We start from the raw sequence: 57,519 nt of genomic DNA, 5'->3' as shown, positions 1-57,519 counted from the left end.
GCGACGGCAGCCCGGTGCTGCTGGACTTCGGTTCTGCCCGCGAGGCACTGAACCAGTCGGCGCTGAGCAAGTTCACTCCCATGTACACCCCAGGATTTGCCTCGCCCGAGCAATATGCCGATCGCGAGAAGCTGGGGCCCTGGAGTGACATCTATAGCGTGGGGGCCAGCATATTTGCCTGCATGAGCGGACTGGCGCCGCAGGCGGCCGACCAGCGGGCCAAGGAAGACAAATACCAGTCGGTCAAGAAAATGTGGGCTGGCCGTTATTCGGCCAGCTTGTTGGAACTGGTTGACTGGTGCCTGGAACTGGACCCGTTGGCCCGTCCGCAAAGCGTACGCGACGTACAAAAAGCCTTGGTTGAAACGGCCAGTGAGCCGCAACCAAAACCAGGCAAGGGCCTGCTGGCCGGCCTGAAAGGCAACCTGGCGCGGTTGACCCGCCTAGGCAGCAGCAAAGGAGAACAAAAATGAAATTCACGATATTCCAGGAAACCCGCCGGGGGGCGCGCCAGTACAACCAGGACCGCATGTGCTATTCCTACAGCCGCGATTCGCTGCTGATGGTGGTAGCCGACGGCATGGGCGGTCATTTGCATGGCGAAGTGGCAGCGCAGATCACGGTCGAACTGATGGCCGAGCTGTTCCAGAAGAAAGCCAAGCCCACCATCCAGAACCCACACCAGTTCATTGCAGATGGCTGCATGAAGTGCCATGACGCCATCTTCAACTATGCTGCCAACCACAGCCTGCTGGAGACGCCCCGCACCACCGTGGTGGCCGCCATCATCCAGGATGGCATGCTGTACTGGGCCCATGTGGGTGACTCCCGCCTATACCTGATACGCAACAGCCAGGTCGCCGCCCGCACGCGCGATCACTCCAAGGTACAGCAGATGGTGGACATGGGCCGTATCACGGCCGAGGAAGCCGAACGCCACCCGGAGAAGAACAAGATCTACAACTGCCTGGGCTCGATGTTCCCGCCCGAGGTGGAGATCGGAGGCAAGGTGCCACTGGTCGACGGCGACACCGTGCTGCTTTGCACCGACGGCCTGTGGGGCTGCGTCACCCAGGGCGAGCTGGAGCAGATGATGACCGGCTACCCGGTGCTCTACGCCCTGCCCCAGTTGCTGGACCGGGCCGAGGCCCGTGGCGGCATACATGGAGACAACCTGACCGGTGTTGCCATCAACTGGCACGAAGAGGATGACCACGCCACGGCCGACAGCCTGTCGACCAAGAAGCTGTCCGATGGCGAAGTGACCACACGGCTCAATACCCTGGCATCCGACAAGGCCTTGAAGGAAAACAAGGAAGTCACCGAGGCCGACATCGAAGCCGCCATCAACGAAATACAGGCCGCCATCAACAAGTACTCCCGCTAGGGCAGAGCGAGACACCCGCGCGGCGATGCCAACCGGGCAGACGGCTAGCGCCAGGGAAACCCCTGGTGCTAGTCCGTCCCTCCATCACCGAAGCAAGAGCCTGCTTAAGGTCTTTGCGCTTCACGCCGGCGCCACCACCAGCCCATGCCCAGCCCCAGCGCCGCCAGCAGCAATGCCGCCGTATTGCCCCACAGCAGGTAAGGCGTGTTGCCCTGCATGCCCTGCACCATGGCGTAGAGCGTACCCTCGATCCGCTCGGGCAACCGAGCTTGGTAGTGGCCATCTGGCGTAATGGCCGCCGTGGTGCCGCTATTGGTGGCCCGCAACATCGGCCGCCCTGTCTCCAGCGCCCGCGCCTGCGATATCTGCCCATGCTGGGCCAGCGCCACCGAGCCATCGAACCAGGCCAGATTGGAGAGATTCAGCAGGATGGTGGCCTGGCGAGCATTGGGCAGCAATTCCTCGCCAAATACGTCTTCGTAGCAGATATGCGCGGCTATCCGCTGGTCGCGCACCTTAAGCGGTGCCTGCTGCGGGCCGCCCGAACTGAAATCGGCCAGTGGCATGTTCAACAGATTGTCGTAGACCCAGGCCAGCAGCGGCCGCATGGGTACATATTCGCCAAACGGTACCAGATGGGCCTTGTAGTTGGCAGGCCGCTCCGGGTCGCTCAGCAACACGGCGCCGTTGTAGTAGCGCTGGCTGCGCACATCCAGCCGCGGTACGCCGCCTATCAAGGCCGCCTGCTGGGACGCCACATGGGCCAACATGCCATCCAGCACCTCCGGGAAATAGCCGTCCATATCGTGCAGAAAGATAGGAAAGGCGGTTTCCGGCATCACGATCAGATCGGCCTTGGCCTTGCCGACAAGCTGGTAATAGGTGTCGAGGTTGTAGGCCAGATCCTCGGCGCCCCATTTGCGGTTCTGCGGAATAGCACCTTGCAGCAGCGCCACCTTGAGCGGCTTGCCACTAGGCTCGGTCCAGGCTACCTGCTTGAGGCCATAGCCCAGGCCGCCCAGCAACAGCACCCCGGCCAGCGCCAGACCATCGACTCGATCAAAGCGCCTACCCATCAACCAGGCGGCAATGCCGCCCACCAGGGCAATCAGGCCGCTGACGCCATAGATACCAATCAAGGGGGCGTAGCCTGCCAGCGGGCCATCGGGTATCTGGCTGTAACCAACGGCCGCCCAGGGAAAGCCGGTGAACACCCAGCCGCGCAGCCATTCGGCCAGCAGCCACAGGGCCGGCAGCAGGCACAACAGCAGGGCGGCGCGGGATTGCCCGGCCAGACGCTTGCCAGCCCAGGCCGTCAGGGCGGGATACAAGGCCAGGAAGGCTGCCAACAGCAAGACCGCCAGTGCCGCCAGCGGAGCGGGCATGCCGCCATAGGTATGCAGGCTGATGAAGATCCAATGTATGGTGCCGGTAAAATACCCCAGACCCCAGGCCCAGCCTATATAGGCCGCTCGCCTGGGCGTGGGCGCAACGTCGATCAGGCCAAACAGCAGGGCCAGCGACAAAGGCAGCAAGGGCCAGAACGAGAAAGGCGCAAAGCCGAACACAGCAATGCCACCTATCAGGGCAGGCGGCAGCGCCCGGCCAAGCAGCCGGGCGGCGGTAGTGAGGCGGCTCACGTCTCGTCCGAGGCGGCTTCGCGCTCGACCAGCAAGGAATAAACGCGGCGGCTGTCGGCACGTATCACACGGAAGTGATAGCCCTCGATACTGATGGCGTCGCCCCGCTTGGGCACCCGGCCAAACTCGGTCACCACCAGGCCACCGACGGTGTCGATGCCATCGGGCTGGTAAGCACTGCCCAAGGCGATATTGAGGTCACCCACCAGGGTAGTCGCCTTGACCCGCCAGCGCCCCTGTTTGTCCGGGCGGATATTGTCCTCGGTCTCATCGAAATCGTACTCGTCTTCGATATCGCCAACGATCTGCTCGACCACGTCCTCTATGGTCACCAGGCCCGCCACGCCACCATACTCGTCCACCACAATGGCCATGTGGTTACGATTGGCGCGGAACTCCTTGAGCAGCACATTGAGACGCTTGGATTCGGGTATGAACACGGCCGGCCGCAGCATGGGCCGCAAGGCAAACTGCTGGCTCACGTAGTAGCGCAGCAGATCCTTGGCCAGCAGTATGCCGACGATATTGTCCTTGCTGCCCTCGTACACCGGGAACCGCGAGTGGGCCGTATCGATGACGTAGGGTATGAAATCCTCGGGCGGGGTGGCGATATCGATCGCATCCATCTGCGAGCGGGGCACCATCACATCGCGCACCTGCAGGTCACCTACCTGCAGCACGCCCTCTATCATCTCGAGTGCGTCGGCATCGAGCAGATGGCGTTCGAACGCCGAATGCAGCAGCTCCACCAGTTCCTGCCGGTCTTCCGGCTCACGCAGGAGGAAGGCGGTCAGGCGCTCCAGCCAGTTGGGTTTATGGTCGTTATTCGGCTTGGGCGATCGACTAGAGGGTAAGTCCATGAGGCAATAGGAAAAATGACAATGGGGGGATTATAGCCGGCTCTGCCGGCTGCGTTCTTACATTACGGCTTCGTAGAATTCGATAGGCAAGCCGTCGGGATCGCGGCAAAAGGTGTAGCGGGCACCCGTGTATTCATCCACCCGCAGCGGTTCGCAGGGTATTCCGTACTGTGCCAGCCGTTGCAGCAGGGGCGCCATTGCCGTCACCCGCAATGCCAGGTGGCGCAAGCCTTGCGCCTCCGGCTGGCTGGCGCGGGGCGGGGCTGCCGGAAAAGTGAATAACTCCAGCTGAGCGCCATCGGGCAACTGCACATCCACCTTCCAGGATTCACGCGCTGCACGGTAATGCGCCGCCATCTCCCGGCCACCCAGCACCTCGCAATAGAAACGCCGCGCCGCTGCCAGATCGGTCACGATAATGGCAACGTGGTGCAGGCCGACTATCATATCGCCACGCTCTCAGGCAGTGTCATGCATAGCAACTCGGTCGTGCCATGCGTACTGCAGGCACGTGCAAAGTCCAACACCTCGTTTTCGTCCTCACCCGGGTGGCTGGAGGTGAGTGCGAACAATTCGACATCACGGCCTGTCTCTATCATCACCCAGTCCAGTGCTTCTTCCCAGGCGGAACAATCAACGCCATGGAAGCAGCACAAGACAGGGAGCCGATCCGCCAGCAAACGTAAGGCCGGCTCGTACACCACCGTATACGGGCAAAGCGTGCGGATCACGACGGCAAGCGAGGCCACCTCAGCCTCGCCCTCACGCCTCGTCCGGCGCACCCTTCTCGCTCAGATAGGGATCGGGATAGCCCAGGCTTTGCAGGATGGCGGTTTCCAGGGCCTCCATGGCCTCGGCCTCCACCTCGTCCATATGGTCGTAGCCCTGCAGATGCAGCACGCCATGCACCACCAGGTGGGCCCAGTGCGCCTCCAGGGTCTTGCCCTGCTCCAGCGCCTCGCGTTCTACCACCGGTGCGCACAGCACCAGGTCGCCCATCATGATGTCATCCATGCCCGGCATGGCTTCGCCTTCATTGAAGGCAAAGCTCAGCACATTGGTCGCATAGTCCTTGCTGCGATAGTCGCGGTTCAGCGCACGGCCTTCGGCTTCGTCCACCACCCGCAGGGTCAGCGAGGCATCGAGGCCCGCCTCCAGCGCGGCGGCAGCCCAGAGGCGCAGCAGCTTCTTGCCGGGCGTGCCCTTGGGGCGCACACCATACTGCACTGCCAGGTCCAGCGAGCCCTCGCGGTCCGCACCCAGCACCGACAGGTCAACCGGGTCGCGCTCAACTTCGATACGCACGGCATTGGCCGCCCCCGGACGCAGCACCAGCCGCGCCGGCGCATGATCCTCGGCCGGCGTGCCGATCAGCAGTCCGTCCTGCTCATCGAGCAGCACCTGCAGCTCGCTGCCGTCGGCCAGCACTATGCGCAACGCCTCGGCCTTGACCCGCTTTTGCTTGCCATCGGCATCGACAGCATAGACTTCTGGCTTACTCATCGTTCTTTTCCTTGGCGCGATCGCGCTTTTCATAGGCATCGACTATCTTTTGCACCAATGGGTGCCGCACCACATCGTCGCTCTTGAAATAATGCAGGGCAATGCCGCGCACATTCTGCAGCACGTGCTGGGCGTCGATCAGGCCGGACTTCTGGTGGCGCTGCAAATCGATCTGCGTTACGTCGCCGGTGACCACGGCCTTGGAACCAAAGCCGATACGAGTCAAAAACATCTTCATCTGCTCGGGCGTGGTGTTTTGCGCCTCGTCCAGGATGATGAAGGCGTGATTGAGTGTACGGCCACGCATAAAGGCCAGCGGCGCTACCTCGATGATGCCGCGCTCGAACAGCTTGGTGACCTTGTCAAACCCCATCAGGTCGTAGAGCGCGTCGTAAAGCGGGCGCAGATAGGGATCGACCTTCTGCACCAGGTCGCCCGGCAGGAACCCCAGCCGCTCACCGGCTTCCACCGCCGGCCGTACCAGTACCAGCCGCTTGACCAGGTCACGCTCCAGCGCATCGACTGCACTGGCAACGGCCAGATAGGTCTTGCCGGTACCGGCAGGGCCGATACCGAAAGTAATATCGTGTTCCTGTATGGCCTTGAGGTAGTGATTCTGCCTGGGCGTACGGCCACGTAGATCGGCGCGCTTGGTCAGCAGCACCGGCATGCCATCTTCACCAGCCACCAGGGCGTCTGTCGGATGCGCCACCTCGATCAAGCCCAGCTGTATCTCTTCGACATCGATGGGCCGGCGCGATATGGCATAGAAGCGCTCCAGCAACTCGGTTGCCAGCTTGGTCTGCGCCACCCGGCCGGAGATACTGAAATGCTCGCCACGGCGGGCGATATCGACTTCCAGGCCGTTTTCTATCTGGCGCAAGTTTTCATCGAGGGCACCACACAGATTGGCCAGTCGGCCGTTGTCTACAGGTTCAAAACTGATTTCACGGGTAGCGTGACGGGTGCTCATGGCGTGAGGCGTTTCTCATGGCTGCGTTGCGGATGGCCAATGATACGGCGATAACCCATGCTTTCGTAGAAATGCATGGCCGGCTCGGCATTGGTATACAGCACCAGGCGCTTGAAATGCTGGCGGGCGTGCTGTTCGATGGCGCCGATCAGGGCATGGCCCACGCCGTGGCTACGGGCCTCGGGATGCACATACACCCGCCGCACCCGCCCGAGCGTATCGTCATCGCAGTCGCGGTTGATCCCCGCCACCCCCACCAGCCGGTCCGCCATCCAGACAGCCAGAAAGGCCTCGCCCTCCTGGTCGAAACGGTTATCGCCACAGCGCCAGTCATCGATCAGGCGGCGCAGAAAGCGGAAGCCCTCGGCCTCGCCCAACACGCAGAGTGCCTCTACGCCCTCGGGTAGATCGGCCACCGGCACAATCTGCACCGGCGCCTCGTTGCAGATCTCTGCGGTAGGCATCATGCGCTGACGGTCTCGCGCGTTACGATCTCGCCACGCAGGCTGTGCGGCATGGCCTCGGTGATCAGCACCTCGGTGAACTGATTGATCAGGCGGGAATGGCCGGCGAAGTTGACGATGCGGTTATTGTCGGTGCGGCCCGCCAGCTCACTGGCATCCTTGCGGGCGTGGCCCTCTACCAGCACGCGCTGCACCGTGCCCACCATGCGGCGGTTCTCTTCCTGGGCGAACGCCTCGATACGGGCCTGCAGCCGCATCAGGCGCTTGACCTTGTCCTCATGGCTCACGTCATCTGGCAGATCGGCAGCCGGCGTACCAGGGCGGCGGCTGTAGATAAAGCTGAAGCTGGCGTCAAAACGGACATCCTCAATCAGCTTCATGGTGCGCTCGAAGTCCTCATCCGTCTCGCCGGGGAAGCCGACGATAAAGTCGGACGACAGGCAGATATCGGGACGTGCCTCGCGCAACTTGCGCACGATGGCCTTGAATTCCAGGGTGGTGTAGCCGCGCTTCATGTTCACCAGTACCCGATCAGACCCAGCCTGCACCGGCAGGTGCAGATGCGATACCAGCTTGGGCAGGTTGCGGTAGCAATCGATCAGCCGCTGGGTCATTTCCTTGGGGTGGCTGGTGGTATAGCGAATGCGCTCGATACCGGGTATCTCGTGCACATATTCCAGCAGCAACGCAAAGTCGGCGATCTCGCCGTCTTCCATCTTGCCCAGGTAGGCATTGACGTTCTGCCCCAGCAGGGTGACTTCCTTGACGCCTTGCTGCGCCAGACCCGCCACCTCGACCAGCACATCCTCGAACGGCCGGCTGACTTCCTGGCCACGGGTGTATGGCACCACGCAGAAGGAACAGAACTTGGAACAGCCTTCCATGATGGAGACAAAGGCGGTACCGCCCTCAACCCGCGCCGGCGGTAAATGGTCGAACTTCTCGATCTCGGGGAATGAGATATCCACCTGGGAAGTACCACTGGCGCGCCGCTGGGCAATCAGCTCGGGCAAGCGGTGCAGGGTTTGGGGGCCGAATACCAGATCCACGAAGGGCGCCCGCTTGACGATGGCCTCACCCTCCTGCGAGGCAACACAACCGCCCACGCCTATCAGCAGATTGGGATTCTGCAGCTTGAGTTCGCGCACCCTGCCCAGGTCGGAAAACACCTTTTCCTGTGCCTTTTCGCGCACCGAGCAGGTGTTGAACAGGATGACATCGGCCTCCTCGGGATTATCGGTCTTGGTCAGACCCTCCGACGCATTGAGCACATCCACCATCTTGTCCGAGTCGTACTCGTTCATCTGGCAGCCGAAGGTTTTGATGAAGACTTTCTTGCTCACGATAATCCGCCTTGAAATCAAGCCCTTAGTTTACGCCAATCACCACGGCGCGCGCATAAGGCAAAAGCCCGCTGCCTTACGGCAACGGGCTTTAAAAACCTGGTGGCTATGACTGGACTTGAACCAGTGACCCCAGCATTATGAGTGCTGTGCTCTAACCAGCTGAGCTACATAGCCAACGAAGAGGGCGTGATTATCCGCAGCGCCCTGCTATTCGTCAAGCGCCACGCGCAAATCTTTTCAGACGGCTATAAGCCGCCCGAACGATCATCCCTACCAAAGCCTGCCAGCAAGCCCGGCAGCGCCAAGTTGCGCGAGAAGGCGATGACCTTGAACAGCTCGCCCATTTCGGCCGGCCCCACCAACTTCTGCGCCGCTGCCGCCGCCCTGAAGTAGTCCTGGCTCTGACTGTCCATCCCGGCCATGCATTCCAGCAGGCCGGCATCCAACAGGAAGGAACCCTGGGCCGTATAGCCCTCCAGCTGCCAGCCCGCCGCATCGCCAGCGCGCCAGATGGCCGAGAAATCCACATGCGTGGTGATGTCTTCCAGGCCCGGCAGATGGAACGGGTCGTCGTGGCTATGGTGACGGTAGTGACACATCAGAGTGCCCTTGTGCCGTTGCGGGTGGTAGTATTCGCTGGCCACAAAGCCATAGTCCGGCAAGATCAAGACACCCTGCCTTGTCGCCTCTGCCAGACTGGCCACAAAGCCACAGGCCTCAGGCTGTATCTCGGTCAGATAGCCGTCCGGCAGATCAGCGGTCGCGATATGCGCCACCACGGTGGCATCGGCCAGCGGCCTATCCTCCCAGGCCAATCCTTCGCGCCAGCACACACCGCGCTCCCACCACGCACCACCCTGCCAGCAGACCAGCCGGCATGGCATGGCATCGAGCACCTCGTTGCCGACGATGGCGCCGACAAACGCCTGCGGCAGCGCAGTCAGCCAGCTCACCCGCGCGAGCAAGGCGGGCTCGGCGGCCAGCGTCTCGCGCTGGCGTTGCGCCAGTTCGGCCGATAATTCCAGTATCAGATAGCGCGCCGGCAACTGCCCCAGCGCAGCCAGCGCCCGCAGCATATCCAGCGCCAGCCTGCCCGAGCCCGCCCCCACCTCCAGCACATCGCCGCCGCACTGCTGCAGCGCCTGGGCCACGGGCCGGGCCAGGCACTGGGCAAATAGCGGCGACAACTCCGGGGCCGTGATGAAGTCCCCGGCTGCGCCGAACTTGCGGCTACCGCCGCTGTAGTAACCCAGGCCAGGGGCGTACAGGGCCAGCCGCATATAGTCGGCAAAAGGCAGCCAGCCGCCAGCCTGGGTCAGTTCATGCTGTATCAGCTGCAGCAGGGCCTGGCTGGCGGCCTGTTGCGCAGCGCTGGGCGCGGGAAGGGAGGTCATGTGCTAGATTCGATGCCATCAGAGAACACGCAGTTTAACGAGGGTGCATCATGCAGGGCAAAGTGGCATTGGTAACCGGTGGCGCCAAGCGGGTAGGCGCCAGCATCGTACGGCGGCTGCATGGCGCCGGCTGGAACATCATGCTGCATTACCGCAGCTCCAGCACTGAGGCGCGCGCACTGGCCGCCGCACTCAACCTGCAGCGCAGCGGCAGCGTCGCGCTGGCCCAGGCCGATCTGCTCAATATCGCCGGCCTGCCCACCCTGGTACAGCAGACCCTGCAGCAATTCGGCAGGCTGGATGCCCTGGTCAACAATGCCTCCAGCTTCTTCCCCACCCGCGTGGGCGACATCAACGAAGACAACTGGGCCGACCTGATAGGCAGCAACGTCAAAGCCCCCTTGTTCCTGGCGCAGGCCGCCGCGCCCGAGCTGAAGAAAACCCATGGCTGCATCGTCAGCATCGCCGACATCCATATCGAGCGGCCCATGCGAGACCATGTGGTCTACACCATAGGCAAGGCCGGCCTTGCCGCCATGACACGGGCGCTGGCGCGCGATCTGGCGCCCGAAGTCAGGGTCAATGCAGTGGCACCTGGCGCCAATGTCTGGCCCGACGCGGACTCTGTGTTTGATGAGCTGCATCGGCAGCGCATCGTCGGCAGCATACCGCTCAAGCGCGTGGGAGAACCGGACGATCTGGCCCGCACCATCCAGTTCCTGATCGAGGATGCCCCCTATATCACCGGCCAGATCATCAACGTTGACGGCGGCCGCAGCGTATACCTCTGATTTGCCAGGGTGGGCGGCCATGCTGATTTTCGTGCAAGCAGACGACGCCAAGGCAAAAAACCCTGTAAAATCACGCCCTTTCGCATTTCAGGGTGGCCAATATGGACGCCGTAGTACAGAAGCCGGCACTGACCGACGCCGAGCAAAAAGCCAAATACAACTTCGACAAGCTGGCCAAGCGCCTGCGCCATGCCGTGGGTGACGCCATCGACGACTTCGGCATGATAGAAGCCGGCGACCGCATCATGGTCTGCCTGTCTGGCGGCAAGGACAGCTACACCATGCTGGATATCCTGCTGAGCCTGCAAAAGAGCGCTCCCATTGATTTCGAGCTGATTGCCGTCAATCTGGATCAAAAACAGCCCGGTTTTCCCGAGCACGTGTTGCCCGCCTATCTGGACAAGCTGGGCGTGCCTTACAAGATCGTCGAGGAAGATACCTACTCCATCGTCAAGCGCGTGGTGCCCGAGGGCAAGACCACCTGCGGCCTGTGCTCGCGCCTACGGCGCGGCATCCTGTACCGGGTTGCAGACGAACTGGGCTGCACCAAGATCGCGCTGGGGCATCATCGCGACGACATACTGGAAACCCTGTTCCTCAATATGTTCCACGGCGGCCGCCTGAAGGCCATGCCGCCCAAGCTGGTGAGCGACGACGGCCGCCATATGGTGATACGCCCGCTGGCCTACTGCCGCGAGAAGGACATCGAACGCTACGCCGAGCTGCGCGCTTTCCCCATCATTCCCTGCAATCTGTGCGGCTCGCAGACCAATCTGCAGCGCGTGGTAGTGGGCGATATGCTGCGCGACTGGGACAAGCGCTTCCCCGGCAGGCTGGAGAGCATGTTCCGCTCCCTGCAGCATGTCGTGCCTTCGCACTTGGCCGACCCCAAGCGCTTCGACTTCAAGGGACTCAAGACGCAGGACACCCCTTTCGAAGATGGCGATACCGCCTTCGATGCACTGGAACTACCACCGCAGCCGCCCGAGGGCAGTTTTCGCGGCATCAGCATCATGGATAGCCGCGACAAGCTGGAAGGGTGTCATTGATGCGGCGCTTCGGTAAGCGTGTGCACAAGTCACCGCACGAGGAGGTCGTGGTCGACGTCAGCGAGAAGGACGGCATACGCTCGCTGCACCTGGGCTCGGAGGCCATCCAGAGTTCCATGCGGGTGCGCGACCCCTATGAGCTGGTGCTGGGCTACAGCCGCTGCATGTTCTCCTTCCTGCTGTTCCGCGAGCCACCGCGCAACATGCTGATGGTGGGCCTGGGCGGGGGCTCCATCGCCAAGTTCGCCTACAAGCACCTGCCCGAGACCCGCATCGTCGTAGTCGAGCTATTGCCCCAGATCGTCAGCGTCGCCCGCTCCATGTTCTTCCTGCCGCCGGACGATGAACGGCTGCAGGTCATCGTCGGCGACGGTGCAGACCATATCGAAAACATGGTCAATCCGGTGGATGTGATCATGCTGGACGCCTACGGCGCCACCGGCATCGCCGAACCGCTGTCCACCGAGGATTTTTTTGGTCGTTGCCGCGATCACTTGACGCCCGAGGGCGTGCTGATGGTCAATCTGTGGGGTTCAGACTCACGCTTCAATGCTTATGTGGACAGGCTCAGCCGCGCCTTTGATGGCCTGGTGCTGTGCCTGCCCGCCCGCCAGCGCGGCAATGTCACTGCGCTGTGCTTCAAGCGGGGCTGCAATAGCCCAACCTGGTCGGCGCTGACCGAGAAAGCGCTGGAACTGGAGCAACGCTACCCGCTGGAGTTCGCCGAGTTCGCCAGCGACCTGAGTCGCATGAATGTGCACAACGACCGTCGGCTATTGATATAGCAGGAGTTTTTTCAGCCAGGAGCAAGCCCCCGCCAACTTGCTGCAAAGCAGCATCAGCCTTTGCTTTCCATCACCGTGCCGATGTGAAAAAATCAAGACAACTTAACGATTTCCTACGGTGATATCCATGCTCGATCGAGACGGTTATCGCCCCAACGTTGGCATCATTATCTGCAACGACAAAAACCAGGTTTTTTGGGGCAAACGTGTTCGCGAACATTCCTGGCAGTTCCCGCAGGGCGGCATCAAATCGGGCGAAACGCCCGAACAGGCCATGTTTCGTGAGCTGATGGAAGAAACTGGGCTCAAGCCCGAACATGTCCGCATCCTGGGGCGCACCCGGGACTGGCTGCGCTATGACGTGCCCACCCATTGGGTGCGGCGGGAGTGGCGCGGCACCTATCGCGGCCAGAAACAGATCTGGTTTCTGCTGCGACTGGTCGGCCGTGAGTGCGATGTCTGCCTGCGGGCTTCGCACCATCCGGAGTTTGATGCCTGGCGCTGGAATGAATACTGGGCGCCGCTGGAGGCCGTTATCGAGTTCAAGCGCGGCGTCTACGAGCAGGCACTGTCTGAACTGGCACGCTTCCTGACACCCAATCCCCGCCAAAAGACACTTCCACGACAACAAGAAGCACCACGCTGACTATACTCCTCGCTGAAACGCCTAACGGCAGCTAGTATTCAGCTGCCGTTAGGCTTACACGGATTATATTGGCCCTTTGAATGCAATCGTGGTCTTGGTTGCGCCGCACAATAACGGTAGCATTGGCAGATGCGACAACAAATACTCGTTACCGGGGGAGCCGGCTACATAGGCAGTCATACCTGTGTGGAGCTGCTAGCCGCAGGCTACGACCTCGTCGTCGTCGATAATTTCTCCAACAGCAAACCGGCTGTGCTGGATCGCGTTGCCGCCATTGCCGGCCGCGCCATGGTCTGGCACGAGGGCGATCTACGCGATCGGGGCTTGCTCCAGCGCCTTTTCGACAAACACCCGTTCGCGGGTGTGTTGCATTGCGCCGGCGTCAAATCCATCTCCGAAGCCCAGCAGTTCCCTCTCAAGTACTACCAGCACAATCTTGAAGCCAGCCTGACCCTGCTCGACGTCATGGCGCGGCACAATGTACGCCGGCTGGTATTCAGCTCCTCAGCGACGGTCTACGGCGAGGCCGCCCGCGTGCCTTACCGCGAGGAAGCCCCGGTGGCACCCAACACCGTCTACGGCCGCAGCAAGGCCATGGTGGAGGGTATATTGCACGACTTGGTGCAGGCCGACCCCAGCTGGCGCATCGCCATACTGCGCTATTTCAATCCGGTGGGCGCCCACCCATCCGGCCTGATAGGCGAGGACCCGAGCGGCGCCGTCAACAACCTGATGCCCCACCTGTGCCAGGTTGCTGTTGGCCGTCAGGACGAGCTGTCCATCTTCGGTCATGACTACCCCACGCCCGACGGCACCGGCGTACGCGACTACCTGCATGTGTGTGATATGGCCGAGGGCCACGTCAAGGCACTGCAGCACACCGCCGGCGAAAGCGGCCTGCTGACACTGAACCTGGGCATGGGCCGCGGCCACAGCGTGCTGGAAGTCATACGTGCTTTCGAACAGGCCTGCGGCCAACGCATACCTTCGCGCTTCGTGGCACGCCGCCAAGGCGACCTGGCCAGCTACTATGCCGACCCCAGCAGGGCGGCCGATATACTGGGTTGGCGCGCCAAGCGCGACCTACTGGAAATGTGTGCCGACGCCTGGCGTTGGCAATCGCAAAACCCGAACGGCTACTGAGCCGCCCTGCTCTACACCCGCCGGCCCATTCGTTGCTCCCGTACAACAGGCCGCCGGGGTAGGCGGGCCCGCCCAGCACTGCCGCCTTATCTATTCGGAGTGCATCTTGATTCTTGTTACCGGCGGCGCGGGTTTTATCGGCGCCAACTTTGTTCTGGAGTGGCTCAAGCAGTGCGACGAGCCTGTCATCAACCTCGACAAGCTGACTTACGCCGGCAACCGCGACAATTTGCAAGCCCTGGCCAACGATGGTCGCCACCGCTTGGTGCAGGGTGACATTGGTGACAGCGCCCTGCTGGCGCAGCTGCTGAGCCAGCATCAGCCGCGCGCCATCATCAATTTTGCGGCGGAATCCCATGTAGATCGCTCCATACACGGTCCGGCCGATTTCATCGAGACCAATGTACTGGGTACATTCCGCCTGCTGGAGGCAACGCGCGCCTACTGGCAAGGCCTGGCGACGGAGGCACAGGCTGAATTCCGCTTTCTGCATGTCTCCACTGACGAAGTCTACGGCTCGCTGGAGCGGCAAGACCCTGCTTTCGCCGAAACACACCAGTACCAGCCCAACAGCCCCTACTCTGCCTCCAAGGCGGCATCCGATCACCTAGTACGGGCCTGGCACCATACCTATGGCCTGCCGGTGCTAACCACCAACTGCTCCAACAACTACGGCCCCTATCAGTTTCCAGAGAAGCTGATACCGTTGATGATCACTCACGCGCTGGCCGGCAAGGCCCTACCCATCTATGGCGACGGCCAGAATGTGCGTGACTGGCTCTATGTGGGTGACCACTGCGCCGCCATACGTCAGGTACTGGGCCACGGCCGCCTGGGCGAGACCTACAATATCGGCGGCTGGAACGAGAAACCCAACATCGAGATCGTCCACCTGATCTGCGACCTGCTGGACCAGGCCCGACCGCGCGAGGATGGCCGCTCCTACCGAGAGCAGATCAGCTATGTGACCGACCGCCCCGGCCATGATCGCCGCTATGCCATTGATGCCCGCAAGGTGGAACGCGAGTTGGGCTGGCGCCCTAGCGAGACCTTCGAGACCGGCATACGCAAGACCATAGACTGGTACCTGGCCCATCCTGACTGGCTGGCCCGCATTGCCAATGGCAGCTATCGTGCCGCGACCACAGAAAGCGTACCCGCATGAAGGGCATCATCCTGGCCGGTGGCTCCGGCACCCGCCTCTACCCCGCCACGCTGGCCGTCAGCAAGCAACTGCTGCCGGTGTACGACAAGCCCATGGTCTATTACCCCCTGACCACCCTGATGCTGGCGGGGATACGTGACATACTGCTGATCTCCACCCCGCAGGATACGCCGCGCTTCCAGCAGTTACTGGGCGATGGCTCGCAGTGGGGCATACGGCTGCAGTACAAGGTGCAGCCCAGCCCTGATGGGCTGGCGCAGGCCTTTATCCTGGGCGAGGAGTTCATCGCCGGCGACAGCGTTGCCCTGGTGCTCGGCGACAACATCTTCTACGGCCATGATTTCCAGTCCCTGCTGACCAATGCCGCCCAGCGCGGCGAGGGCGCCACGGTATTTGCCTATGCGGTGACCGACCCGGAGCGTTATGGCGTTGTGGAGTTCAATGCACAGGGCCAGGCCGTCAGCCTGGAGGAAAAGCCCAAACAGCCCAAATCGCGCTATGCGGTGACCGGCCTGTATTTCTATGACCATCGCGTGGTGGAAGTTGCCAAATCCATCCAGCCCTCGGCACGGGGCGAGCTGGAGATTACCGACGTCAACGCCCGCTACCTGGAATGGAATGCGCTGAACGTGGAGATCATGGGCCGGGGCTATGCCTGGCTGGATACCGGCACCCATGAATCCATGCTGGAGGCCTCGCTGTTCATCCAGACCCTGGAAAAGCGCCAAGGCCAGAAGATCGCCAGTCCGGAGGAGGTCGCCTTCCGCCAGGGCTATATCGACGCTGCGGCCCTGCAACGGCTGGCCCAGCCCATGGCCAAAAATGCTTACGGCCAGTACCTGTTAAGCCTGCTGGCGGATGACAGGCCGTTCCGCTGATGGCAGCACCATGCGGCTAGGCCTGCTGGTTCCCACGCTGGATGCAGGCCCCCGCTGGGTCGATTGGCTGGCCGCCCTGGCCAGCCAGACCCGACAACCAGACCGCACCCTGGTCATCGACTCCAGCTCCAGCGACCAGACCGCCGAGCTTGCCCGCGATGCCGGGCTGGAGGTGTGCAGCATCGCCCGCGCGGACTTCGATCATGGTGGCACCCGGTTGTGGGGCCTGCAACAGCTGCACGACTGCGAGGTGGTGGTCTGCATGACCCAGGATGCCCTGCTGTCCTCGCCCGACGCCCTGGCCAGGCTGCTGGCGGCATTCGAGCAGACCGATGTGGCCGCTGCCTATGGCCGGCAACTGCCTCACCATGACGCCACCCCGCTGGCGACACATGCCCGCCAGTTCAATTATCCGGCCCGCTCCCACGTGGTGAGCTACGCTGATCGGCAACAACTGGGCATCAAGACCGCTTTTTGTTCCAACTCCTTCTCAGCCTGGCGCCGCCGCGACCTGATGGCACTGGGCGGCTTCCCACAGCGCACCCTCCTGGCAGAGGACATGCTGGCCTGCGCCAGGCTGCTGCAAGCAGGATTCCGCGTCGCCTACGTGGCCGACGCCTGTGTGGCCCACTCGCACAACTACCCAGCCACAGCCGAGTTCCGCCGCTACTTTGATACCGGCGCCCTGCACGCGGGCGAACCCTGGCTGCTGCACAGCTTTGGCCAGGTATCGGGGGAGGGTTTGCGCTATGTCAGGTCGGAATGGCGCAGCATGCGCATGCACGGCCGGATATGGCAGTGGCGCAGCCTGAAGGCCAGCGGCATGAAGTGGCTGGGCTACCAACTGGGCAAGCGCTCCCGCCAGCTACCCCGTTGGCTATGCCAGCGCCTCAGCATGCACCCACGCTGGTGGCAGGCACCCGGCCGGCCGTAGATCGGGCCATGAACTTGCGTCGTGGCCAAGAGCCGCTAATAGAACCCTTCTGGCGTTGTTGCGCGAGCTTGCCGTACCCACGTACTGTCTGCGGCGCGCGCCTGCGCTCGCACGCCTAGCCAGAACCGCTACGCTGGGTTTTGGTAACCGCTCTAAGCGAAAGCGCAATCAAATTGCTGACGCGCCGCAGCAAGCCCCCCTCCCCGCAGCGTAGACCGCCGTCGCGGCAGCGAGGGTAAGGGTGAATATGCGGATGCGATCTGGGGACAGCCTACGGTATCAGGCAGCGCTGGCGTTTGGCGTCAGGGTGACTTTAGGCCTGTCCCCTCCAAGGCCCATCCAGAACCTTCGTCCCTATCCGGCTTTCAATATGCACCGCGCCGATTCAGCACCACCAGGCAGGTACGCAGCAGGATGGAGATATCCAACCACAAGCTCCAGTTACGTACATAGTGGGCATCCAGCGCCACGCGCTGGGCATAGCTGGTGTCATTGCGGCCGCTTACCTGCCACAGCCCGGTAATGCCAGGCCGGACGGCCAGGTAGCTGGCCAGGGCCTCACCATAGCGCGGCAACTCCTCGCTGACGACCGGCCGAGGCCCCACCAGGCTCATCTGCCCTCGCAACACATTCCATAGCTGTGGCAGCTCATCCAGGCTGGACTTGCGCAGGAAGGCGCCCAAGGGTGTCACACGGGGATCCTGTTTCAGCTTGAAATCCTGCTGCCATTGCCGTCGCGCCTCCGGATCGCGGGCCAGCAGCTCCGCCAATCGCTGTTCAGCATCCACATACATGGTGCGGAACTTGTAGCAATGGAAAGTCCGGCCATGGCGACCCACCCGGACATGACCAAACAGCGGCCGCCCACCTTGAAGGCACAGCAGGCCATACAGCAGCAGCAGCACCGGGGCACACAGCAGCAACGCCAGCAGGCCTAGCAGTATGTCCAGCAGGCGCTTGGTACCGCTGTTGAAGCGGCTTAACAAGGGCGACATCAGCTCAGCAACTGGCGCAGTTGCGCCGTATCGAGATGTGTCACATAGGCCTGGCTCATGGCGCGCAACAGCACGAAACGTATACGGCCGGCCTCCACCTTCTTGTCCTGCGCCATCAAGTCCAGCCAGCGCTCAAAGCCCAGCGTGGGCGCCTCCACAGGCAAGCCGGCTGCCTGTAGCAGACGGGAGATGCGCGCCACATCCGCCTCGCTCAATTGCCCCAGCAGGTGCGATGCCCTGGCGGCCAGCAACATACCCACTGCCACCGCCTCACCATGCAGCCAGGTGCCATAGCCTAGGCCCGCCTCGATGGCATGGCCAAAGGTATGACCCAGGTTCAGCAGGGCACGTTGGCCCTCTTCCCGCTCATCCGCTATCACGATGCGGGCCTTGTTACGGCAGGAGCGCTCGACGGCATAGGCCAGCGCCGTAGTATCACGGGCCATCAAGCGACCCATGTTCTGTTCCAGCCAGACAAAGAACTCAGGGTCATCAATCAAGCCGTACTTGATCACCTCTGCCAAACCTGCGGCGTATTCCCTGGTGGGCAAACTATGCAAAGTAGCCAGGTCTGCCAGCACCAATCTGGGTTGGTAGAACGCGCCTATCATGTTCTTGCCCAGCGGATGGTTGATGGCAGTCTTGCCGCCCACCGATGAATCCACTTGGGCCAACAAGGTGGTCGGCACCTGGATGAAAGGTACGCCGCGCTGGTAGATGGCGGCTGCAAAACCGGTCATGTCGCCGATCACGCCACCGCCCAGTGCAATCAAGGTGGTCTTCCGTTCACAACGGCTGGCCAGTAACTGGTCCATGATCTGGTTCAAAGTCTCCCAGGTCTTGTAGGCTTCACCGTCGGGCAGACAGATAGGCAGGACGCTCACCCCCTGTGCCTCCAGGGCGGCCTGCAAGGGTGCCAGGTAAAGCTTGGCCACGGTAACGTTGGTCACCACTGCCACCTTGGGCAAGGGCAGCAGCCGTACTATGGGGCTTACGTCTGCCAGCAGATTGCTGCCGATCAGGATGTCATAGCTGGCGTGGCCCAGATCAAGATGAACGGATGTCATGGCGTTGGGACAATTCGGTAAGTATGGACTGAGCCAGTTGCTGCACGCCCTGCCGGCCGGTATCGACAACCAGGTCGGCCAGTTCGCGGTAGATAGGATCGCGTTCGGTATACAGCTGTTCCAGCTTGGCCCGTGGATTGGCGGTCTGCAGCAGCGGACGGTTCTTGTCCTGGCGGGTGCGCTGGTAGAGCTCCTCTACCGAGGCCCTTAGGTAGATCACAAAGCCATGCTTGCGCAGGCATTCGCGATTGGCCGGATTCAGCACCGCGCCGCCACCGGTCGCCAGCACGATATCGTTGAGCGCCGTGAGAGCACGTATGGTTTCCACCTCCCGCGCACGAAAGCCCGCCTCGCCTTCGATTTCAAAGATGATGGGCACCCGCACACCAGTGCGCGCCTCTATCTCATGATCGGCGTCATAGAAGGTTTTATTGGACAGGCGCGCAAGGCTGCGACCTATGGTCGTCTTGCCTGCACCCATCAACCCTACAAGAAAAAAATTGCCCGGCAAATTCATGCCGGGCATTGTAGCGTATCGAGCTGAGATCAGCGCAGTGTCAAGGAGTCATCCAGGATGCGCGGGGTCACAAAGATCAGGAGTTCCTTCTTGCTGGTGCTCTTGAGCTTAGACTTGAACAGGTTGCCCAGGTAAGGAATATCACCCAGCAGCGGCACCTTGCTCTCGCCGTCGTTTTCCTGCATTTCGTACACACCACCCAGTACGGCTGTGTCACCACTGCCGACCAGCACATTGGTCTGCACCACCTTGGTTTCCACGACAGGGAACTGGCCACCTTGGGTCAGCACATCATTACTCACCCTCAGTTCCATGAACACGCGACGGTCCGGGGTAATCCGTGGGGTCACTTCCAGCTTCAGGGCCGCTTCCTTCTCCTGCGGCGCAGCGCTATCACCCGAGCCACCCGGTACGATGATGTAGTACTTGCGGCCTTGCGAGATCGTAGCCTTCTGCTGATCGGCAGTAATCACGCGGGGACTGGACACTGTGCGACCCTTGCCCTCTGCTTCCAGCGCCTGCAGCTCCAGGCTGACCAGCATGCCGGCAGCGGCATTTAGCAAGGTCACGCCCAGCGCGCCACCGGTCGTGGCGGACGATGGCAGGTTCACCACAGAACCCTGGCTACCTTCCGTACCCATTGTTTTCCCGTTGTTGAGGATATCAATGGCGGCATTGGAGGTATTGCTGACACCGATGCGGGTATCACTATCCAGCGTACGGTTTGCACGCAGCCCCAGGCGTACACCAAGCTCACGGCTGAAGGTGTCATCCGCCACCACGATACGTGCCTCAATCATCACCTGGCGTGAAGCGGTGTCCGTCTTCAGCAACAGGGCGCGAACATCGTCCAGCTTGGCAGGGATGTCGTTCACGATCAGGGTGTTGGTACGCGGTTCGACGATGGCCGTACCTTGCTTGCTCAGGAAGGGCTGCTTCTCGTTCATCAGCATATCCCGCACGTCTTCGGCCTTCTGGTAATTCAACTGGAAGGATTCGGTACGGGTGGGCTCAACCTCGGCCAGCTTCTTCTTGCTTTCGGCAATCTGAGTTTCGCGCAAGGCTATTTCGTCGCGTGGGGCCACCCACAGCACATTGCCATTCTCACGCTTGTCCAGGCCCTTGCTCTGCAGTATCAGTTCCAGTGCCTGATCCCAAGGCACGTCCTTCAGACGCAGGGTCAGGTTGCCGTTGACGGTATCGCTGGTAATGATGTTCTTACCGGTAAATTCGGCAATCACCTGCAGTACGGTACGCACTTCCACGTTTTGGAAATTCAGCGACAGTTTGTCGCCCTTAAATACCGGCTTATCCAGCTCTGCCAGTTTCTTGGCACGCTCGTCTATGCTCTTCACTTCAACGGTAAAGCGATTCTCGGTCTGGTAGGCCGAATACTCCCAGACACCACGCGGCTCGATCACCATCTTGACCGTATCGCCCTGGCTATAGGTATCGATGGTCTGCACAGCAGTGCCAAAGTCGATCACATCCATGCGACGCTCAAACTGGCGAGGCAGTTGGGTCTTGGCAAACTCCAGCACCAGCGACTTGCCCTGCTGCTTGATATCAATACCAATGGAAGGGCTGGACAGATCAATCAGGATACGACCATCGCCATTGGTGCCGCGACGAAAGTCGACACTGCGTATCGCCTCCTTGCTGGCGTTTTGGGCAGTGGAGAACTGAGCCGTGGTATTGGTGACCGCCATCGCAGCCGCCGTTGACTTGACCTTGATCTTCAGCTTGTTGCCGTCCACCTGTGTCTCATAGGTCGCACCGCGTAGCAGGCTCAACACCAGCCGGGTACGGCTGCCCGATTCGGCGATGCTGATGGACTTGAGGTTGCCACTTGACACTGGCACGGACGACTTGCCCGAATCGTTGACGGTGTTATTGAAGTCAAACGCGATACGAGGCGGCGTATTCACAGCAAAACTCGCCGGTACTTGCGGCGCTTTCTGCATAACGACCGTGATTTCCTGGTGATCGGCAGACTCGGCCTGCACTTCGATAGACTTGATCGCATTGGGCTCGTTAGCATGGGCAACACCCATCAACAAGACCAGCGCAATACAACCCAGCCATCCCTGCATCCGCTTCCTAATCATTTGTTTTGCTCCGTATCATCCAACGCCAGTACGCTTGTTCTCTCAACCCAGTCACCGCCACTGTCTTCCACAATCTCTTTCAGTGTCAGGTCTGTCTCGGTAATGGTAGTCACCATGCCAAAGTTCTGGCCGATATAACTACCCAGCTTCACCCGATACAGATTGCCATCCGGCGTGCGGATCAAGGCATTCAGCTCCTTGCCGCGCTGCAACGTACCCACCATCCGTAACTTCTCGAGATCGTAGGCTTCCAAGGTTTCCTTGGGTCGATTCAAATTGGGTGCCAGACCACCACCACCACCCTTTTTCGCTACTTCCATCTTGTTGCGGCTGAACGGCTCAACAATATCGAATGCAGCATAAATAAAGGGCTGATAAGGCTTTACCTCAGGCAGCGGTTCAATCCGCCCCCGTAAGTTGGCACTTTCTGCATCCATCCACACCTGCAAATCCTCAAAGCGGCTGTCCGAACACGCTGTCAATAGCAAGGGCAGGAGCAGCAGGGTTGATGACTTCTTCATCGCGATCATCCTTTAATCCCTAATCACTGCTTTTTCTTCTTGGCCTCGGCCTCGGCCTTGCGCATTGCAACAGCCTCCTCCGCATCAAGGGCTCGATAAGTCTTGGCTACGGCCTGCATGGACAGTACCCCCCCCATTGCAGCACCGGTCTTGGCATCCACGCTGGTGGTAGGCACAGTGATCTGGACGTCCCCCAAGGTCACGATGCGCGACAACTGGGCGATATCACTTGCAAACGCTGCAAGGTCGTGATAGTTGCCATTGATCTTCAGGCTAACCGGCCGCTCAGCAAACTCCGTGGTTTTCACCTCAGCCGTGGTGGGCTTGAACAGCTCAAACTGCAAGCCGCGCCCCACCCCTGACTGGTTGATCTCAGTAATCAGGGTTTCCATCTCGGCCTTGCTGGGCAATTGCTTGAGCAAGGCACCGAAAGACTCCTGGATATCTGCCAGCTGGAGGCGATAGGCTTCCAGATTGACCGCCTTGGCCTTCTTATCCAGGAACGCCGTCTTGAGCTCAGCTTCTTTGGCCCTACCTTGATCCAGGATTTCCAGTTCGCCAGCCAGCAGCAGGAAGTAACCCAGCACGATCACCACTACAGAAAACAGGGCGAGCGTGACCAGCTGCACGGCAGCTGGCCAATTCGCGATATCCTTGGGGTCTAGCCGCCGTAATTCATCTAGATTCATGGCTTTGGCGCCTCTTTCTTGTTGGCCTTGCCCTTCTCATCGGCCTCGTCCTTCTCTCGCGTCACCTTGACGTTCAGACTGAACTCATTGACGCGCTGTCCACCTACGGTATTCGCCTTGATTTCGATCAGATTGGGTTGCTCGAAGATGAAAGAGTCTTCCAAGCTGCGCATCAAAGTGGATACCCGCGCACTCGACTGGGCATAACCGACCAGCAAGAGCTGGTCATTGGTCTGCTTGATCTCCTTGAGGAAGATTCCCTCGGGCACCTGGCGCGCCAGCTGATCCAGCATCTGTACAGCTTCGCCGCGATTGGATTGAAGGCGTTCCACCACCTTCTTCCTATCCAGCAACTGCTGGCGCTCTTTCTTAAGCGTTTCGATCTCGGCAATCTGCTTGTCCAACTCCGCATTCTTGTCAGTCAGGAAAGTATTTCTCTCCTCCTGATTGGATATCTGAGCGCCGATAAACAGATAGGCAAACACCACGACGGCCCCGCCAGCCAGCACCGACATCGCGGACAACGCAGTAAAGCGCCGCACCCGAGCCTTACGCTTCTGCTCCCGGTGCGGTAAGAGGTTGATACGTATCATTGGTCAAACCTCCTGAGTGCCAAGCCACACGCAATGAGCAAGGAAGGAGCATCCAGGAGCAGCTGACGGGTCTTGATTCGGCTGGACTGCGTCATATTCAAGAAAGGGTTGGCGATCATGGTACTGACCTGGGTTCGACTGGCCACAACCTCATCCAGCCCGGCAATCACACTGCACCCACCCGCCAGCAGGATATGATCCACGCTGTTGTACTGGGTGGAAGTGAAGAAGAACTGCAGGGCGCGGGAGATTTCCATGGCCAACGAATCCATGAAAGGCTGCAACACTTCGGGTTCGTAGTTATCCGGCAGGCCGCCATTACGCTTGGCAGCTTCCGCTTCTTCAGCAGACAGACTGAACTTCCGCTGTATGTCCTGGGTCAACTGGTTACCGCCAAATGCCTGCTCACGGGCATAAACCTGCACACCATCGCGAACAATATTGATATGCATCATGGCAGCGCCAATATCAACAATGGCGATGGTTTGGTCCTTGCCGGACTGCGGTAGCTGATGCTCGATCAACTCATAGGCGGCTTGTGTGGCAAACGACTCCACATCCACCACCAGGGCTTTCAAGCCGGCGGCTTCGACCACGGCAACCCGGTCTTCGACCTTTTCCTTGCGGGAGGCGGCAATCAGGACTTCCACTTCATCCGGCGTGGCAGGCGAAGGGCCCAGCACCTGGAAGTCGAGGTTGACCTCATCCAACGCAAAGGGGATGTATTGGTTGGCCTCTGTCTCGACCTGCATCTCCAGTTCAGCCTCGGTTTGCCCGGCTGGAACGGTGATTTTCTTGGTGATGACAGCGGCCGTCGGCAACGCCAGCGCAACATTACGGACGCGGCTACCCAGCATGCGCCAGGCTCGCTTGACGGCCTCACCCACCACCTCTAGATTCGCGATATTGCCATCGGCAATCGCGTCCTTCGGCAGTGGTTCAATGACATAACGTTCAACGGCAAGGTGCTTGCCCGTCTCCGACAACTCCACCATCTTCACCGCCGATGTGCTGATATCAACACCGATCAGTGGAGGGGCTTTGGGCTTTAGGAAATCGAGGTTCAACTTAAATTCCCTTTATGAATTAGCACTTTGGCAGCACTTTTAAATATAGTAGTCACTTTAAATCGTAGCAGCCCACCATCAGGGTGTAAAGGCAATTTATGCATTTATCTTAAACTGTGCCCTAACTGACGTATCCTACTTATCCCGCACCCCAAAAAATCGTACTTGGCAATGAAAAAACGCTGGCTGCTACTCACCGTCGCTCTATTGAGCCTCATTCTCATCACCATGATAGGCGTTCTGGCGATCGCCATCGCCGTCACATACCCCAAGCTGCCCTCGCTGGCAGTGCTTACGGACTACCAACCCAAGATTCCCCTGCGCGTGTACACCCAGGATGGTGTACAGATAGGCGAGTTCGGGGAGGAGCGCCGCGCATTCGTGGCCATAGGCAAGGTGCCTGTGTTGATGAAGCAGGCCATACTGGCCGCCGAGGATGAGCGCTTTTATCAGCATGGCGGTGTTGATTACATCGGCGTAGGGCGTGCCGTACTCTCCAATCTGGTCAGCGGGCACGCGCAGTCGGGCGCGAGTACCATAACCATGCAGGTGGCGCGCAATTTCTTTCTGTCCAGCGAAAAGACATTTACCCGCAAATTCAATGAGGCGCTGCTCTCATTCAAGATTGAGCATAGCCTGAGCAAAGACCAGATACTGGAGCTGTATTTCAACCAGATATACCTGGGCCAGCGCGCCTACGGTTTTGCCTCGGCTGCTAATATTTACTATGGTAAGACACTGGAGCAATTAAGCATCGCCGAGATGGCCATGCTGGCCGGCCTGCCCAAGGCCCCCTCCAGCTACAACCCGGTGGTGAACCCACCGCGCGCCCAGCAACGCCAGCGCTATGTGCTGCGCAGAATGCGCGAACTGAATTTTATCAATCAGGTGCAATACGAAGCGGCCGTGAAAGAGCCCTTATCGGTCCGCCGCATCAGCGAATCATTCCCGGTACAGGCCGGTTATGTTGCCGAGATGGTTCGGCAAGCGATGCACGACAAATATAAGGATGCGATTTATACCAAGGGCTATCGCGTCTATACCACCCTGTCTGCCGCACACCAGACGGCAGCCCACGAAGCCGCCAAGCGCGGCCTGTTGGATTATGACCGTCGGCACGGCTACCGCGGCCCCGAAGGTTTTATCGAGCTGCCCGCTGGCGTGATCACCCCCACCGAGCAGCTGGAGGATTTCCTCTCCACCCAGAAGCAGCTGGGTGACCTGTCACCCGGCATCGTGCTCGCGGCCGAGCGCAATCTGGTCAAGGTGTATCTGCGCGGTGGCAAGATCGCCGATGTCAGCGGCAAGGGCCTGCAATTTGCTGCCCGTGCGCTCAATACCAAGTTGCAGCCAGCCCAGCAGTTGCGTCGTGGCTCGGTGGTGCGCATGCAGCTCAAGGGCAATGACTGGCAGATCGTCCAGTTGCCCGAGGCCGAAGTCGCCATGATCTCGCTGGATCCAAAGGATGGTGCCATCCGCGCCCTGGTCGGCGGGTTCGATTTTGACAAGAACCACTTCAACCACGTCACCCAGGCCTGGCGCCAGCCCGGCTCCAGCTTCAAGCCGTTCATTTATTCAGCCGGCATAGAGCGCGGCTTCACACCCGCCAGCATCATTAATGACAGCCCCCTGGAAATAGACCCATCATCCATCGGCGGCCAACGCTGGGAGCCCAAGAACTTTGACGGCAAGTACAGTGGCCCGATGAGCATGCGCGATGCCCTGACCAAGTCCAAGAACCTGGTTTCCATCCGTATCCTGCAGGCCATTTCACCCGAGTATGCCCAGAGCTATATCAGCAAGTTCGGCTTCGAGGGCCGTAACCACCCGCCCTACCTGACCATGGCCTTGGGCGCCGGCAGCGTCACCGCGCTGCAGATGGCCGAGGGCTATGCCGTGTTCGCCAACAGCGGCTACCGGGTGCGGTCCTACTTTATCGACCGTATTGAAAACAGCCAGGGACAGGTCATCGCCCGCACTGCCCCAGAAGTCGCTGGTATCAATGCCCCCCGCACGCTGGATGCCCGTAACGCCTTTATCATGACTAGCATGATGAAGGACGTGACCCGCTTCGGTACCGCAGCCAAGGCCAATGTCTTGAACCGTACCGACCTTGCCGGCAAGACCGGCACCACCAACGACACCTTCGATGCCTGGTTTGCCGGCTACCAGCAAAAACTGGTGTCGGTGGTGTGGATAGGCTTTGACCAGCCCAAATCACTGGGCGGCGCTGAAACAGGTGGCCACGCCGCACTGCCGATCTGGATCGACTATATGGGCAAGGCACTGAAGGGCGTACCCAACTACCAGTATCCGATACCCGAGGGTGTGGTGACCCAGACGATAGAGACCGGCCGCGGACCACGCGAGGAATATTTCTACGCCGAGTTCCTGGAAACCAATAGCGAGCTGGGGCTGGGCGGCAGCAACGCCCCCGCCAGCCAGACCATCAATGACGAGGTGAAAGACCTACTGTTCTGACCCTTGCCGCTTGCAACAAGCAAAGGGGTGTGCCCAGGCACACCCCTTTATTCATTCAACCCACCGTCGGCCAACCATCGGCCCGACGTCCGCCGATTCCAGCAGCGATTCCAGCAGCGATTACAGCAGCGATTACAGCAGCGATTACAGCAGCGGGTAATCGAACCGGCGCAATAGCTCGGCCGTCTCACATAGCGGCAAACCCACCACACCGCTGAAGCTGCCCTGCAAATCGGCAATCAAGATGGCGCCCAGGCCCTGGGCACCATAGCTGCCAGCCTTGTCCATGGGTTCACCGCTGGCAACATAGGCCCGTATCTCCGCCTCAGCCAGATCGCGAAAGCGCACCTGGCTGGTGGAAACCGCGGTCTCCGTCCGCTCGCCATCCGTCAACGCCACACCAGTCAGCACCTGATGGCAGCTGCCGGACAAGCGCATCAACATGGCCACGGCGTCTTCCGGGCTTTCCGGCTTGCCCAATATCAGGCCATCCAGTGCCACCGTAGTATCCGCAGCCAACAGCAGCCGTGGCTCACGCCCCTCGCGGCGATAGGTCGCCACACCTGCTTGGGCCTTGGCCCTGGCCAGACGGCTGACATAAGGCAGTGCCTGCTCGCCCGGCAGCGGCGACTCGTCTATCTCGCAGCGCACCAGCTCAATAGGCACACCTATCTGGCCCAGCAGTTCACGCCGGCGCGGGCTGGCCGAGGCCAGGTATATCGTGGGTTTGGTCATGGTCAAGACTCAGACTGCGGCCACCCGGCAGCGACTAAACGCAGCGCGGCTACTCGCGGTGGTAAGGGTGGCCCTGGTTAATCGCCACGGCGCGGTACAACTGCTCGGCCAGCAGCACCCGCACCATGCCATGCGGCATGGTCAGGGCGGAGAGCTGGAGCAGATCGTCGGCCTGTCGCTTGACATCGGCATGCAGGCCATCAGCCCCGCCTATGACAAACGCCACATCGCCGCCCTCACGCTGCCAGCCCTTGAGCTTCTCGGCCAGCTTCATCGACGTCCAGGCCGCACCACGCTCGTCCAGAATCACCTTGCGGCAACCAGGTGGCAAGGCCGCCAGTATGCGTTCACGCTCGGTATCCATCGCCCGCTCCACGCTGGAGCCGGCCCGCTGGCCCGGCTTGAGCTCGATCAGCTCGATACTGGCCTCGCGCGGCATGCGCTTGGTGTATTCCTTGAAAGCCGTTTCCACCCAATCGGGCATCTTGTGGCCAACGGCGATAATGAAAAGCTTCATGCGGCGTACTCGACAGCCACGGCACACACCGTGGCCGGCGCCTTATCAGACCTGAGGATCGTCGTGTGCCTGAATGGCTGCTTCCCAAGGCCGCGTGGGGTTGAAGGTCGGCTTCTGGCCGCCCCACAGCTGTTCGATATTGTAGTAGTCACGCACGGCCGGCAGCATCACGTGCACGATCAGCGGACCGACATCGACCAGCACCCACTCGCCGCTCACGTCGCCTTCCATGCCGAGTATCTCGGCACCGGCTTCCTTGAGCTTCTCGCGGGCGCTGTTGGCCAGCGCCTTGACCTGGCGGTTGGAGCTGCCCGACGCCACGATCATGCATTCGAACATGGCGGTCAGCTTGGTGGTGTCGAGCACCAGAATGTCTTCGCCCTTGATGTCTTCCAGGGCGGCTACGGCGATGTCACGCATCTGCTCGATAGTCAGGTGTTGAGTCATGGAGTCAGTGTCTTCCCAATAATGTCTTGCAGCACAGCAGCCGCGGGACGTTCCGCATTCATAGCTGCTAAGCCATAGAAAGCAAATGCCGCTCGGCGCAATCTGGCACGGCGTCCGGGCTCACTCGGCAATAAAAACTGCCAGTAGCGCAACGAAGGCGGTGCCCGACCAGGCGAGCGGCGGCATAGGCAAGCGCGGGATTGTACCCGCATATCTCGAACAGGTCACGCTAAGTGTTTGAATTCTCGGCAGGACTTGTTTCGGCACGCCGCAATCGATGCCGGCGCGCCATCGATTCACATGGATTTCTCGAACTTCGCCACGATGGCCTTGAGCGACTTGGCCGTCGCCGCCAGTTGCTCAGCCGACCTGGCCACGTCCTGCGCCTCGCGGTTATTGGCATCAATGGTACCGGCCATACGCTCGATGGTACGGGCCACTTCCTCCGCCGCCGACGACTGCTGCCGCAGGGTATTGGCAATCCGCCCGGTCATCTCCACCGTATGCTCGGATGCCGCCGCCACCGCCGCCAGATTCTGGCTGCTGGCCTCGATCGACGCCGTCCCGTTGGCTACTTCGGCCACCGCATCGTCCATGGTCATCAGGGTCGCCTGGGTCACCATCTGGATATTGGTCACATTGTTGCTGATGTCCTGTGTGGACTGCGAAGTCCGCTCGGCCAGCTTGCGCACCTCGTCCGCCACCACCGCAAAGCCACGGCCCGATTCACCGGCACGGGCTGCTTCAATCGCCGCATTCAAGGCCAGCAGATTGGTCTGATCAGCAATCTCCTTGATGGTGCCTGTCATGCTGCCGATGCGGGAAACCGCCTGGTTCAGGTCGTCCAGGGTAGAACGGGCCTCGCCCACCACCTCTACGATACGGCTGGTTGATGCCAGGCTGGCCTGCATATTGGCCTCGCCCTCGCGCACCACTGTCTTGGCCTTCATGGCGCTCTCGGCCGTCTCATGGGTGGCCCGGCTGATCTCGGTCACCGACACGCTCATCTGCTCGGTGGCGGCGCTCACCTGCATGGCTTGATCGCTTTGCTGCCCGGTCTGGGTCGCCAGCAATTCCGCCGCGCCATCAAGGTGGTGCGATTGCTCCGAAATCTTGTGGGACGACGCCAGCACATCGGCAATCAGGCTGCGCAGCTGGTTGGACAGGGTCTGCACATACTGGATCGTATCGGCAAACTCGTCGGTAGACTCCACGTGTACCTGGTAGCGGAAATTGCCATCCTCGATATGCTTGAGCTGCGTGCGTATCTTCTCTATGCCATGACTGGCCCGGCTGGCCCACCAGCCACCGCCGACAACGGCGACTATGGCGCCCAATACCGCAACACCCCAGACCGCACCGCTGCCCCAACCCATACTCGCCACCAAGGCGGTGGCCAGGTTCAGCACGGCAAGGCCCATGAATGCCAGCAAGGCACGTTGGGTGAACGAGAATATCTGCATGGCGGCTCCGGTACCGATAACAGGGCACGTACCCTGAATTGAAATAGCGCTACGCTAACGATAGTGCGCCACAGGCCACTGCGGCAACATGACTCGCAAAGATATAATCTTTGCGCAACAGCACAAGCTAGACCAGAAACGGCCAAAACCGGCCCAGGGGCGATACTGCGCCCCTCACACGGCGCGCCTTGCAATACCCCTGGCACCTGCGCCATCCAGCGTGCCCAATCAGGCTAGCACAAGCACCGGCAACGCTACCTTGAGCCCCATCAAAGTCCGCTACCAGCGGGATTGGTGATCCTCCGCCACCCCCAACAACCCCGCCACCTGGAAGGGCTCGGCCTGAGCCGATGCCTTCACCCAACCATGGTAAGTACCCACCGGCTGCACATAGCGGCTGGCCGCCACAATCAGATCCCTGTCCTCGCGCCGCTCTCCCTCGGGGTGGAAATGCAGGTCAAGCAGGCCATCGTCGGTGCGCACATGCCAGGGCGCCAGGGTATTGGCCTGGTCGTAGCTGAATTCGGCCGCACCCAGCGCAATCAACTGCCCGTGCAGCCACAACACATTCTCGTGGTTGCCAAAATAACCGGCCTGCAGGTTGAACCCCACCTCGGCGCCATGCGCCGACGCCCACAGCCAGCTGGTATTGCGCGGCAACAGCCCGTTGGAATGATCCAGGCTGGCGTGCCCACCATCCAGGCGATACACCCGCCCGCCCACGCGCGCATCGCCCTGCACCTGCAAGGCGGGCGACTTATGGGTGGCATGCCACACCCCGCCATCCACCGGCCCGGTGGCAAACAGCCAGGGGGCCGCCGCCCGGCCATCCAGGCCGGCCCGCACGCTGAAGCCATCCGGCCCATCCACCTCCAGCACAAACTGGCCCGCCGTCGGTTCCAGCATCTGCACACGGGTTCCCCGCCAGGCAAACCGGCTCTCTGCCCCGGCAGCCGGCACATCGGCCACACGGGCCGTCAGCCCAGGCAAGCCATCGCGTGATGTTGCCGCCAGCACCTTGCCACTGGCCCGGTCAAACAGGTAGGCAAACGCCGCATTGGTCCAGCCCACATGCACCACCGCCGCCCCGATAAAACAATCGCCGCAGGCAATGCCCATATACTGCCAGCGCTTGTGGTGGAACAGGCGCCACCATGCTGGCCGCTGCAGGCCTGCCGGCAGCGCACGCCAGTCTATCTCGCCACAGCGGCCAGCAAACTGGCCCGCCAGGGGCGCCACGGCATGGGGCACGGCAGCAGGAGCCGCCAGCAAATCACGCACGAATCTGGCCGTCACCCAGCACCACCCACTTCTGACTGGTCAAGCCATCCAGCCCCACCGGGCCACGGGCATGTATCTTGTCGGTCGAGATACCAATCTCGGCCCCCAAGCCATATTCAAAGCCATCGGCAAAGCGGGTCGAGGCATTCACCATCACACTGGCCGAATCCACCTCGCGCAAAAAGCGCCTGGCCTTGCTGTAATTCTCGGTGACGATGGCATCGGTATGGTGGCTGCCATAGTCATTGATATGGGCAATCGCCGCATCCAGGTCTTCCACCACCTTGATCGCAAGTATCGGCGCCAGGTATTCGGCAGACCAATCGGCCTCGGTCGCCGCCAGCACATCCGGCAGCACATTACGGGTGCGCGGACAGCCCCGCAGCTCCACCCCCTTGGCACGGTAGATCTCAGCCAGCGGCGGCAGCACCAGCTCAGCCACATTGTCGTTCACCAGCAAGGTCTCCATGGTGTTGCAGGTGCCGTAGCGATGGGTCTTGGCATTGTCGGCAATCCGTAGCGCCTTGTCCGGGTCCGCCTCGTCGTCGATATACACATGGCAGACACCGTCCAGATGCTTGATCACCGGCACTCGCGCCTCACGGCTCACCCGCTCGATCAAACCCTTGCCACCACGCGGCACGATCACGTCCACATACTCGCTCATGGTAATCAGCGCGCCCACGGCCGCACGGTCGGTGGTCTCCACCACCTGCACCGCCGCCTCCGGCAGGCCCGCGCTGCGCAAACCCTCGCGCACCAGCGCCGCCAGCGCCTGGTTGCAACGGGCCGCCTCCGAGCCACCGCGCAGAATCGCCGCATTGCCCGATTTCAGGCACAGTCCCGCCGCATCCGCCGTCACATTCGGCCGCGCCTCGTAGATGATGCCTATCACCCCCAGGGGCACCCGCATCTTGCCCACCTGTATGCCGCTGGGGCGGTAAGCAAAGTCACTCATCTCCCCCACCGGGTCTGGCAGGGTGGCGATCTGCCGCAAGCCCTCGGCCATGCTGGCCACGCCCTTGGGCGTCAGCGCCAGCCTGTCCAGCAAGGCCGGCTCCAGCCCCGCCGCCTGCGCCGCCGCCATATCGGCCGCATTGGCCGCCAGCAGTATCGCCGCATCGCGCTCTATGCCCGCCGCAATGGCCAGCAAGGCCGCGTTCTTGGCATTGGTATCCGCCCGCGCCAGCAAACGCGAAGCCGCCCGCGCCGCCCGCCCCAACTCATTCATGTACGACTGCACGTCCATTGCTGATTGCTCCGTCAGATCTTGGCTCCAGTCGATTCTGCCAGAATCCGCGCCACCTTGTCGGCGCCACGCACGCCACGCTATATTTACCCCACATGGGCCGATAGCTCAGCTGGGAGAGCGCCGCGTTCGCAATGCGGAGGTCGGGAGTTCGATCCTCCTTCGGTCCACGTCGAACGCTCCAATTAAGTATAAGGTGTGACGGGAACTAAAGAATGGCCGCAGCGGCCACGCTCTGCTTCCCCTTTTTGGGAAAGCCTCTCTGATCCATTGACACCATTGATGAAAACGCAAAAAGCCTAGGCCCTGCCTAGGCTTCTTTGCTTTCAACTCCAGTATTCATGCTGCCTTCGCTCTAACCCTCCGCTCAGCCAGGAGCAGATCAAGAACGTCGAACATACGTACATCCCAATTGGTGAAAGATGTGCTTCGTTACGAGTTTGGTGGCGACTAACCGCAGATAAGCGAGACAATAAGTCGATCTCAAACCTTACGACCAAGCGCATGAACTGGGAAATAATCAAAGGGCTCTTCGGACTAGCCTCCATCAAAGCTGTCGCGCCCGGCGCTCCGGCTCCGGCTCCGGCTCCGGCAAGTCAATCATCTCAGCAAACTGGCCCGGAAATTCCGTTTATCCCCGACAGCAAATCCCCGTGGGCTGTTGCTATGTTCGACGTGCGTCCTTTCACACTGACCATAATCTCGACCAGCCAGGACCCACAGTGTGCGGCCAATGCTGTTTCCTTCGGTCAGGACGACGGTACCAGCTTCATCGGCCAACCCACCATGGTCCAGAGAACCGTACCCATCAGCCTGCATTTCCGTATCGACAGGCCTTTGCACGAAGGCGTCTTGTTCGTACCTCAGACGATGGAAGAAAAGTGGGCCATCTTCTACCGCCAGCAGAAGATCATCTGTGTCCGCAGCTGGACGCGCAAAGTCGCCATCGTCGCGCATGTACGCACGCACAAGGACACTCTGGAAATCCACCAGGTCGATGGCAGCTTCAGCGATGAATACGAAACTCCGGCGTTCACCGCTCGCATGCTGGACTTCCTGCTGCGAAGTCATGTCCAAGAGGCGCCCTTCCCCACGCCCTTGCCGGATTTTCTGGCCGACGAGCCGGCACGAGCCGCCGCGTGGTGTTTCTCGAGCTTCGGCAACCGCGCATTCTGTGCCACCGCAGGTCTACCGGCACCATCGATGGCGATCAAATCGCTGAGCAGCTATTCGCTGCTTCACATCGCGGCCGCCAGAATCGACCTTGACGGCATGCGCCTCGCCTTGGAAACAATCCATGTCGATGCACCCGACAAGGATGGCCGCACGGCCCTTCACTGGGCCTTGGCTTCAAACCAAGTGTCGTCAGCACCGCTGCTGCTAGATAACCGCGCGACGATCGATGCACAATCCAACGAGGGCGCAACGCCACTCATGGAGGCAGTCCAGCGCAAGTCGCAGGAGCAGGTGGATTTCCTGCTTAGCCGCGGTGCCAAGGCCAACGCTGGGGATTTCCGGGGCTTCACCGCATTGCACCGCGCCGCAGAAATGGGTCTCATCGATATCGTGCACTCGCTGCTGAAGCATGGTGCCGATCCTCATGCGGAAGCACTTGGGCACACGCCGGTTTCGCTGGCACAGGCGCGAGAGCAGGTCGATATCGTTGCGCTGCTTGAGCTACCCAGGTTCGAGCATGTCACTAAGGAATTCCTGCACGTCGATGAGTACCTTCGCCACCAACTCGATCAATACGGAAGCGCTCCGCTTCATCAAGATAAGCTGGCCAGCGTTACCTCTGCCACGATCAAGGAGTTCATCCTGCAAGAGATGACGGCCACCGAAGATTGGGATACCGAATCATTCATGCTCTGCATAGCCTGTGCGATACGCGACCCGGCCATCAGAGCCGATACACTGAACCGTCTCCTCGTCTTGCCGAGCCATAAGCAACACCAGGCGGTTACGCGCGAAATCCAGAAGCTGAGAAGCCCGACCAGCGTGCCCTACATTCAACAAATACTGGAAAATGGGTTCGGCTTTCTTGGCTACACCAGCTCGGAAGACGGTGTGATCGCGAAGTGGTTCAGCCATGCGTTAGCGGATATTGGAACACCCGAGGCCATCGACCTGATCAGGCAGCATGCCCAATCCAGCAACGAGGAAGTTGCTGAGGAGATGGCGTACCGGTTGGAGAAAATCGGGCGCTGAATGCTTAGAGCCTGTTCAAAGTCTTTAGAACAGTAAAGCCAGGAACGTCAAATGGATGACTGTGCTCCTAGCCGACCTGATCACGCGCACTACACGCCAGTTTTTGGCGCTCGAAGCAAGTTTGATCAAACAAAGCTGTACATCAGGAGCATGCAGTGATCGTCGAACGTATCTTCATCAGCCCGGAGCGCGGCGTCGCGCAAGAGGAGTGCGAACACATCACGCTCCATAGCGGCATGGGCATTCTAGGCGACCGCTATTTCGGCAAGCATACTTACCCAGGCCAAAACCTGACCTTGGTCGAGGCCGAGGTGATAGAGCAGTTCTGCGCGGCGCAATTGCGCACGCCCGACCTGTCGATAACGCGCCGTAATCTGGTCACCCGGGGCCTGCGCTTGAACGATCTGGTGAATGTGGAGTTCACCATCGGCCCGGTAAGGCTGCGCGGTGTCGAGTTGTGCGAGCCTTGCATCCTGGTGGGCAACAACCTCAGCAGTGCATCCCTGACGCCAGCCGAGGTCATCAAGTACTGGGTACACCGTGGTGGGCTGCGTGCCGATGTGATCAGTGGCGGCGAGATTGCCCGTGGCGCGCGTATTGAGACGGCGACATAGAATGCACGCCGATTGCCGCCAGGAGAAAAGCCCCCGCTAATAGCAGGGGCTCCTCCTACCGGCCTATCCACCAGGGCCTCTCCCCTACGCAAGCCTGCCTGCTTGCCGACGCCGGCTATCGCTACCGCATCGGCATACGCAAATACTGGTTGTCACCGGTAAACCGTTTCAGCGGCTTCGGGTCTTCTGCCCGGCAGCCTGCGCATATCAGTTCGATATTGCCGCCATTAGTGACCCGGAACGAATCCAGGTTCCAGTTATCGCCGCCTATGCCGCCACCGAATGTCGTGGTCAGCACAAAGCTGGTGATATCGGCCTTGCGGACGGGCCGGTTCAGTACCAGGGGCACCGTCTCCTCATAGTTGTCTATCCACCTTGCCTGCCGGTTGACGTCGAGGAAGGTCTGCGAGCTGCCGTCGGTGTAGCTGACAATCACATTCACATTGTCATTACCGCCGCGCAGATCGTCTCCGCCGGTACGGAAGCTGGCATAGATGTGCCGTATGCTGCCATCTGGTTCGTTGGCGGCCAGTGCATCCAGCCTGGGCGGGGTCACGGCGGCGTATTTGCGGTCGACAAAGTAGGTGCGGCGTACGGCAGGGTCTTCGACATAGAAGAAGGCCTTGCGTGTCACATCGGGCACCATGGTCATGGTCTGGCCTGGGTAGTTGGGGTCGTAGACAAAGATTTTCAGATCCTGCTTGTGGCTGCCCAGATCGCCCCGGTAGCGGCCCAGCGCATAGCCTACGGCCAGCACCTGGTGATCGCCGGCCTTCCATCCCTCGAAATTGGTCGTGCCCCCCTCATACAGGCCCAGCGGCGCTGGCTTGGCGCTATTGATCATTTCCTGCAGCTCCTGCAGCCGGCCACCGCCGCTGCCACGCAAGCCCCATTCAAAGAATTCCGCATCACGCCAGCCGAATGGGTTCAGCCTAAGCTCCATCCATTTGTCCAACTGGTTTTCCATGGCGGCCTTGTTCTGCCGCGCATAGATGTGCGACTGCAAGGGCGTGCGGTTGGCCGGTGTATAGGTCTGCGGTGGGATAGCCATGCCCAGGCTGAAATAATCCATGGCGCTGTAGACCATGCCACCACACAGGCCGCCGTAGGCATAGCTGGCGTCCACCCCCTGAAAGGTATTGGCGAACTTGAAACCATGCGTGCCCGGCATAAAACTGGTCATCTGCCTGCCATCTCCGGTCCACTTGATCAGGTGCCATTTCTGGGTATCGGTGTAGCTGATGCTATTGGTGAAGCTGACAATGCCGCCGTCCCGCCGCCGGGCATCCGTCACCGCCAGGTATTTATTGGTCTTGGATTGGATGGTGTAAAAGCCATCGCCCGCATCAACCACCCGCCACAGCTGGCTGTCCTCTTCCAGGTCTGGGTCCAGCGTCGGCACCAGCAGGCGTTTCTGGGTCAGGAAGAAGCCGGTTTGCGACTTGATCTGGTAGAAACCGTCGGCCTTGGGGATAAAACGCCAGGTATGGCGATTCGTCTCTCCCGCGTTGAATCGGGACATGGAGGCAATCGACCCCACAGCCGGCACCGCATCCCTGATGGAGAGATAGCGGTAATCGCTATTGCTGCGCAGGGCAAAGGTGCCGCTGGCCAGATAATCCGGGCCGGCCAGCACCTGTACGTTAAACAAGGCCAGCCACGCACAGGCCAGCATCAGACGGATAAAACCAGTATGGCGTAACATGATTCCTCCTTGCCTTGCGTCGGCTGCCCGCCATTGCCAGGGGTAACGGCATCCATCCCTTGGTCTTGGCGTGGGTTCTCGTACGGAAAATATAATATGAGTGCCACCAGGGCAAAGAATCACCCATATGAGTGAGACTGGTACTAATTGGCATGCGCGCTGGCAGGTGCGCCCAGCCCGTTTGGGGGATTGCCCATCACGGCCATCCAAAGGCCTGTAGCACAGCAGCACTACTCTTCCTGCAAACGCGCCTGCATGTCCCGATAAGCCGTTTCAACCAGCACCAGCAAGGCCCGGCTGTCTAGGGATTGGCCAGGCCGTAGCTTGACATGGCGCATGTACTTGCCCGTGCCTTCCAGCAGATGCCCTGGGTCGGCCAACTCGGCACCACGAAAAAAGCCGACATTGACGTGGGCGGTAAAGGCATTGACATAGGCAAACGCCGCATCGCCCACGCAGGCAGTGGGATGGCCATCGTGCAATAGCTCCCGCACATCGTCGCCACAGCTGCGGATCAGGGCAAACCAGTGCTGCGCGATTTCCCCCAACTCGCCCGGATGGGCTTGCATCCAGGTTTCGATGGCTGGGTCGTGCCTGACGGCAGTGGGAAATCGCATTAAAGGGATCATCATGCTGTATCGGGTTCCTTTGCCGACCTAGCCAAGACAAAGTTGCTCGGTAGAATGCCCTCAAGCCCCTGGCCAACCAGGGGCGCTGGCGCCCATTTGCCAGCAGCAACGCTGACCATGGCTGGCCCACTGAAATCCCGGTGACGTCAGCGCGCCGCTTCAGGCATTCCCCCACTAGTCGGGCCACAGCTGCTGCTCAACATCGAGCCGGCGCAGGCCCATGCCACTAAAGTTACGGGCCGGGATACGGAACGCCTCGACACTGCCTACGCCGCCCAAGATCGTCCAGTAGCTGGCCTTCCCAGCCTCGAAATGGTCCCATCACTTTGCCCAAAAGGCAGGCGGAGACAAGGCCTGGTCACCCGGCACACGTCCCAGATTAACGCCCTTTAATCCCCCGCCCAGATTGCATCAAGGTTGGGAGGGCGATGATCAAGCTGCGCACGTAGTACCTGCGCTCACCACGCAAGGGGACGAGCATGCACTACCTCTCCCGACCTTGGATATGGATCGCCCTGCTTGGCCTACCTGGCAGCCATCTGCCGACGGTGGCACCCCAGTTGGAGATGGCCGTGCAAGAGGCCACCCAGGCCACCAGCGTGCAAGCACAGCGCGCGGCGGGGTTGCGATCCAAAACCGCACGTAGCAGCCAGTTGCTGTTTCTGTTCGAGGATGGCCAACCGCCGCCCGACAAGAAACCCGCGCAAGGGCGACTCTGACCCCGTAGTCAGCGTACCCCGCGGATCTGGCGCACCTTGCTGCCTGCCTGCAGCTCGGCCAGCACCGTATCGAGTGCGATGGGCCGGCCCACCGCATAGCCTTGGGCGTAGTCCACGCCCAGCTTGGCCAGGCAATCGAATATCTCCTGCGACTCGACAAACTCCCCTACCGTTGCGGCTCCCAGCTGATGGGCCAGTTGGTTGATGGTGGCGACGATGGCGGCATCGGTGGGATTGCGATCCAGATTGCGGACAAAGCTGCCGTCTATCTTGATGATGTCGACAGCAAAGTGCTTGAGGTAGTTGAAGGAACTCAAGCCGGCGCCGAAGTCGTCCAGCGCGACCTTGCAACCCAGCTCCCGCAGGGTCTTGAGTATATGGGATGCCACCGACAGCTGATTCATCAGCGCGGTTTCGGTCACCTCGAAATGCAGTTGGCGGGGCGCCATGGCAGACTGGGCTATCTGCTGCAGCAGATAGGGCAGGAACTGCGCATCGTTGAAAGAGTTGGCCGACAGGTTGATACCCACCGACACATGCGAGTGCGCTGCCAGCGCCGGGCCCAGATTGCCCAGCACTTCCTGTATCACCCAGCGGTCTATGCTGCCCATCAGGCCAAAACGCTCTGCCGCCGGGATGAACACGCCGGGCGACATCAGGCCGCCGTCGTGGTCGTACATGCGCAACAGCAGCTCGAAGTGGCGATGAAAATCGGCATGGCTGGCCGTGGGCACGATCTCCTGGGCGTAGAGGGTAAACCGGTGCTTCTCCAGTGCCTCCCGCAGGCCGCTGGCCAGCAGTATCTCGTGGTGCTGCCGTTTGACATCGTCCTGGCCGGCGTAATACAGCGACACCCGGTTGCCACCGGCCTGCTGAGCAGCGTAGCAGGCCACGTCGGCCTGGCCCATGATCTCGCCGGTGCCCTGGGTGGACGGCAGGATGGGAGCGATCCCTATGCTGGCACCCACCACATAGACATGCCCCTCCCATGGGAAGCGCAGGCTGGTGACGGCTTGAATGATCTTGTTGCCCATCTCCTGCGCCTTGCCCAGATCGCAGTTCAGCAACAGCAGGGCAAATTCATCGCCGCCTATGCGGGCTATGGTGTCGGAGTTGCGCACCTGCTCCATCAGCAGCAGGGCCAGTTCGCGCAACAGCATGTCACCTGCGGCATGGCCAGCCGAATCGTTGACCACCTTGAAGTGATCGATATCGATAAAGCACAGGGCATGCTGGCAGTTGCGCTCGCCGGCATTGACAACCGCACGCTGCAGCTCCTGCTCGAAGCGGGCGCGGTTATACACGCCAGTAAGCGCATCATGGGTGGCACTGAAGCTGAGTTCCTTCTGCAGCTTGTGGCTGCTGGTCTGATCGTGCCAGACCAGCACAGCGCCGGTCACTTCGCCGTTGCTGGCGCGCACCGGGGCGGCGGTATGCCGTATCTCGTAGCGCTCGCCTGTTTTGCTGATCAGCGTCACCCCCTCGTCACGGCAAAAGCCGTGCATCTGCTGCAGACTCAGCTTGATAGGGCTGCCGACAGGCTCGCCGGTTTCGCTGTGCAGCGCCCGGAATACCTGCTCATAGGGCACGCCTTTGGCCATGGCCAAAGTCCAGCCCGTCATGGCCTCGGCCGCCGGGTTCATATACGAGACCGTACACAGGGCATCGGTCAGCAACACGGCATCACTGATGGCAGCTATGGTGGTTTGCAGCCGCTCCTGGGCCTGGAACAGCATCTCCTTGGCGCGGCGGGCATCAGTCATATCACAGCAGGACCCCAGCAACTGCGCAGGCGAGCCTGGCCGACCAGGCAGCAGCTTGGCGGCAACACGCAGATGCCGCATATCGCCTCTGGGCAGCACCACCCTTACTTCCACATCCAGCTGCGTCTCGCCGTTGGCGGCAAACCGCACCGCATGCTCAAAGCCCTCCCCGTCCAGCGGGTGCATCAAGTAGGCCCAGGTCTTCAGCGCAGGCCGGAAGTTCGCTTCCGTCACCGCATGCAGGGCATGCATCCGGCCATCCCATAGCAAACCGCGCTCGGCATCCCACGACCATTGCCCCAGGCCGTTGCCCTGCGCCAGCTGCTCCAGCCTGGCCCTGTCTAGTTGTAGCGCTTCCTCGGCCCGCTTGCGCTGGTCTATGTTCTCGATCTGCGAGACAAAATACAGTGGCGTACCCGCTTCATCGCGTACCACCGACACCGCCAGCTCCACCCACAGCACCCGGCCATTCCTGCAGATGTAGCGCTTCTCCATCTTGTAGGTATTGATACGGCCGCTCAGGATGTCATGCACCAGATCCAGATCGTCCTGCAGGTCGTCCGGGTAGGTCACATCCTGAAAGCGCATCGTGGCCAGTTCCTGCTCGGTGTAACCCAGCCAGCCGCACAGCGTCGGGTTGACCTTGAGCCAATGGCCTTCCAGCGAAACCAGCGCCATGCCAATGGCGGAGAACTCCATGGCTCCACGGAAACGGGCCTCGCTGATGGCGGCCTGGGCGCGGCTGGCGCGCAGTTGCTCGATAACCACGGCCAGGAAGTAGGCAGGTACCAGCGTCAGGGCGATAGGCAGGTGGTGCAGGGGAGTGCTGGCCTCGCGCGCACCAGCTGGCGAGAGCCAGTCCAGCCCGATCAGGGTGAGGATGAACAAGGCGTTGACGCCACCTATCAGGGCCGTGCCGAATACGCTGAGGCGCAAGGCCACCAGCAGCAAGGGCAGCATGATGTAGGCAAAGGGATAGGGCAGATGGACCAGGGAAAAATAGGCCGTGCCCATGGTCAACGCCAGCAGCATCACCACATCGCCGCTCTGGCGACCCGCCAGGTGATTGCGCCAGGCTTCGCGGCTGCTATTGAGCAGCAAGGGCAGCATCACCAGCAGGCCGATGGTGTCGCTAACATACCAGCGCAACCAGTTATGCTGGAAGGTGGCCAATTCGCCAGTACCAAATGCCGCCGCACCGATCACTGACGCCAACAGCGGCGGCATGAATACGCCGGCCCACAGTACCCGTACGGTCGATGACATATCGCTGTCGAAGGCGGTACTGATGTTATGTACCCGCAGTGCCCAGTAACCTATCAGTATCTCCACCAGATTGGCGGCGACAAAGAACAGGGTCAACTGCAGGGATGCGCCGAAAGCCAGGTTGGCCAGCAGGTTGGCCAGCGCTACCGGTGGCAGTATCAGGCTCCATTTGCCTGGGAAGTGCAGCAAGGCAACTATGCCCAGCGCATTGGGCAGCCAGAGACCGGCTATCCCACCCGATAACTTGAACAGACCGACACACAGGCTGGACAGCACAAAGTACAGCAGAAACAAAGGCAATGTCAGCGTCAGCAGGTCTTGCCGCAAGGCAGGGCTCATCACGGGGCTCCTCGATACCTCTGCCTTGAAGTCAACCGGTGTACCCCTGGCAGATGGATGCCGGGCCCGCCTTGGGCATGCCCGCCCTGGGCCCGACGGCTGTGCATACTCAACCTTGGCAGGCGGCGAGCGGCTTTGCCAGCCAGCCGACAAATGGAGCGATCACCGGCCAACCCCTCGCTCGCCCCGTCGCTAACCCGCATGGTGCGCCGCTATACCCGCACCAGCCTTGATATGGCGCAATGCAACATTTGACGCCGAGCACTACATTACGGTCATAACCAGAACACGATTCGTTCGATCTGTGGGAGGAGTAAGCCGAATGCACCCCTGGCATGCCATGGAGCCGCCCCATGTTGCGGCCCACTTTGAGGTGGACGCCCAGCAAGGCCTGGATGAGGCAGAAGCCGCGGCCAGACTGCAGAAGCACGGTCGCAATCGGCCCAGCGCGCCACCCACACGTAGCGGGCTCGCGCGTTTCCTGTCGCAGTTGCTGCAGCCCTTGATACTGGTGCTGATCGTCGCGGGCGCCGTCACCGCCTGGCTGGGCGAAACAGTCGATGCCAGCGTGATCCTTGGCGTGGTGCTGATCAACGCGCTGGTGGGCTATATCCAGGAAGGCAAGGCCGAAGCCGCGCTGGCCGCGCTGGCCCGCTCCATGACCATGGAGGCCACCGTGATGCGGGGTGGCAGTCGGCAGCGGCTGGATGCCGCCCATCTGGTGCCCGGCGATGTGGTGGTATTGGCGGCGGGCGACAAGGTGCCGGCAGATCTTCGGCTGTGCACGGGCAAGTCCCTGCGTACTTCCGAAGCGGCACTGACCGGGGAATCCACGCCGGTAGACAAACACGCTCAAGCCCTACCCGCCGAAACCGTGCTGGGTGACCGACGCAATATGGCCTATGCCGGCACCCTGGTCGTGGCGGGGCAAGGCAGCGGTGTGGTCACGGCAACCGGCGATCACACCGAGGCGGGCAAGGTATCGGGCCTGATTGCCGGAGCGGCCGAGCTGGCCACACCACTCACCCGCAAGCTGACGGTATTCACCCGCTATCTGCTGGTCGCCATCCTGGCGCTGGCGGCCCTGACCTTTGCCGTGGGTATCTGGCGCGGCGAAAGCGCCTTCAATATGTTCATGGCCGCCGTGGCCTTGGCAGTGGGCGCCATCCCAGAGGGCTTGCCTGCTGCCGTGACGATAACGCTCGCCATCGGCGTAGCACGCATGTCCCGGCGCCGCGCCATCATCCGCAAGCTGCCTGCCGTCGAAACCCTGGGCAGCACCACAGTCATCTGCTCTGACAAGACCGGCACCCTCACCGAGAATGCCATGACCGTACAGGCCATCTGGTCTGGCGGGACAAGCTATAGGGTGAGCGGGCTGGGTTACGATCCGGTCGGCCAGATAACAACAGCCATGCAGCCCGCCGAGATCACGCCGCCACTGCGTGAAACACTGATGGCCGGCGTGCTGTGCAACGACGCCAAGCTGCTGCCCACAGCGAGACAATGGACGCTGCTGGGCGACCCCACCGAGGGCGCCCTGCTGGTTGCGGCCAGCAAGGCCGGGCTGGACTGCGACACGCTCTACAGCGTCTTTCCCCGGCTGGACGAGTTGCCATTCGACCCCAACCGGCAATACATGGTCACCCTGCACGAGATCGAGGGCGAGCGCCTGCTCTATGCCAAAGGTGCGGTGGAAAAACTGCTGCCCGCCTGCAGCGCCATGCTGAATGCTGATGGCCAACCCATACCGCTGGCGCCAGCGGTCATCCACCAGGCTACCGCGCAGATGGCGGCAGCCGGCCTGCGGGTATTGGCCCTGACGCGCTCCACCCTGGCGGCCAACCGGATACTCGATCACGACTGCCTGGGTGCCGACCTGGTGTTCCTCGGCCTGATGGGGATGATAGACCCGCCTCGACCTCAGGTACGGGCATCCATTACGGCCTGCCACAACGCCGGTATCAGGGTAAAGATGATTACCGGCGACCACCCCGGCACCGCCCTCGCCATAGCCTGCCAGTTAGGCATTACCAGCAGTGACACCAGGGCCTGGACCGGGCAGGAGTTGGCCCAGTTGGACGATGCCGCCCTCTGTACGGTGGCGCGGGATTTCGATGTGTTCGCCCGGGTGGAACCTGAACAGAAGTTCCGGCTGGTACAGGCGCTGCAAGCCAATGGCGAAGTAGTCGCCATGACCGGCGATGGCGTCAATGATGCCCCCGCGCTCAAACAGGCCGATATAGGTGTGGCCATGGGCCTGGGCGGCACCGCCGTGGCCCGCGAGGCGGCCGCCATGGTGCTGACCGACGACAACTTCAGCACCATCGAAGCTGCCATCGAAGAAGGCCGTGGCATCTACGACAATCTGCTCAAATTCATCGTCTGGACCCTACCCACGAACGCCGGAGAGGGTCTGGTGATACTGGCGGCCATACTTGCCGGGGTAACCCTTCCGATCACGCCCCTGCAAATCCTCTGGATCAACATGACTACGGCCGTGCTGCTGGGCATGATGCTGGCCTTCGAGCCACCCCGGCACGACATGATGCAACAGCCGCCGCGCTCCCCCTCGGCGCCCTTGCTGAGCCCAACCCTGCTGCGACGCATCGTGCTGGTGAGCCTGCTGATGCTCGTCGGGGCATTCAGCCTGTTCGAGCTGGCGCTGCGGCAAGGCAGTACGCTGGCCGAAGCACGCACCATCGCGGCCAATGTGTTTGTGCTGATGGAAATACTCTACCTGTTTAACTGCCGCACCCTGAGCCAGCCCTGCTGGGCCAATGGCTGGTTCTCCAATCAGTGGGTATGGATGGGCAGTGCGGCCATGCTGCTGCTGCAGTTGGCCTTCACCTACGCCCCCGCCTTCAACAACGCCTTCCAGACCGCCCCCATCAGCGCTCAGTGGTGGCTCACCATCACGGCCTTTGCCGCAGGCAGCAGTGTCCTGATCGAACTGGAAAAAGCACTGACGCGCCCCAGGGGTAGCGACATCTGATACGGCATCGCCTGCCGCAGCGCTTACTTGGGTGGGATAGCCCCAGCAGCAGGCCAATCGGTATCGCCAATGCGCTTGAGATCCATTTCAAAGAAACGCACAGGATCCTTGCCCGGCATCAGCCGATCGCCGACTTCCTTCCAGCTACCGTCCTTGATGGTGGCCGTGTAGCGTATGGTCATGGGCCCCGCGGGGACTTCCCAAACAAAGCCCTGCTCTGTGGGGGTCAGCGCAAAATCACCGACATTGCCCATGGCGTAGGAGTGCATTGTGTAGGCATTGCTGCCGGGGTTGTAGGAGATCGTGCCAAAGGCGTTGAAGCCCACCTTGCCGTCCGCTTGGTAGCCACGCCCTTCCACCACCTTGACCGACCCATCCAGAAACGGCCCGACACGCTCGGTCTGTGTAACTGTGAGCTTCTCGCCCGAGGGCAACAGGGTCCAGGCAGTGCCACGCCAACTGCCATCCATAAAGGCCAGCTTGGCCATGGCAGCCTGCTGGGCAGGGATGACTTTGGCGGGATCGGGCCGCATGGGGCCTGCGGCCTGGGCGCCGACGCAGGTCAGCAGCAGCAGGGACGCAACGGTAGTGCGCAGGGTGTACATGGTGGGCTCTCTTCGTCAGTAGGGGCGGTGACAAGCGTACATGGAAGAAAATAGAAGGGTCGACATATTGTCGGCGCCAGACATCTGGCTGTTGCGAACGCTCAACACAGCCCCTGCACCCCGGTAGAGCGGCCCAAGCCGCCCCGCCAGGATGCAGGCCTACGTTACTGCTTCACCATGGTAGCCACCGAGATATGCGGCCAGTCTATGCCGTCAAAATTAAGTATCACGGTCTGGGTGTATTGCAGCTGCATGAACTGCTCCCCGTCGGGCAGCTCCACTGTCTCTATCCAGAAAATGGCGTCCAGCTTGGTAGCATTGGCATTCTGGGTGATGAAGGGAATATTGACGATACCGCCCACCGGTGTGGTGGATATCTCCAGCACCACGGTATTGATGATGTTCTGTCCCTGTATGGCATCCACCAGCAACTGGTTGGGATTGCCCACCATGGCCTGGGTAATGCCGGGGGGCAGGTTGGAATGCAGGTAGGGGTCCAGATAACCAAGCTGGCCGGTGCCAGGCCCCGTGGGAGTGGAGCTGACCGGTGCAATCTGCGGGCCGCCGTTAACCTCGAACGCCGTGCCCTGGGCCAGCAATGAATCGCCGTGCGGAATGGTGGATTGGCGCACGATGGTTGCCGGCGCCGACGGGTCGCTGGTGGGCGGGACGTTCAGCCAGATGCCGGGCTCGATATGCAGGGCAGCATGGCTCTGTTTGTCGCTGACCCGCTGCAGATAGGTCAAGCCGGTCAGGAAGATATCGTCCTGCAGCGAACCACGGTTAGGGACAGGCGCACCGATGGGTGAAAAGTCCAGTACTTCATGGGTGGCATTCAGCATCAGCCTGAAAATGCCGCCATTTTGCTTGTTGGGCAGTGCAATCAGGTTGAAGCCGCTACCTATCCAGCTGCCGGCAAGATTCTTGAGCAGGCCCAAGGGCGAGGCGGTGGCGGTCGATGGCAGGCTGGCGCGCATCAATTGAACGGGGGGACGGGCTTGATTCACGATGGTATTCCTCCAGTGACGGTTAAGTAGGCACGTACATGAATGTCGTGCTTTTTCTTGCTTGTTGCCGGACACACCACTCGCCACATGGCGATGGCAAAAGGGCCGGCGCAGGCCAGATCGGGATGGCTAGCTCCGTTCTATGGGATGACCGAGCGCCACGCATCATTCATATGGGGGACACTGGATTTATTCCGCCCGCCGGCCATGCCCACCAGCTGGTGACCCTGCTATACCTCCCCCATTTGAATGAAGGTAGCCAACCCGCCTTGTGCTAAAGCTATTGCATGGCATCCGCAATCTGCCCTGCCCGCCTGGGCCGAGACAGACCGAGATGGCATGAAAGCGACCCATAGAGGTCAACAAGGAGCGAGGAATCCTGACCCCTGCCATGGTCCGGTCACATCGGCCACGTCAGGCCATCACGCATTCTCCTGCCTTACGCCTCCTTGCCGGGCCACGCCCACTCAGAGCCTGTTTACGATCTTTTCGCCCCGGGGTGAAAAATCGTGAACAGGCTCTCAGACTGACACGAACGGCAGCAAGACCGTTCGCCCGCACGCGGCACCGGCCACAGGCGGACTCCCCACGGGCTGACGGCCCGATAAGCAATACAAGCAAACGGAGGATGTATGGCAACGGCAACAACAGCTGGCCAGCCCCGCTGGGCCAGGGACTATGTGTTCGATATCTTGAGTGAGCTGGGCATCCACTACATTTTTGGCGTGCCAGGCACCAATGAAATCCCCATCATCGACGGCACCGCCTACCCCGAGAACGAGGTCGAGTACATCGAGTGCCTGCACGAGAACATTGCCATTGGTGCTGCCATGGGTTCGGCCCGCATGACAGGCAAACCCGGCGTGATGGTGGTGCACGTCACCCCTGGCATCGCCCACAGCATAGGCAACCTGTTCAATGCTGCGCGCTCGCAGGTGCCGCTGGTCATACTCTGCTGCCAGCAGCAGAACGAGCTGGTCACGCAGGAGCCCTTGCTGGCCTCCAACCTGGTGGACCTGGCCAAGCAATACACCAAATGGGCACACGAAGTCCGTACGCCGGAAGAACTGCCCATGGTGCTGCAGCGGGCCTTCAAGGAGGCCATGGCCCCCCCGAACGGCCCGGTGTTCGTGGCCATCCCCTGGGAATTCACCATGCGCCGCATCGGCGACCATGACCGCGTGCCCGGTGTCACCCGCATCTCGCCGCACTTTACCGGCGACCCGGAGACCATACGCCAGGTGGCCACCCTGCTGGCCGAGGCCAGGAATCCCCTTATCGTGGGTGGCGATGCCGTGGGCTATGCCAATGCCTGGCCCGAGATGCAACAGCTGGCCGAGCTGATCGGCGCGCCGGTATTGCTGCAGACCTTCAGCAGCGTGGCCAACTTTCCCAATAACGACTACCACTGGCAGGGTGAGCTACCGGGCAGCCAGCAAGCCATGCAGCAGGTATTCGAAGGCCACGATGTGGCCTTCCTCTGCGGATTCAGCAACCAGGCTCAGATCACGGTGTTCAAATACATCCAGGGGGCGCTGATACCCCCCCATGTGCGGCAGGTCTACCTCACCAACAACACCTGGGACATAGGCAAGAACTACTACGGCGAGGCCGCCATCCTGGGCGATATCAAGGCCACCCTGCCCCTGATCAACGCGCTGATCGCCCAGCAGGCACCAGCCGCCGCCACACAGCGCAATCAACACCTGCGCGAGCTGGATGCCGCAAGGCGGGTATCGTGGGATCAATACCTGGCCCAGGCCATGCAGCAGAAGGAAATCTGGGCCGTGGTGATTGCCGACGCTCTGCGGCAGGAGATAGGCGAACGCGGCCTGGACAAGAAGTTTGTCTACGTCCACGAGGCAGTATCCGATCCAGCGCCGTTCCAGTACCTGCTGCCCTTTGGCACCGAGGGGGGTGCGCCCATCAGCTACTACTGCGTGGGCGGCGGCTCCCTGGGCTGGTCCATGCCCGCCACGTTGGGCATCAAGCTGGAGCAGCACGGCTGGCAGGATATCGAGACCCAGCTGGTGGTATCGGCTACCGGCGATGGCTCCTCGCTGTTCTATCCGCAAACCTGGTGGACGGCAGCGCATCGCCAGTTGGGCGTGCTCTACATCATCACCAACAACCACGAGTACCACACGCTACAGCTAGGGCTGCAGCAGGTTATCCAGGCCTATGGCTCGGCACCGGGCTATGGTTGGACGCCCAAGACCGACAACCCGGACTACCTGCGCATCCGCGGCCCTGCCCCCGATTTCGTCGGCATGGCCAAGGCGCTGGGCGAGCTGGGCGGCGAGGTGGTGCACCTGCCCGAGCACGTCCGGGCTGCCGTGCGGCGCGGCATCGATCATGTGCTGCACACCCGCCAGTCCTACCTCCTCGACATGCGCACGGCGCATAACACCCCCACCACCCCATCACTGGCCGAAGCCAACCGCATGGCCCTGGCCCGCTATGCGGGGCAACCGCCATTGGACAGCTTCCATCAGCCAGCCAGCAAGGGCCTGCTCAAGGGCGAGCCCGGCGGTGCGCAGCCCAATATACCCATCCTCTTCTAAATCACAGGCAATAACAGGGCGCCCGGCAGCGGGCGCCTATTCAATCCAAGGAGATCAGAATCATGGCTAACGAAACCGTAGATATCGCCATCATCGGCGCAGGGGTTTCCGGGGTTTACAGCGCCTGGCGGCTCAAGCAGGCCCACCCTGGCAAGAAGATCGTCGTGTTCGAGAGCTCCGACCATGTCGGCGGCCGCCTGCTATCGGTACAGCCGCCCGACATTCCCAATATGGTGGCCGAACTGGGCGGCATGCGCATTCTGCCCGCGGTACAACCACTGATTACGGCACTGATCGCGGAACTCAACCAGTCGCTGCCCCCCCACGAGCAGATCGAAACCTATCCCTTCCCGGTGGACCAGGACCAGAACCTGGCCTATCTGCGTGGCGTCTATCTACGCCTGAGCGACTTCACCAGCCAACCGGACAAGGTGCCATACCAGCTGTCATTCCTCGATAGGGGAGCCACTGCAGGCAGCATCATCCTCAATGCCATCGAGCAGATCGTCCCCGGCATCACCGCCCCCGACCTGACCGAGGAGCAGCGCCGCACCATGGCACAAGAGGCCAGCTTCGGCGGCCTGCCACTCTATCAGCAGGGTTTCTGGAACGTGCTGCTGCGGGTGATAGACAGCGAGGCCTACCAATTGGGGGTGGATGCAGGCGGCTACAACTCCACCCTGTCCAACTGGAACGCGGCCGATGCCATCCCCTGGTATCTCTCCGACTTTGGCATCGACCCGCAATACAAGGGCTTCTGCAAGGGCTTCCAGCAGGTGCCCAAGTCCATCGCGGCGCTGTTCCAGCATGCCGGTGGCGAGATCAGGCTGAACGCCACGGCGTCGCGGCTCAAGTGGGAAAACGAGGTGTTCGAATTTGCCGTCGAGGGCAAGATTATCCGGGCACACCAGCTCATCCTGGCCATGCCGCGCCGCGCCATCGATCTCCTGGCCGCCACCAGCCCCATCCTGCAGGAAATCCAGCGCCTGACCTCCAGCGTCACCCCCAGGCCGTTGTTCAAGCTGTTTACCACCTATAACAACCCCTGGTGGCGCGCCGCCGGCTATACCAACAGTGACAACGTCTACGTACCGGTGCAGGCGGGCCGCTCGGTCACCGACCTGCCTGTACGGCAAACCTATTACTGGCCACAAAGTGACGGCCAACCCGCCGAATCCGGCCGCGCCATGCTGCTGGCCAGCTACGACGACGGCACCAATACCGGCTTCTGGGACGGCCTGCGCCCGCAGCGACATCAGCTGAAGCGCAGCGGCCAGGAAGTCGCCGCACTGGTCGACCCCTTTGTGGGCGAGGCCACCGCCAGCCAGACCGAATCCACCTGGCACCAGTACAAGGCCCCCCGCCTGATGGTGGCCGAAGTCGCCAGACAACTGGGCACCATGCACGGCCTCAACTACACCCCCGAGGTACGCAATGCCGCCTTCCGCGACTGGGGCGACGACCCCTTTGGCGGTGGCTGGAATAGCTGGAATATCGGCGTGAAGAGCTGGGAGGTAAAGAAGCAGATCATCAAGCCGCTTGATATCTGCCAGCTCTACATCTGCGGCGAAGCCTACTCTGATGCCCAAGGCTGGGTGGAGGGAGCCTTGCAGACCGCCGAGATGATGTTGAAGCGGATGGCTTGCTAAGCGACTCCACCTTGCGGTCACCCACCAAGGCCCTGGGGATATCCAGGCCTTGGTGCGGAAGTACCCGCTACCAACAGGGGACAGGGTGATGCGGCCTTATGCGGCCCGCCGCAGGCAACATCCAAAGCAGCCATAACCGGCAAAGCGAGCCAAGACAAACGCCACCTCGTCCCGCTCCCACAACCCTTGCAGGCGGGCCTCCGCCTCCCCTGCCGCAACCACGAAACCATCAACTATGCGCTCGCTGGCCGTATAGGCCCGCAGCACCAGGGTGTCTTTGAAGTAGTCCACTACAGGCGCCAGCGGCAGCGCCTGAACACTGGCGGCGACCGGGCTCGCATCCCGCAGGATAAAGACCGGGCCAAACTCGCGGTATGGCCCCGGCAGGCTGAAAGGGCAATAGCTGGCCAGTATCAACGCCTCACCGGGTTGGGCACGTCTAAGCACATCGCGACAGGGCTCCCCGCCCTGCGCTTGAAGGTATTCCACCGGCTGCTGCTGATCATCCAGGCCATGCATACGTGCACGGGCCAGAAAATCGGCCCTGATGGGCTCGATGCCATAATCGATGCGATAAGGTACGGACATGGTGCTCCCTCTTCATTACGGGCCCAACGGGCCGCAATGCAGATAAGGTAGGCTGCCTGTACCCAAGCCGACACCCGATTCCTGCTCTACCGCAAACGAATTGCAACGCGACCAGCACCATGCCGCATAGGCGGTATTCGCGCCCATACTCGCATTTCGCCTCTGCCTGTACGTCGTACCTCAGGCAAGCGCAACGGCCAAGACACCTATCAGGCGATATGCTGAAGCAGTCTTAGCATGGCAAGGGGGTTAGTTGCCATGCAAGGCGATCAGCCCACGCAAGCGGCCATCCCCCGGCTGGTGGGCACCACCCCATCACAGCAAATCTCCATGAATCCACCGGCTATTGCCCTGCATCCTGGCATTATCCCCAACCCACAGTCACTCTTCGTGCATCTCAAAGAGACCGTCCGCTGGGATGAGCGCATGAAGGCGCGGAAGACAGCCAGCTTTGGCGTTCCTTACGACTATTCACAACTCAGCTATGCCCCTGCTCCCATGCCGGAAGAATTGGACGCGCTGTGCTCGCGCATCCATTCCTTGCTGGGCTTTCGGCCTAACAACTGCCTGCTGAATTACTATCCAGACGGCAACGCCTCCATGGGCTTTCATTCGGATTCCAGCGAACAGTTGGCGCCCGATACTGGCGTGGTCATCGTTTCGTTGGGAGGCGAACGAGCAATCAGCTACCAGGCCAAAACAGATAGGGCGATTCACTTCAGCTACGTCCTCACCAATGGCTCCTTGCTTTATATGTCGGATCAGATCCAGCACGACTGGCTGCACGCCATACCCAGGCAAGTCGGCGCAGACGAGCGCATCAGCGTGACCTTCCGCTCGCTTTTGCCCGGATTGTAGTTTTGCGCAAAGTCTGGCGTCCCCCAGCACAAGCAAAAAGCCCAGCCAACGGCTGGGCCTGGAGTATGACTGCAGTGGTTTACATCTGCTTGGCGTAGGCAACCAATTGATCCAGCGCCGTGCCCCAGCCTTGGTGAAAGCCCATTTCCTCGTGTCGCTGCCTACCGGCTTCGTCACGGTGTATGGCCACGGCCCGGTAACGGGTGCGTCCCCCTGGCAGTTCGTCCAACAACAGCATGGCGCTCATGAAGGGCTCCGCCGCCGGACGGTAGCCAGGCAGCAGGGCATCGGTCCAGACCAGGCGCTGGCAGGGCACAACCTCCAGATAGCAACCGATATTGGGATAGTCCTGGCCTTCCGGCGAACGCATGGTGGTGCTGAACATGCCACCGGGGCGCAGATCAATCTCACAATGTGAAACCGTCCAGGGCGCTGGAGTGAACCAGTGGGGTATATGCTCAGCCTGGGTCCAGGCAGCCCAGACCAGTTCGCGCGGTACATCGATCTCCCGTTCCAGTACCAGGTCCAGCTTGGGATCCGGGGCCCATGGGGTTGCAGTCATGTGTTTTTCTCCTTGAGTGCCATAAGGTAGTGTTCAAGTTGATCCAGTCGACGCTCCCATAGCGTACGTTGCTGCGCCAGCCATTCTTCCGCCAACTGCAAGCGGGCAGCGGCCAGTTGGTATGTGCGTACCCGCCCCACCTTGCTGGAACGCACCAAACCGCAGGATTCCAGTATCTTCAGGTGCTGCACGAAGGAGGGCAACGCCATATCGAACGGCGTAGCCAAATCGCTGACCGTAGCCGGGCCACGGCTCAACCTCTCCAGCACTCTGCGGCGGGTCGGGTCGGACAGTGCGCGGAAAACGCCATCTATGGGCTCAGCGCCATGTGACAAGATCATTCCTCCTGGCTGCACGTTAATCCATGCAGCCTCACTACCATAGCAATTACTTAGGTAAAAAACTAAGTATTAATCTAAAAAAGCCAGCGAAGCGCTGCCAGCCCCTGCAACACCCCAACGCGCTACTTGGGGCCGCAAGACATCCAGCCTTGCAGCTCCTGCCAGGCGAGCGATGACCCTAATGGATCCGGCAAGCTCGCCCAACAACACCAGAAAGAGATTGCTAGCGCCGCCTAGTACGACATACGCCGCAGCGCGTCTTCTTCTAGCGCCCGCTCTACATGGAGCAGGACATCGTCCACATCGGCAGGACGCTCATCCAGCACTACCCGGCCAGTCAAGGGTACATCGGGCAGCAAGCTACCCTCCTTGTAATGTGCCCAGATTTCCTTGCTGTACTGGCTGGCTTGCAGGGCCGGGGCAAACACGGCGAAGAAATTGCGCAGATTGTTCACATCGCGCTCCAACATATCGGCCGCGCTATTGTTGCCAGCGGCATCGATAGCCTGCGGCAGGTCGATGATGACGGGGCCATCCACCCCGACCAGGATGTTGTATTCAGACAGATCACCATGCACCACCCCGGCACACAGCATGCGCACCACCTCCCGCAGCAATACCTCATGGTATTCCAGCGCCAGCGCCTCAGTCAGATCCACATCATTGAGGCGCGGGGCGGCATTGCCATCCGCGTCCACCACCAACTCCATCAACAACACGCCTTCGTGGCAGATATTCGGCCTGGGCACCCTCACGCCAGCGGCGGACAAACGGTATAGCGCATCCACCTCGGCGTTCTGCCAGACCTCCTCCTGCATCTTGCGGCCATAGCGGCTGCCCTTCTCCATCGCCCGGGCCTGCCGGCTGTTCTTCACCCGGCGGCCTTCCTGATACGACGCGCTCTTGCGGAAGCTACGCTGATTGGCTTCCTTGTACACCTTGGCACAGCAGATCTCGTCGCCACAGCGCACGATATAGACGGTCGCCTCCTTGCCACTCATCAACTGGCTGATGACTTCGTCTATCAATCCTTCTTCAACCAGGGGCAGGAGTCTTTTGGGTGTCTTCATCGTAATAGCAATAGGCCAGATAGGGGAGAGAAAACCCGACCGGTCAGGCCGCGTAGGGATACACCGATAGGGATACTCAGGAACAGGGGGCGCAGGCACGGTCACCACACAGGGAAAGCACGCACCGCAAAGCGGGAAGGCAGCGGCTCAAGCCGAGCCGAATCAATAGTTTAACAGCTCCCAGCCACTTGGCAGCGATACTATCAACGACTAGCCTGTCTCATCCGCCCAAAGGCAGAGCCGGCATGGCTAATGCCGCACAGCAGGCAGCTTGCAGCGCCTTGGACACAAAGGCTTAAAGCAAGCGAGCTGGCGCATGCAGGCACTTGATTCATAAATACAAATCACCCCCTGGCAAGCCTTCACACCGCTCAGCCGAGGGGCGGCGCGCTCCATGCCTGCCCAGGCGCCCGGCCCATCATCCTGCTACTGCAGCAGGATGATGGGCGGCAGATTATTTGCGCCAGTAGTTTGCCGTCATGAAACAATGCCACTGGCCATCGTCACCCAAGGTATGGGACTTGAGCGTACGGTGATCCGTACCATGCAGCTCGATGACATCACGGTACTTGCCCATCTTGCCTTCCACGGCAAAATCCGGCCCCTCTGCATCCAGCGACAATATCCTGCGATCCTTGTCCAGGCTGCCATCGTAAACCCATAGATAGGTCATCATCGAGCCTACCCAGCTACCGCAGAAACGACCTTTCTGCGGGTCGTAGCCCAAGGTCATCAGCATATTGGCCATGTCACCATCGGGCATTTCACCACGCCCCTCCAGCAGCACCCACAAGTCACCCAAGGCACGCACGGTCTCCTCGCCCTGGAACTTCATCAGTGGCTCATCCGGCCCCATCACGGCCTCGCTTTCATAGCGCCACTCGCCCACCAGCTGCAACAACCAGCGATGCTCATCCTGTGCATCCATCTGCATGGTCAACCTCCTCAGGTATAGGGATGGCCGCTTAGGCGACCTTGCTGCCACAATCAGCATAGCAAGCCAGGGTTGGAAAGCGCCTGGCAAGCTAGCTAGTCATGACCGCACGGCGCAAGGTGAGGGTGCTATTGGAATGCCACCTCGGCAAAGCTGCGCAGCTTGCGGCTATGCAACTGGCCCAAGCCTTGCTCACGCAACAGTTCCAAGGCGCGTATGCCTATACGCAGATGCTGGTCCACCCGCTCACGGTAAAAGTGGTTGGCCATGCCTGGGAGCTTGATCTCGCCATGCAGCGGCTTGTCACTCACGCACAACAGGGTGCCGTAAGGCACGCGGAAGCGGAAGCCATTGGCCGCAATCGTGGCACTCTCCATATCCAGCGCCACCGCCCGGCTCTGGCTGAAGCGCCGTTGCGGCTTGTTGTCCGGCAGCAGCTCCCAGTTGCGATTGTCGGTACTGGCAACGGTGCCAGTACGCATTACCCGCTTGAGTTCCGCCCCCACAGCCTGGGTAACATCCGACACGGCGGTTTCCAGCGCCTGCTGCACTTCAGCCAGGGCGGGAATCGGCACCCACAGCGGCAGGTCCTCATCCAGCACATGATCCTCACGCACATAGCCATGGGCCAGCACATAGTCGCCCAATTGCTGGGTGGTACGCAGGCCGGCGCAATGGCCCAGCATGATCCAAGCGTGCGGCCGCAATACAGCCACATGGTCGGTCATGGTCTTGGCATTGGCTGGGCCGACACCAATGTTCACCATGGTGATCCCGGCATGCCCCTCGCGTACCAGATGGTAGGCAGGCATCTGCGGCAACCGCGGCGGCGCCACGCCCAGGGCATCCCCGGGCAGAGCTTCGCTGCCCACCCGCCGGGTAATCACATTGCCCGGCTCTACAAAGGCGCTGTAGCCACTATCCGGCTGCGCCATAGCCTCGTGCCCCAGCCGCACGAACTCATCGATATAGAACTGGTAGTTGGTGAACAGCACGTAGTTCTGGAAGTGCTCAGGCGCCGTCCCGGTGTAATGGCGCAGCCGGTGCAGCGAGTAGTCGACCCGTGGTGCGGTAAACAGCGACAAGGGCAGCGGATCACCCGGCTTGGGCTCGTAAGTACCATTGGCAATGCCATCATCCATGGCAGTGAGGTCGGGCAGGTCGAACACATCCCGCATCAATGCCCGCCGCTCCGGGCTCAGGCTGCCTTCGATGTGGTCGTGCTCGGCAAACGAAAAATGCACGGGGATGGGCTGGGTACTGGTGCCTATCTCCAGCTCGCAGTCGTGGTTCTGCAACAGCAGCGAAAACTGCTCCAGATAATAGCCCGCAAACAGATCGGGGCGGGTCAATGTCGTCTCGAAGCGGCCGGGGCCGGATACAAAGCCATAGCTCAGATGAGCGGTATCGATGCTCTTGTTGCGCAATGTCGTACGTATCTGGAAGCGCACAAAGGGATAGCAGGCACGCACATGGCCAGGCAGCGGCTCACCCGCCATAAAGCGACGCATCGCTTCGCGCAGGTGTTTGAGATTGTGTTCATAGATGCGCTGCACCTGCTTCAGGGCATCTGCAGCATTGGTGTAGCGACTGGGGGCGATAAACGGAGGGAGATGGGACATGGGCTCACACATTCAAAGGTGGGTCGCCTGCAGCGCATTCCTGGCATAGCGCAGGTAGAGGCAGGCGCAGGGCACTACTATAGCCAAACCACCGCGCCATGCCCACGCCTGCCAGGCAGTCGCAGGGCTGTTCTACTGGCTTATCATGGCGGCCTTCCCTCAATGAACAGGCAGCAAGACATGAATGCGCGACAACTGATTATTGCCGGCAGTCTCAATATGGTAATGGGCGTCGGGGCCGGTGCTTTCGGCGCACATGGCCTCAAGGCCGTGCTCAACCCAGCCCAGCTGGCCATCTGGCAGACCGCCGTCAGCTATCACCAGCTACACGCCCTGGGATTGATACTGCTGGGTGCATTGGCATCCCGACTGGGGCCAAGCGCCATGGCCCGAATCGGCAACTGCATGCTGGCCGGCATTATTGTGTTCAGCGGCAGCCTATATGCCCTGGCGCTCAGCGACATCAAGCTCCTGGGCGCCATTACCCCACTGGGTGGTGTGGCCTTGCTGGCCGCCTGGCTTATGCTGGCCTGGGCTGCATACCGTTCAAGCTAAGGTGCAGAATAAGCCGTATCGGCGTGAGAAAGATAGATGGCGCATCAGACCTCTCCCCGAGGCCCGGATTGCCAGCGCGGCAGCCCCGCAGGGGTAAGGTTAAGAAGATCCGACAGTGCCTACGCAGCTGCCAATCGCAAACCCAAACCCGCAAAGCAAAAGCCCCAGACTCTGGTGAGTCTGGGGCTTTTATGGGGAGCCTGGCGGTGACCTACTTTCACACGGGTAGTCCGCACTA

53 protein-coding genes and 2 tRNA genes (1 of these 55 only partly in view) are annotated in these 57,519 nt (G+C 61.0%); 20 read left to right on the top strand and 35 right to left on the bottom strand.

Translation table 11 applies throughout. The annotated features are described in order from the left end of the window. Positions 1-473, top strand: the 3' portion of a protein-coding gene (locus QQK16_RS13350) for a serine/threonine protein kinase (protein WP_284196979.1). It extends 505 nt beyond the left edge of the window; only the last 473 of its 978 coding nucleotides appear in the window; its start codon lies beyond the left edge, outside the window; it ends in the stop codon at positions 471-473. Further along, positions 470-1,387, top strand: coding sequence for a PP2C family protein-serine/threonine phosphatase (locus tag QQK16_RS13345; RefSeq protein WP_284196978.1), 918 nt, complete (start codon positions 470-472; stop codon positions 1,385-1,387). Before QQK16_RS13350 ends, QQK16_RS13345 begins: the two co-directional genes overlap by 4 nt. 104 nt (positions 1,388-1,491) lie before the next feature. On the opposite strand, the gene lnt is transcribed toward QQK16_RS13345, so the two are convergent. The 10 genes from lnt to QQK16_RS13295 all read right to left on the bottom strand — a co-directional run bounded on the left by lnt (position 1,492) and on the right by QQK16_RS13295 (position 9,567). After that, complete coding sequence (lnt, locus tag QQK16_RS13340; protein ID WP_284196977.1) at positions 1,492-3,027, bottom strand: apolipoprotein N-acyltransferase; 1,536 nt, start codon at positions 3,025-3,027, stop codon at positions 1,492-1,494. Then, the gene (locus QQK16_RS13335) at positions 3,024-3,887 is read right to left on the bottom strand and encodes an HlyC/CorC family transporter (RefSeq protein ID WP_284196976.1); all 864 of its coding nucleotides are present in this window, start codon (positions 3,885-3,887) and stop codon (positions 3,024-3,026) included. Before QQK16_RS13335 ends, lnt begins: the two co-directional genes overlap by 4 nt. 57 nt (positions 3,888-3,944) lie before the next feature. Next, on the bottom strand, positions 3,945-4,334 hold the full coding sequence (gene gloA2 / locus QQK16_RS13330) for an SMU1112c/YaeR family gloxylase I-like metalloprotein (protein WP_284196975.1): 390 nt from the start codon (positions 4,332-4,334) through the stop codon (positions 3,945-3,947). After that, the gene (locus QQK16_RS13325; RefSeq protein ID WP_284196974.1) at positions 4,331-4,636 is read right to left on the bottom strand and encodes a hypothetical protein; all 306 of its coding nucleotides are present in this window, start codon (positions 4,634-4,636) and stop codon (positions 4,331-4,333) included. Before QQK16_RS13325 ends, gloA2 begins: the two co-directional genes overlap by 4 nt. 13 nt (positions 4,637-4,649) lie before the next feature. After that, positions 4,650-5,390, bottom strand: a complete 741-nt coding sequence (gene ybeY / locus QQK16_RS21325) for an rRNA maturation RNase YbeY (RefSeq protein ID WP_284196973.1) — start codon at positions 5,388-5,390, stop codon at positions 4,650-4,652. Beyond that, positions 5,383-6,363: a PhoH family protein gene (locus QQK16_RS13315; protein ID WP_284196972.1), complete on the bottom strand. Its 981-nt coding sequence runs from the start codon at positions 6,361-6,363 to the stop codon at positions 5,383-5,385. The genes ybeY and QQK16_RS13315 overlap by 8 nt, the downstream gene beginning before the upstream one ends. Then, positions 6,360-6,830 carry a GNAT family N-acetyltransferase gene (locus tag QQK16_RS13310; RefSeq protein ID WP_284196971.1) on the bottom strand — a complete coding sequence of 157 codons (471 nt, stop codon included), beginning with the start codon at positions 6,828-6,830 and terminating at the stop codon, positions 6,360-6,362. Before QQK16_RS13310 ends, QQK16_RS13315 begins: the two co-directional genes overlap by 4 nt. Beyond that, positions 6,827-8,170 (bottom strand): tRNA (N6-isopentenyl adenosine(37)-C2)-methylthiotransferase MiaB, encoded by a 1,344-nt coding sequence (miaB, locus tag QQK16_RS13305; RefSeq protein ID WP_284196970.1) that lies wholly within the window; start codon positions 8,168-8,170, stop codon positions 6,827-6,829. The genes QQK16_RS13310 and miaB overlap by 4 nt, the downstream gene beginning before the upstream one ends. Positions 8,171-8,270: 100 nt before the next feature. Beyond that, positions 8,271-8,347: transfer RNA gene (locus tag QQK16_RS13300), tRNA-Met, on the bottom strand. A 71-nt stretch (positions 8,348-8,418) separates the two neighbouring features. After that, positions 8,419-9,567 carry a class I SAM-dependent methyltransferase gene (locus QQK16_RS13295; protein WP_284196969.1) on the bottom strand — a complete coding sequence of 383 codons (1,149 nt, stop codon included), beginning with the start codon at positions 9,565-9,567 and terminating at the stop codon, positions 8,419-8,421. 50 nt (positions 9,568-9,617) lie between these two features. Here QQK16_RS13295 and QQK16_RS13290 point away from each other — a divergent pair, with 50 nt between their 5' ends. The 8 genes from QQK16_RS13290 (at position 9,618) to QQK16_RS13255 (ending at position 16,958) form a co-directional block, all read left to right on the top strand. Next, positions 9,618-10,358, top strand: coding sequence for a pteridine reductase (locus tag QQK16_RS13290; protein ID WP_284196968.1), 741 nt, complete (start codon positions 9,618-9,620; stop codon positions 10,356-10,358). 101 nt (positions 10,359-10,459) lie between these two features. Beyond that, complete coding sequence (gene ttcA, locus QQK16_RS13285; RefSeq protein ID WP_284196967.1) at positions 10,460-11,407, top strand: tRNA 2-thiocytidine(32) synthetase TtcA; 948 nt, start codon at positions 10,460-10,462, stop codon at positions 11,405-11,407. After that, positions 11,407-12,192 carry a polyamine aminopropyltransferase gene (locus QQK16_RS13280; RefSeq protein WP_284196966.1) on the top strand — a complete coding sequence of 262 codons (786 nt, stop codon included), beginning with the start codon at positions 11,407-11,409 and terminating at the stop codon, positions 12,190-12,192. Before ttcA ends, QQK16_RS13280 begins: the two co-directional genes overlap by 1 nt. Before the next feature lie 127 nt (positions 12,193-12,319). Then, positions 12,320-12,838 carry an RNA pyrophosphohydrolase gene (locus QQK16_RS13275; RefSeq protein ID WP_284196965.1) on the top strand — a complete coding sequence of 173 codons (519 nt, stop codon included), beginning with the start codon at positions 12,320-12,322 and terminating at the stop codon, positions 12,836-12,838. A gap of 129 nt (positions 12,839-12,967) precedes the next feature. Further along, a complete protein-coding gene (gene galE / locus QQK16_RS13270) occupies positions 12,968-13,981 on the top strand; it encodes a UDP-glucose 4-epimerase GalE (RefSeq protein WP_284196964.1) in 1,014 nt (337 codons plus the stop codon). A gap of 103 nt (positions 13,982-14,084) precedes the next feature. Further along, entirely contained in the window at positions 14,085-15,146 is a 1,062-nt protein-coding gene (gene rfbB, locus QQK16_RS13265; RefSeq protein ID WP_439954236.1) for a dTDP-glucose 4,6-dehydratase, read from the top strand. Next, complete coding sequence (gene rfbA, locus QQK16_RS13260; protein ID WP_284196962.1) at positions 15,143-16,024, top strand: glucose-1-phosphate thymidylyltransferase RfbA; 882 nt, start codon at positions 15,143-15,145, stop codon at positions 16,022-16,024. The genes rfbB and rfbA overlap by 4 nt, the downstream gene beginning before the upstream one ends. Continuing rightward, a complete protein-coding gene (locus QQK16_RS13255) occupies positions 16,005-16,958 on the top strand; it encodes a glycosyltransferase family 2 protein (protein WP_284196961.1) in 954 nt (317 codons plus the stop codon). The genes rfbA and QQK16_RS13255 overlap by 20 nt, the downstream gene beginning before the upstream one ends. Before the next feature lie 365 nt (positions 16,959-17,323). Here the strand turns inward: QQK16_RS13255 and QQK16_RS13250 are convergent, their stop codons facing one another. The 8 genes from QQK16_RS13250 to QQK16_RS13220 are packed head-to-tail and all read right to left on the bottom strand — an operon-like array spanning position 17,324 to position 24,515. After that, positions 17,324-17,953, bottom strand: a complete 630-nt coding sequence (locus QQK16_RS13250) for a sugar transferase (protein WP_284196960.1) — start codon at positions 17,951-17,953, stop codon at positions 17,324-17,326. Further along, complete coding sequence (aroB, locus tag QQK16_RS13245) at positions 17,953-19,020, bottom strand: 3-dehydroquinate synthase (RefSeq protein WP_308447031.1); 1,068 nt, start codon at positions 19,018-19,020, stop codon at positions 17,953-17,955. Before aroB ends, QQK16_RS13250 begins: the two co-directional genes overlap by 1 nt. Beyond that, positions 19,001-19,546, bottom strand: coding sequence for a shikimate kinase (locus tag QQK16_RS21230; protein WP_368860140.1), 546 nt, complete (start codon positions 19,544-19,546; stop codon positions 19,001-19,003). The genes aroB and QQK16_RS21230 overlap by 20 nt, the downstream gene beginning before the upstream one ends. 20 nt (positions 19,547-19,566) lie before the next feature. Then, positions 19,567-21,645, bottom strand: coding sequence for a type IV pilus secretin PilQ (pilQ, locus tag QQK16_RS13240; RefSeq protein ID WP_284196959.1), 2,079 nt, complete (start codon positions 21,643-21,645; stop codon positions 19,567-19,569). Further along, positions 21,642-22,166 (bottom strand): pilus assembly protein PilP, encoded by a 525-nt coding sequence (locus QQK16_RS13235; RefSeq protein WP_284196958.1) that lies wholly within the window; start codon positions 22,164-22,166, stop codon positions 21,642-21,644. Before QQK16_RS13235 ends, pilQ begins: the two co-directional genes overlap by 4 nt. Positions 22,167-22,189: 23 nt before the next feature. Further along, positions 22,190-22,855 carry a type 4a pilus biogenesis protein PilO gene (locus QQK16_RS13230; RefSeq protein WP_284196957.1) on the bottom strand — a complete coding sequence of 222 codons (666 nt, stop codon included), beginning with the start codon at positions 22,853-22,855 and terminating at the stop codon, positions 22,190-22,192. Next, entirely contained in the window at positions 22,852-23,448 is a 597-nt protein-coding gene (locus tag QQK16_RS13225) for a PilN domain-containing protein (protein WP_284196956.1), read from the bottom strand. Before QQK16_RS13225 ends, QQK16_RS13230 begins: the two co-directional genes overlap by 4 nt. Continuing rightward, positions 23,445-24,515, bottom strand: coding sequence for a pilus assembly protein PilM (locus QQK16_RS13220; RefSeq protein ID WP_284196955.1), 1,071 nt, complete (start codon positions 24,513-24,515; stop codon positions 23,445-23,447). The genes QQK16_RS13225 and QQK16_RS13220 overlap by 4 nt, the downstream gene beginning before the upstream one ends. Before the next feature lie 171 nt (positions 24,516-24,686). On the opposite strand from QQK16_RS13220, the gene QQK16_RS13215 reads away from it, so the two are divergent. After that, entirely contained in the window at positions 24,687-26,996 is a 2,310-nt protein-coding gene (locus tag QQK16_RS13215; protein WP_284196954.1) for a penicillin-binding protein 1A, read from the top strand. 144 nt (positions 26,997-27,140) lie between these two features. Here the strand turns inward: QQK16_RS13215 and QQK16_RS13210 are convergent, their stop codons facing one another. From QQK16_RS13210 to QQK16_RS13185, 6 genes are all read right to left on the bottom strand, one after another. Next, positions 27,141-27,731, bottom strand: coding sequence for a Maf family protein (locus QQK16_RS13210; RefSeq protein ID WP_284196953.1), 591 nt, complete (start codon positions 27,729-27,731; stop codon positions 27,141-27,143). A gap of 49 nt (positions 27,732-27,780) precedes the next feature. Next, complete coding sequence (rlmH, locus tag QQK16_RS13205) at positions 27,781-28,248, bottom strand: 23S rRNA (pseudouridine(1915)-N(3))-methyltransferase RlmH (RefSeq protein WP_284196952.1); 468 nt, start codon at positions 28,246-28,248, stop codon at positions 27,781-27,783. A gap of 45 nt (positions 28,249-28,293) precedes the next feature. After that, positions 28,294-28,695 (bottom strand): ribosome silencing factor, encoded by a 402-nt coding sequence (gene rsfS / locus QQK16_RS13200; protein ID WP_284196951.1) that lies wholly within the window; start codon positions 28,693-28,695, stop codon positions 28,294-28,296. Positions 28,696-28,991: 296 nt separating this feature from the next. Then, entirely contained in the window at positions 28,992-30,158 is a 1,167-nt protein-coding gene (locus QQK16_RS13195) for a methyl-accepting chemotaxis protein (RefSeq protein ID WP_284196950.1), read from the bottom strand. A gap of 279 nt (positions 30,159-30,437) precedes the next feature. After that, entirely contained in the window at positions 30,438-31,454 is a 1,017-nt protein-coding gene (locus tag QQK16_RS13190) for a DUF2804 domain-containing protein (protein ID WP_284196949.1), read from the bottom strand. Continuing rightward, on the bottom strand, positions 31,432-32,688 hold the full coding sequence (locus QQK16_RS13185; protein WP_284196948.1) for a glutamate-5-semialdehyde dehydrogenase: 1,257 nt from the start codon (positions 32,686-32,688) through the stop codon (positions 31,432-31,434). Before QQK16_RS13185 ends, QQK16_RS13190 begins: the two co-directional genes overlap by 23 nt. A gap of 97 nt (positions 32,689-32,785) precedes the next feature. Between QQK16_RS13185 and QQK16_RS13180 the strand changes: the two genes are divergently transcribed. From QQK16_RS13180 to QQK16_RS13170, 3 genes are all read left to right on the top strand, one after another. Then, a tRNA-Ala gene (locus QQK16_RS13180) sits at positions 32,786-32,858 on the top strand. 334 nt (positions 32,859-33,192) lie between these two features. Beyond that, on the top strand, positions 33,193-34,896 hold the full coding sequence (locus QQK16_RS13175; protein ID WP_284196947.1) for an ankyrin repeat domain-containing protein: 1,704 nt from the start codon (positions 33,193-33,195) through the stop codon (positions 34,894-34,896). Between the two features lie 155 nt (positions 34,897-35,051). Then, the gene (locus QQK16_RS13170) at positions 35,052-35,510 is read left to right on the top strand and encodes an MOSC domain-containing protein (protein ID WP_284196946.1); all 459 of its coding nucleotides are present in this window, start codon (positions 35,052-35,054) and stop codon (positions 35,508-35,510) included. Positions 35,511-35,631: 121 nt separating this feature from the next. Here the strand turns inward: QQK16_RS13170 and QQK16_RS13165 are convergent, their stop codons facing one another. Both QQK16_RS13165 and QQK16_RS13160 read right to left on the bottom strand, forming a co-directional pair. Continuing rightward, positions 35,632-37,215, bottom strand: a complete 1,584-nt coding sequence (locus tag QQK16_RS13165; protein WP_284196945.1) for an RICIN domain-containing protein — start codon at positions 37,213-37,215, stop codon at positions 35,632-35,634. A gap of 230 nt (positions 37,216-37,445) precedes the next feature. After that, positions 37,446-37,832, bottom strand: coding sequence for a DUF1801 domain-containing protein (locus QQK16_RS13160; protein WP_284196944.1), 387 nt, complete (start codon positions 37,830-37,832; stop codon positions 37,446-37,448). 491 nt (positions 37,833-38,323) lie between these two features. Here QQK16_RS13160 and QQK16_RS13155 point away from each other — a divergent pair, with 491 nt between their 5' ends. After that, positions 38,324-38,563: a hypothetical protein gene (locus QQK16_RS13155; RefSeq protein WP_284196943.1), complete on the top strand. Its 240-nt coding sequence runs from the start codon at positions 38,324-38,326 to the stop codon at positions 38,561-38,563. A gap of 8 nt (positions 38,564-38,571) precedes the next feature. Here QQK16_RS13155 and QQK16_RS13150 read toward each other — a convergent pair whose 3' ends face one another. Next, positions 38,572-41,931, bottom strand: coding sequence for a diguanylate cyclase (locus QQK16_RS13150; RefSeq protein WP_284196942.1), 3,360 nt, complete (start codon positions 41,929-41,931; stop codon positions 38,572-38,574). Between the two features lie 322 nt (positions 41,932-42,253). On the opposite strand from QQK16_RS13150, the gene QQK16_RS13145 reads away from it, so the two are divergent. Next, entirely contained in the window at positions 42,254-44,926 is a 2,673-nt protein-coding gene (locus QQK16_RS13145; RefSeq protein WP_284196941.1) for a cation-translocating P-type ATPase, read from the top strand. 23 nt (positions 44,927-44,949) lie between these two features. Here the strand turns inward: QQK16_RS13145 and QQK16_RS13140 are convergent, their stop codons facing one another. Both QQK16_RS13140 and QQK16_RS13135 read right to left on the bottom strand, forming a co-directional pair. Continuing rightward, a complete protein-coding gene (locus tag QQK16_RS13140; protein ID WP_284196940.1) occupies positions 44,950-45,531 on the bottom strand; it encodes a DUF1579 domain-containing protein in 582 nt (193 codons plus the stop codon). A gap of 164 nt (positions 45,532-45,695) precedes the next feature. After that, entirely contained in the window at positions 45,696-46,538 is an 843-nt protein-coding gene (locus tag QQK16_RS13135; protein ID WP_284196939.1) for a heme-binding protein, read from the bottom strand. A 632-nt stretch (positions 46,539-47,170) separates the two neighbouring features. Here QQK16_RS13135 and QQK16_RS13130 point away from each other — a divergent pair. Continuing rightward, positions 47,171-49,102, top strand: coding sequence for a thiamine pyrophosphate-binding protein (locus QQK16_RS13130; RefSeq protein WP_284196938.1), 1,932 nt, complete (start codon positions 47,171-47,173; stop codon positions 49,100-49,102). Between the two features lie 62 nt (positions 49,103-49,164). Next, the gene (locus tag QQK16_RS13125; protein WP_284196937.1) at positions 49,165-50,751 is read left to right on the top strand and encodes a flavin monoamine oxidase family protein; all 1,587 of its coding nucleotides are present in this window, start codon (positions 49,165-49,167) and stop codon (positions 50,749-50,751) included. A 96-nt stretch (positions 50,752-50,847) separates the two neighbouring features. Here the strand turns inward: QQK16_RS13125 and QQK16_RS13120 are convergent, their stop codons facing one another. Next, positions 50,848-51,339 carry a DUF1203 domain-containing protein gene (locus tag QQK16_RS13120; RefSeq protein ID WP_284196936.1) on the bottom strand — a complete coding sequence of 164 codons (492 nt, stop codon included), beginning with the start codon at positions 51,337-51,339 and terminating at the stop codon, positions 50,848-50,850. Between the two features lie 258 nt (positions 51,340-51,597). Between QQK16_RS13120 and QQK16_RS13115 the strand changes: the two genes are divergently transcribed. After that, entirely contained in the window at positions 51,598-52,197 is a 600-nt protein-coding gene (locus QQK16_RS13115; RefSeq protein WP_284196935.1) for an alpha-ketoglutarate-dependent dioxygenase AlkB, read from the top strand. A gap of 79 nt (positions 52,198-52,276) precedes the next feature. On the opposite strand, the gene QQK16_RS13110 is transcribed toward QQK16_RS13115, so the two are convergent. From QQK16_RS13110 to QQK16_RS13090, 5 genes are all read right to left on the bottom strand, one after another. Then, entirely contained in the window at positions 52,277-52,759 is a 483-nt protein-coding gene (locus tag QQK16_RS13110; RefSeq protein ID WP_284196934.1) for an SRPBCC family protein, read from the bottom strand. Continuing rightward, a complete protein-coding gene (locus tag QQK16_RS13105) occupies positions 52,756-53,100 on the bottom strand; it encodes an ArsR/SmtB family transcription factor (protein WP_284196933.1) in 345 nt (114 codons plus the stop codon). Before QQK16_RS13105 ends, QQK16_RS13110 begins: the two co-directional genes overlap by 4 nt. A gap of 233 nt (positions 53,101-53,333) precedes the next feature. Next, on the bottom strand, positions 53,334-54,170 hold the full coding sequence (locus tag QQK16_RS13100) for a PA4780 family RIO1-like protein kinase (protein WP_284196932.1): 837 nt from the start codon (positions 54,168-54,170) through the stop codon (positions 53,334-53,336). Positions 54,171-54,624: 454 nt separating this feature from the next. After that, complete coding sequence (locus QQK16_RS13095) at positions 54,625-55,104, bottom strand: DUF1579 domain-containing protein (protein ID WP_284196931.1); 480 nt, start codon at positions 55,102-55,104, stop codon at positions 54,625-54,627. A gap of 128 nt (positions 55,105-55,232) precedes the next feature. Continuing rightward, complete coding sequence (locus QQK16_RS13090; protein WP_284196930.1) at positions 55,233-56,726, bottom strand: AMP nucleosidase; 1,494 nt, start codon at positions 56,724-56,726, stop codon at positions 55,233-55,235. A gap of 180 nt (positions 56,727-56,906) precedes the next feature. Between QQK16_RS13090 and QQK16_RS13085 the strand changes: the two genes are divergently transcribed. Continuing rightward, positions 56,907-57,281: a DUF423 domain-containing protein gene (locus QQK16_RS13085; RefSeq protein ID WP_284196929.1), complete on the top strand. Its 375-nt coding sequence runs from the start codon at positions 56,907-56,909 to the stop codon at positions 57,279-57,281. Positions 57,282-57,519 lie beyond the last annotated feature (238 nt).

Origin of the sequence: Chitinimonas prasina (assembly GCF_030160395.1) — a bacterium.
Taxonomy (GTDB): Bacteria; Pseudomonadota; Gammaproteobacteria; order Burkholderiales; family Chitinimonadaceae; genus Chitinimonas; species Chitinimonas prasina.
Note: the sequence above shows the minus strand (reverse complement) of the source record. Positions and strands in the feature narration are given on the sequence as shown.

Coding starts and splice junctions, on each gene's coding strand:
- QQK16_RS13345 (WP_284196978.1), top strand. CDS start 470: ATGAAATTCACGATATTCCAGGAAACCCGCCGGGGGGCGCGCCAGTAC.
- QQK16_RS13335 (WP_284196976.1), bottom strand. CDS start 3,887: ATGGACTTACCCTCTAGTCGATCGCCCAAGCCGAATAACGACCATAAA.
- gloA2 (WP_284196975.1), bottom strand. CDS start 4,334: ATGATAGTCGGCCTGCACCACGTTGCCATTATCGTGACCGATCTGGCA.
- ybeY (WP_284196973.1), bottom strand. CDS start 5,390: ATGAGTAAGCCAGAAGTCTATGCTGTCGATGCCGATGGCAAGCAAAAG.
- QQK16_RS13315 (WP_284196972.1), bottom strand. CDS start 6,363: ATGAGCACCCGTCACGCTACCCGTGAAATCAGTTTTGAACCTGTAGAC.
- QQK16_RS13310 (WP_284196971.1), bottom strand. CDS start 6,830: ATGATGCCTACCGCAGAGATCTGCAACGAGGCGCCGGTGCAGATTGTG.
- QQK16_RS13295 (WP_284196969.1), bottom strand. CDS start 9,567: ATGACCTCCCTTCCCGCGCCCAGCGCTGCGCAACAGGCCGCCAGCCAG.
- QQK16_RS13290 (WP_284196968.1), top strand. CDS start 9,618: ATGCAGGGCAAAGTGGCATTGGTAACCGGTGGCGCCAAGCGGGTAGGC.
- ttcA (WP_284196967.1), top strand. CDS start 10,460: ATGGACGCCGTAGTACAGAAGCCGGCACTGACCGACGCCGAGCAAAAA.
- QQK16_RS13280 (WP_284196966.1), top strand. CDS start 11,407: ATGCGGCGCTTCGGTAAGCGTGTGCACAAGTCACCGCACGAGGAGGTC.
- QQK16_RS13275 (WP_284196965.1), top strand. CDS start 12,320: ATGCTCGATCGAGACGGTTATCGCCCCAACGTTGGCATCATTATCTGC.
- galE (WP_284196964.1), top strand. CDS start 12,968: ATGCGACAACAAATACTCGTTACCGGGGGAGCCGGCTACATAGGCAGT.
- rfbA (WP_284196962.1), top strand. CDS start 15,143: ATGAAGGGCATCATCCTGGCCGGTGGCTCCGGCACCCGCCTCTACCCC.
- QQK16_RS13255 (WP_284196961.1), top strand. CDS start 16,005: ATGACAGGCCGTTCCGCTGATGGCAGCACCATGCGGCTAGGCCTGCTG.
- QQK16_RS13250 (WP_284196960.1), bottom strand. CDS start 17,953: ATGTCGCCCTTGTTAAGCCGCTTCAACAGCGGTACCAAGCGCCTGCTG.
- aroB (WP_308447031.1), bottom strand. CDS start 19,020: ATGACATCCGTTCATCTTGATCTGGGCCACGCCAGCTATGACATCCTG.
- QQK16_RS21230 (WP_368860140.1), bottom strand. CDS start 19,546: ATGCCCGGCATGAATTTGCCGGGCAATTTTTTTCTTGTAGGGTTGATG.
- pilQ (WP_284196959.1), bottom strand. CDS start 21,645: ATGATTAGGAAGCGGATGCAGGGATGGCTGGGTTGTATTGCGCTGGTC.
- QQK16_RS13235 (WP_284196958.1), bottom strand. CDS start 22,166: ATGAAGAAGTCATCAACCCTGCTGCTCCTGCCCTTGCTATTGACAGCG.
- QQK16_RS13230 (WP_284196957.1), bottom strand. CDS start 22,855: ATGAATCTAGATGAATTACGGCGGCTAGACCCCAAGGATATCGCGAAT.
- QQK16_RS13225 (WP_284196956.1), bottom strand. CDS start 23,448: ATGATACGTATCAACCTCTTACCGCACCGGGAGCAGAAGCGTAAGGCT.
- QQK16_RS13215 (WP_284196954.1), top strand. CDS start 24,687: ATGAAAAAACGCTGGCTGCTACTCACCGTCGCTCTATTGAGCCTCATT.
- QQK16_RS13210 (WP_284196953.1), bottom strand. CDS start 27,731: ATGACCAAACCCACGATATACCTGGCCTCGGCCAGCCCGCGCCGGCGT.
- rlmH (WP_284196952.1), bottom strand. CDS start 28,248: ATGAAGCTTTTCATTATCGCCGTTGGCCACAAGATGCCCGATTGGGTG.
- rsfS (WP_284196951.1), bottom strand. CDS start 28,695: ATGACTCAACACCTGACTATCGAGCAGATGCGTGACATCGCCGTAGCC.
- QQK16_RS13195 (WP_284196950.1), bottom strand. CDS start 30,158: ATGCAGATATTCTCGTTCACCCAACGTGCCTTGCTGGCATTCATGGGC.
- QQK16_RS13185 (WP_284196948.1), bottom strand. CDS start 32,688: ATGGACGTGCAGTCGTACATGAATGAGTTGGGGCGGGCGGCGCGGGCG.
- QQK16_RS13175 (WP_284196947.1), top strand. CDS start 33,193: ATGAACTGGGAAATAATCAAAGGGCTCTTCGGACTAGCCTCCATCAAA.
- QQK16_RS13165 (WP_284196945.1), bottom strand. CDS start 37,215: ATGTTACGCCATACTGGTTTTATCCGTCTGATGCTGGCCTGTGCGTGG.
- QQK16_RS13160 (WP_284196944.1), bottom strand. CDS start 37,832: ATGCGATTTCCCACTGCCGTCAGGCACGACCCAGCCATCGAAACCTGG.
- QQK16_RS13155 (WP_284196943.1), top strand. CDS start 38,324: ATGCACTACCTCTCCCGACCTTGGATATGGATCGCCCTGCTTGGCCTA.
- QQK16_RS13150 (WP_284196942.1), bottom strand. CDS start 41,931: ATGAGCCCTGCCTTGCGGCAAGACCTGCTGACGCTGACATTGCCTTTG.
- QQK16_RS13145 (WP_284196941.1), top strand. CDS start 42,254: ATGCACCCCTGGCATGCCATGGAGCCGCCCCATGTTGCGGCCCACTTT.
- QQK16_RS13140 (WP_284196940.1), bottom strand. CDS start 45,531: ATGTACACCCTGCGCACTACCGTTGCGTCCCTGCTGCTGCTGACCTGC.
- QQK16_RS13130 (WP_284196938.1), top strand. CDS start 47,171: ATGGCAACGGCAACAACAGCTGGCCAGCCCCGCTGGGCCAGGGACTAT.
- QQK16_RS13125 (WP_284196937.1), top strand. CDS start 49,165: ATGGCTAACGAAACCGTAGATATCGCCATCATCGGCGCAGGGGTTTCC.
- QQK16_RS13120 (WP_284196936.1), bottom strand. CDS start 51,339: ATGTCCGTACCTTATCGCATCGATTATGGCATCGAGCCCATCAGGGCC.
- QQK16_RS13115 (WP_284196935.1), top strand. CDS start 51,598: ATGCAAGGCGATCAGCCCACGCAAGCGGCCATCCCCCGGCTGGTGGGC.
- QQK16_RS13110 (WP_284196934.1), bottom strand. CDS start 52,759: ATGACTGCAACCCCATGGGCCCCGGATCCCAAGCTGGACCTGGTACTG.
- QQK16_RS13105 (WP_284196933.1), bottom strand. CDS start 53,100: ATGATCTTGTCACATGGCGCTGAGCCCATAGATGGCGTTTTCCGCGCA.
- QQK16_RS13100 (WP_284196932.1), bottom strand. CDS start 54,170: ATGAAGACACCCAAAAGACTCCTGCCCCTGGTTGAAGAAGGATTGATA.
- QQK16_RS13095 (WP_284196931.1), bottom strand. CDS start 55,104: ATGCAGATGGATGCACAGGATGAGCATCGCTGGTTGTTGCAGCTGGTG.
- QQK16_RS13090 (WP_284196930.1), bottom strand. CDS start 56,726: ATGTCCCATCTCCCTCCGTTTATCGCCCCCAGTCGCTACACCAATGCT.
- QQK16_RS13085 (WP_284196929.1), top strand. CDS start 56,907: ATGAATGCGCGACAACTGATTATTGCCGGCAGTCTCAATATGGTAATG.